The sequence below is a fragment of the Pseudomonas sp. LA5 genome, assembly GCF_028640825.1.
Taxonomy (GTDB): domain Bacteria; phylum Pseudomonadota; class Gammaproteobacteria; order Pseudomonadales; family Pseudomonadaceae; genus Chryseomonas; species Chryseomonas aestiva.
Window position 1 is genome coordinate 1 of record NZ_JAQYZY010000020.1, and the last position, 56,731, is coordinate 56,731.

Genomic DNA, 56,731 nt, shown 5'->3' on the forward strand with positions numbered 1-56,731 from the left:
CGTCCGCAAGAGCCCAAGAGCCACAACAGCCCGGCTGCGCCGGGCTGTTGGGTTTGAAGCGCGGCACAGAATCATCGTAGGTTGGCGCTGAGCGTAGCGAAGCCCAACAATCAGCTCCGCTGCAGGGATCAAGCGAACGGCGGCGGCGCGGTGAGGGGGGCAAGGCTGGAGTATGGATGTTGGGCTTCGCTATGCTCAGCCCAACCTACCGCAGCACCTAAGGCGGCGTTACGTGAGCAAGAAAAAGCCCGGCATTGGCCGGGCTTTTTGCGTTCTGGAAGGTGCCGAAGATTACTCCCGGTCACGTTCCAGCAAGGGCTTGAGGAAGTGGCCGGTATAGGACTTCTTGTTCGCCGCGACCTCCTCGGGTGTACCTGTCGCGATGATCTGACCACCCTTCGAACCGCCTTCCGGGCCCAGGTCCACCAGCCAGTCGGCGGTCTTGATGACATCGAGGTTGTGCTCGATCACCACCACGGTATTGCCGTGATCCCGCAGGCGATGCAGAACGTCCAACAGCTGCTGGATATCGGCGAAGTGCAGACCGGTAGTAGGCTCGTCAAGAATATAGAGTGTCTTGCCGGTATCACGCTTGGACAACTCCCGCGCCAGCTTCACACGCTGGGCCTCGCCGCCTGACAGGGTCGTAGCGCTCTGGCCGAGACGGATATAGGACAGGCCGACATCCATCAGCGTCTGCAGCTTGCGCGCCAGGGCCGGGATGGACTCGAAGAAGGCATGGGCCTCTTCGATAGTCATGTCCAGGACCTCGGTGATGGTCTTGCCCTTGTACTTCACCTCCAAGGTCTCGCGGTTGTATCTCTTGCCCTTGCAGACGTCACAGGCGACATAGACGTCCGGCAGGAAGTGCATCTCCACCTTGATGACGCCGTCGCCCTGGCAGGCCTCGCAGCGGCCGCCCTTGACGTTGAAGGAGAAGCGCCCCGGGGTGTAGCCGCGGGAGCGGGATTCCGGGACGCCGGAGAACAATTCGCGAATCGGGGTGAAAAGACCGGTGTACGTCGCGGGGTTGGAACGTGGCGTCCGGCCGATGGGGCTCTGGTCGATGTCCACCACCTTGTCCAGGTGCTGCATGCCGTCGAAGCTGTCATGGGCGGCGACTTCCAGGGTCGTCGCGCCATTGAGCGCCGTGGCGGTCAGCGGGAAGAGGGTGTTGTTGATCAGAGTCGACTTGCCGGAGCCGGATACCCCGGTCACACAGGTCAGCAGCCCAACGGGAATCTCCAGATTGACGTTCTGCAGGTTGTTGCCGCGGGCACCCTTTAGCTTCAGCAGCTTCTTCTTGTCCCGCGGCGTGCGCTTGGCGGGGACTGCGATCTTCTTGCGACCCGACAGGTACTGCCCGGTCACCGAGTCGGGGTGCTGCATAACCTGGTCGGGCGTACCTTCCGCAATGATCTGGCCGCCGTGCACGCCGGCGCCCGGACCTATGTCGATGACATAGTCCGCCAGGCGGATGGCGTCCTCGTCGTGCTCGACGACGATGACGGTGTTGCCCAGGTCGCGTAGATGGGTCAGGGTACCCAGCAGGCGCTCGTTGTCGCGCTGGTGGAGGCCGATGGAAGGCTCGTCGAGGATGTACATGACGCCCACCAGACCCGCACCGATCTGGCTGGCCAGGCGGATACGCTGCGCCTCGCCGCCGGACAGGGTGTCCGCGCTGCGATCCAGGGTCAGGTAGTCCAGGCCGACGTTGACCAGGAACTGCAGTCGCTCGCGGATCTCCTTGAGGATCTTGTCGGCGATCTGCTGCCGCTGGCCCTTGAGGGTGAGGTCCTGGAAGTACTGGGTGGCATCGCCCACGGGCAGGCGGGTGACCGCCGGCAGGGTCTTGTCGCCGACCCACACATGCCGGGCTTCGCGGCGCAGACGGGTGCCATTGCAGTCCGGGCAATGCTGGGTGCTCAGATACTTCGCCAGCTCTTCGCGTACGCTCTGGGATTCGGTCTCGCGATAACGCCGCTCCAGATTCGGCAGGATGCCTTCGAAGGGGTGGGCACGCTTGACGATGTCGCCGCGGTCATTCAGATAGCGGAAGTTGACGCTCTCGCGTCCGGAGCCGCTGAGGACCGCCTTGCGGTGCTTGTCATCGAGACCCTTGAAGGGCTCGTCCAGGCTGAAGCCATAGTGGCTCGCCAATGAGCCGAGCATCTGGAAGTAGTAGACGTTGCGCCTGTCCCAGCCGCGGATGGCGCCCTCGCTGAGACTGAGCTCCTCGTTGACCACCCGGCGGGCATCGAAGAACTGCTTCACGCCCAGGCCGTCGCAGGTCGGACAGGCACCGGCAGGGTTGTTGAAGGAAAACAGCTTGGGCTCCAGCTCGCCGATGGAAAAGCCGCAGATCGGACAGGCGAAACGCGCGGAGAAGACGATCTCCTCACCCTTCCCGCCTTCCATGGGCGCGATGATGGCGATGTCGTCGGCCAGCTTCAGCGCCGTCTCGAAGGATTCCGCCAGGCGTTGCTGGAGGTCTTCGCGCACCTTGAAGCGATCCACGACCACCTCGATGGTGTGCTTCTTCTGCTTGTCGAGCTTGGGCAGTTCGTCCATCTCGTGCAGACGACCATTGACGCGGACGCGGACGAAGCCCTGGGCGCGCAATTCCTCGAATACCGAGAGGTGTTCACCCTTGCGCTCGCGCACGATGGGGGCGAGCAGCATCAGTCGCTCGCCTTCCGGCATGGCCAGCACCTGATCGACCATCTGGCTGACGGTCTGGGCTTCCAGGGGCACGTCGTGTTCCGGGCAGCGGGGCGTACCGACGCGCGCATAGAGCAGACGAAGGTAGTCGTAGATCTCGGTGATGGTACCCACGGTGGAGCGCGGGTTGTGCGAGGTGGATTTCTGCTCGATGGAGATCGCCGGGGACAGGCCTTCGATGGTGTCCACGTCGGGCTTTTCCATCATCGACAGGAACTGCCGGGCATAGGCCGACAAGGATTCCACGTAGCGGCGCTGGCCTTCGGCATAGAGGGTGTCGAACGCCAGCGAAGACTTGCCGGAACCGGACAGGCCGGTAATGACGATGAGCTTGTCCCGGGGGAGGGTAAGGTCGATGTTCTTCAGATTATGGGTGCGGGCCCCACGGATGAGGATTTTATCCACGTAGACTTCTGCCTCGTTTTGGCGGCGCTTCAATAGGAAAGAGGTCTCGTCCCGGGCTGCGGCTATCTGCCGCGCCTGTGAGAGAGGGGGTAAGGCTGGTAAAATTGGTGGCCCGACAGCGGTGATCGGGCGTTCGTGATCCTGGCGGTCGGGAACGTTCGGACGAGCGCTCGGCTATCTTCACCGCTTCCTCCCTAAATGGTCATTGTCACGACTGTTTTAAAGCTGTGTGGCGACGTAAAAGCCTGTCGCCGACGAGAGGATTATCAATGCTCGACAAGCGCAGTGAAGCCATGAACGGCGTCGAACGCCGTGCCGCCCTAGGGCTGGCTCTGGTCTTCGCCTTTCGTATGCTCGGTATGTTCATGGTGCTCCCGGTCCTGGCGACCTATGGTCAGGAGTTGGCTGATGCCACCCCGGCGCTGATTGGCCTGGCCATAGGTGCCTATGGTTTGACCCAAGCGGTTCTGCAAATTCCCCTGGGGACGCTGTCCGATCGCATCGGTCGACGCCCCATCATCATTGGTGGACTGCTGGTGTTCGCCCTTGGTGCCGCCATTGCCGCCAATGCCCACTCGATCTGGGGCGTCATCGCCGGTCGTATCGTGCAGGGCGGTGGTGCCATTTCGGCCGCCATCATGGCACTGCTGTCGGATCAGACCCGCGAGCAGCATCGCACCAAGGCCATGGCTACCATCGGCATGAGCATCGGCGTGTCCTTTGCCGTGGCGATGGTGGCCGGACCGCTGCTGACCCGTGCCTATGGTCTGGCCGGTCTGTTCTGGGCGACCTGCGGACTGGCACTGATCGGCTTGCTGATCGTGCTGTTCCTGGTTCCTCACCAGGCTTCGCCCTTTGCCCATCGGGAGTCGAATCTGGCGCGCCAGGCGCTGGGCGCCACCCTGCGCAATCGCGATCTGCTGCGGCTGGACTTCGGTATCCTGGCGCTGCACGCTGTGCTGATGGCCAGTTTCGTCGTCCTGCCGCTGGCCCTCGCCGAACACGCCGGCCTGCCCAAGGAAGAGCACTGGTGGGTTTACCTGACCGCACTGGTGGTCGGCTTCTTCGCCATGGTTCCCTTCATCATCTATGGTGAAAAGAAGCGACGGATGAAGCGCGTGCTGGTGGGTGCCATCAGTGTGCTGGTGCTCTGCGAGCTGTACTTCTTCTTTTTCAGCGACAGCCTGGTGGCCCTGGTCATTGGCATCGTGGTGTTCTTTACCGCCTTCAACCTGCTGGAGGCCTCGCTGCCGTCACTGGTGAGCAAGGTGGCACCTGCAGGCGGCAAGGGCACCGCCATGGGGATCTATTCCACCAGTCAGTTCCTTGGTTCCGCATTGGGCGGTATCCTCGGTGGCTGGCTGTTCCAGCATGGTGGCCTGTCCACCGTCTTCCTGGGTTGTGCGGCGCTTTGCCTGGGATGGGCGGTGGTAGCTGGCACGATGCGAGAACCGCCCTATGTCACCAGTCTGCGTTTGCCGGTTACGCCCGCGCTAGTCAACGACCAGGGATTGGTCGGACGCCTGTTGGCCCTGGCCGGAGTGACCGACGCGGTAATGGTGGCGGAAGAACAAGCCGTCTACATCAAGATCGATACTAAAATCGTCGATCGGGCGCAATTGGAGCGACTGGTAAGCCAAACGCCAGTCGCCGCTTGATCGACAGCCCTATCAGGAGATTCATATGGCCCGTGGCGTCAACAAAGTCATCCTCGTCGGCAATGCCGGCGCCGATCCCGAAACCCGCTACATGCCCAATGGCAATGCGGTGACCAATGTCACCCTGGCCACCAGCGAAAGCTGGAAGGACAAGCAGACCGGCCAGCAGCAGGATCGCACCGAATGGCACCGTGTGGTGTTCTTCGGTCGTCTGGCAGAGATCGCCGGCGAGTACATCCGCAAGGGCTCCCAGGTCTATGTCGAAGGCAGCCTGCGTACCCGCAAGTGGCAGGGTCAGGACGGTCAGGATCGCTACACCACCGAAATCGTGGTCGATATCAACGGCAACATGCAGTTGCTGGGTGGCCGCGGTGGCAATGCCGGTGGCAACGATGAATACAACCAGAGCGCCCCTGCGCCCCAGCAGCAGCGTGCCCCTCGTCCGCAGCAGTCGGCTCCGCAGTACGACAACGGTGGCAATGCCGGCTCTGGCAACAGTCGTCCTCAGCAGCAGCCCAAGCCCCAGCAGCAGCCGGCTCAGCAGGACTACGACAGCTTCGACGACGACATTCCCTTCTAGGGCCTCGTTGATCAGGCAAAGAAAAAGGGCAGCCAGTGGCTGCCCTTTCTTTTTGGTGGAGGCGGGGGGATTTGAACCCCCGTCCGCCAGCTCTCCGCTATCGGTTCTACATGCTTAGCCCTGTCTACTGAGTTAACCCATTGCGGCCCGACGGGCAGGGTGCTTTGGGCGAGCTGTATAAGTTTTAGCCGTTACGTCTACAGCGAACTTGGCGGCGATCCTGTTCTATCTGACAGTCGTTTCGGGTTTACAGGCATCCCCTAGCGACTGCTAGCCGCGTTAAGCAGCTAGAGCGTAGTTGTCGTCGTTGGCAACTATAAGTTTGCAGCAGCGAATTTACGAGTTCTGCTACCAGCTCGGCATGCCCCTCAAGTTTCGTTACCGGCGTCGAATCCTAATCGCCCCCAAAACTTGCTGGTCGTTCACTATAGGAATTCCAGCCGTCCTGCGCAAGTCATTGCTGACGAAACGTTTTTTTAGCCGCTTGGCTACTTGGCGTCCTTGCGGATGGCGCGCTGGATCTCACGGTCGGAATCGCGCTCGCGTTCAGTGGCACGCTTGTCGAATTCCTTCTTGCCCTTGGCCAGGGCGATCTCGCACTTGACCAGGTGTTTTTTCCAGTAGAGCGACAGCGCTACGCAGGCGTAGCCCTTCTGCTGCACCGCGCCGAACAGCTTGCCCAGCTCGCGCTTGTTCAGCAGTAGCTTGCGGGTGCGGGTGGGGTCGGCGATGACGTGGGTACTGGCAGTCTGTAGCGGGGTGATGTGGCTACCGAGCAGCCAGGCTTCGCCGTCCTTGAGCAGCACATAGCTGTCGGTCAGCTGCGCCTTGCCGGCTCTTAGGCTCTTGACCTCCCAGCCTGCCAGGGAAACACCTGCCTCGAAGCGGGTGTCGACGAAGTATTCGTGTAGCGCTTTCTTGTTCTGCGCGATGCTACCGGGGGAGACTTTCTTTTGCTTGGCCATGATTCCAGGGTACAGCGAGTCGGGGGAAATGTCGCCACGCGCTTGAGCGGGTATGAGCAAACACGGACAATACCGCGGTTCTGGACCGTGGCAGGCTGGTGCGGGAGTAAAATGCGAGCGCCGCCCTCAAATTCAAGGTCCGACACCGATATCGCTATTCTACGAGGTTCCGATGAGCTCGCACATCCAACGTTCGGCGTTGCTTCCCTATCCTGCTTCAGCGCTCTATGCGCTGGTTAATGACGTGGACCGTTATCCGGAGTTCCTGCCGTGGTGCTCGTCCGCCCAGATTCTGGAGCAGAACGAAGGGCTGATGCGCGCCGGTCTCACCGTGGCCAAGGGCGGCCTCAGTCAGCAGTTCACGACCCGCAATACCCTGGTGCCGGACGAGTCCATCACCATGGATCTGGAGAAGGGGCCCTTCAAGCAGCTGCATGGCGTCTGGACATTCAAGGCACTGGGCGACAAGGCCTGCAAGATCTCGCTGGATCTGTCCTTCGAATACGACAGCGCCATCGTGCGCGCGACCCTGGGCCCGCTGTTCAATCAGGCGGCCAATACCATGGTGGATGCCTTCTGCCAGCGTGCCCGAGCCCTCTATGGCTGAGCGTCTCGCCATCGAGGTGGCACTGGCGCTGCCGGAGCGGCAATGGCTATTGAGGCTGGAGCTGGAGGAGGGCGCCACGGTCGCGCAGGCCGTGCTGGCTTCGGGTCTGCTCGACCAGCTGACGCCAGAGCAGCGCGAAGGCTATCGGGTCGGCATCTTTGGCAAGCAGGTCGCCAAGCCGGAAGAAAGGAAGCTGCTGGAAGGCGAACGGGTCGAGATCTACCGCCCGCTGCTTGCGGATCCCAAGGAGAGTCGCAAGCGGCGGGCCGAAAAGGCCAGAGCCAAGACTGGCCTCTAGCTGGAGATCACTGACCGTCGGTACGGATGCGGTCGGGAGTCGGGATGGCAGCCGGCCGAGCGCTATCGATCTCTTTCTGGATAGTGTCTTCGGTCGAGCCGGGCACGGCGGGCGTTTCCGGTGTCGCAGCAGGCGCAGCAGCGGGTTGCGCCGGCGCGGTGGGATCCATGCTGGTACCACTGTCGGTACCCATGATCTGCTGTTCACGGCTGGTGCCGGGCATGAAATCGCCAGCCAGGCTACTCAACTGGTTGTCACCGTTGAACACCAGGCTGACACGCTCTTGTTTCCGCTGACCACCGGCGGCCTGCAGGCTGTACAGATAGTCCCAGCGATTGGGATGGAAGGTGTCCTGGATCAGCGGCGAGCCCATGATAAACCGGACCTGTTGTCGGGTCATTCCGGGGCGCAACTGGTCTATCATGTCCTGGGTGACGACGTTGCCCTGCTGGATGTCGATCTTGTAAACCCCCGGCAGAGAGCAGCCGGCGAGCATGGCTAGGCCCATCAGAGAGAGCCCGGTCAGCGTTTGCTTGAGGTTTTGCATCGGTGGGAGACTTCCACTATCTTGCTGGGCAACGAAGCACCGATCATACCCGTATTCCCGAGGGCTGCGAAAGCACTCGGCACCGAGAAAGAGCATGGTAGAGAACAACGAACTCCGCAAAGCGGGTCTGAAAGTGACCCTGCCGCGCGTCAAGATATTGCAGATGCTGGACACCACCGAGCAGCGCCACATGAGCGCTGAAGACGTTTACAAGGCGCTGATGGAAGCAGGCGAGGACGTGGGGCTGGCAACGGTCTATCGGGTCCTTACCCAGTTCGAAGCGGCCGGCCTGGTGGTGCGCCACAATTTCGATGGCGGTCACGCCGTGTTCGAGTTGGCCGACACCGGACATCACGATCACATGGTGGATGTGGATACCGGCGAAGTCATCGAGTTCACCGATGCCTCGATCGAAAAGCGTCAGCGCGAGATCGTCGAAGAGCATGGTTTCGAGCTGGTCGATCACAACCTCGTGCTGTACATCCGTCAGCGCAAGTGAAGATCCAGACATGAAAAAGGCGACTCCGAGTCGCCTTTTTCATGTCTGTTGCCAGCCCGCATCTAGCGGCTGACCACCAGCTTGCGGGCATGGGCGAGGGATTCGCGGGTAAGGTCGACGCCGCCGAGCATGCGCGCCACTTCCTCCACACGGCGCGCCCGGTCCAGTTTTGCAACCGCCGTACGGGTCTCGTCGGTGCCGCGTTCCTTGTGCACGAAAAGATGCTGATGCCCCTGGGCCGCTACCTGGGGCAGGTGGGTGACCGTCAGTACCTGGCCGCGCTCGCCCAGCTGCCGTAGCAGCTGGCCGACCACCTCGGCAGTCGGGCCGCCGATGCCGACGTCTACTTCGTCGAACACCAGCGTGGGCGTGCGCGAGGTCTGGGCGGTGATGACCTGGATGGCCAGGCTGATCCGTGACAGTTCGCCACCGGAAGCGACCTTGGCCAGTGGGCGCAGGGGCTGGCCCGGGTTGGCGCTGACGCGGAATTCGACCCCCTCGTTGCCCACCGGCTGGGGTTCGCCGGTGCTGCCCGGCGTGAGAGTGATGCTGAAGCGGCCACCTGGCATGCCCAGGCGCTGCATCTCGGTTTCGACCGCTGCGGCCAGCTCCGGCGCCCGTTGCTCGCGCAGACGGCTCAATTCGCCGGCCTTTTCCTGGTAGTGGCGCTCGAAGGCGGCCAGCTCTTCCTGCAGGCGCTCCAGAGCGACGTCGTCGGCATCCAGCGATTGCAGTTCGTTGCGCAGCTGTTCGTGCAGCTCCAGCAGGGCTTCGGGTTGCACGCGATGCTTGCGGGCGAGGCTGTAGACGCTGTCGAGACGCTCCTGTACCGCCTGCTGGCGCTCCGGGTCGGCTTCGAAATGATCGACGAAGCGATTGAGTTCGTTCATCGCCTCCTCGATCTGGATCTGCGCGGAGGCGAGCAGGTTGCTGGCTTCCTGGATCTGCGCAGGCGGGCGGTCGAAGGCAGTCAGGCGTGCCACGCTGGCATTGAGCGCTGACTGGGCATTGCCCTGCTCGTTCTCGGTACAGAGGTCCATGGCCTGGCGGCAGGCCAGCAGGATGTGCTCGGCACTCGCCAGATCGCTCTGCTCCTGCTCCAGGGCCTGCAGCTCGCCCTCGACCAGGGCGAGGTTGTCGAGTTCTTCCAGCTGATAGCTGAGCAGCTGATGGCGGGCGCGTTGCTCGTCACCGTTGCGGGTCAGGCGCTCCAGGGTCTGGCGCACCTGGCGCCAGCGCTGGGCGGCGAGTTGCACCTGGCGCACCAGCTCGCCCGCGCCGGCGTATTCGTCCAGCAGGCGGCGATGGGTATCGAGACCGAGCAGCGATTGGTGTTCGTGCTGGTTGTGGATGTCGATCAGCAGACCGCCGAGGGTCTTGAGGTCGGCCAGCGGGCAGGGCGAGCCATTGATATAGCCGCGCGAGCGTCCTTCGCGGGTGATGACGCGGCGCAGCAGGCAGGGCCCGTCCTGCTCCAGGTCTCGCTCGGCGAGCCATTGGCGCGCCTCGGGTATGTCGGTGGTATCGAAGCTGGCCAGGACATCGGCCTTGTCGGCGCCAGGCCTTACCGCATCGCTGTCGGCGCGGTCGCCCAGGGTGAGGCCGAGGGCATCGAGCATGATGGACTTGCCGGCGCCGGTTTCGCCGGTGATCACGGTCATGCCGCGCTCGAGGTCGAGGTCGAGGTGTTCGACGATGGCGTAGTTGCGGACGGACAGATGCACCAGCATGCGACGATCTCCGAAAGCGGTTTTCTGGTTGTTTATACAGTGCCTCTCGGGCACTGGCAATCCATACAGCTCTTGAAGCGCCGGCCGGCGGCCCCATATAGGCGCCATCGATCAAGGCATCGTCCATTAGCGGGCGCGCCCACCGGCATTATCACAGGAGGACTCCATGGCCGACGAACAGAACTCCCAGACCCCCGAGCACGAAGCAGCCGTTAAGGGCGACGTCCAGCACGAGGATCTCGCCACCCGCGTCGCCACGCTCGAAGAGCAGCTCGCTGCTGCCCAGGATCAGTCGCTGCGCAGCGTCGCCGAACTGCAGAACGTGCGTCGTCGCGCCGAGCAGGATGTGGAGAAGGCGCACAAGTTCGCGCTGGAAAAATTCGCCGGCGATCTCCTGCCGGTGCTCGACAGCCTGGAGCGTGGCCTGGAGTTGTCCAACGCCAGCGACGAGGTCCTCAAGCCCATGCGTGAAGGCATGGAGCTGACCTTGAAGATGCTGCAGGACACCCTCAAGCGCTATCAGGTCGAGGCCGTCGATCCCCACGGCGCGCCCTTCAACCCGGAGCACCACCAGGCCATGGCCATGGAGGAGAGCGCTACCGCCGAGCCGGGCAGCGTGCTCAAGGTGTTTCAAAAGGGCTATCTGCTCAATGGTCGCCTGCTGCGGCCGGCGATGGTGGTAGTCAGCAAGGCACCTGCGGCGCAGCAGCCGAGCATCGACGAAAAGGCTTGAAATTCTTTCGCTCGGCCCCATCTGGTAGGCAAGCGAACATCAAAGGCCCCCTGAGCGGGCCGCGCGGAATCTGAGATTTCTGGAGAAGACTACATGGGCAAGATCATCGGTATCGACCTGGGGACGACCAACTCCTGCGTCGCGATCCTCGAAAACGGTAACGTCAAGGTACTGGAAAACGCCGAAGGCACCCGTACCACGCCGTCCATCATCGCCTACACCAACGATGGCGAGACCCTGGTCGGCCAGCCGGCCAAGCGCCAGGCGGTGACCAATCCGCAGAACACCCTGTACGCGGTCAAGCGTCTGATCGGTCGGCGTTATGAAGAAAACGTCGTGCAGAAAGACATCGAGATGGTCCCCTACAAGATCGTCAAGGCCGACAACGGTGACGCCTGGGTCGAGGCCAAGGGCCAGAAGATGGCGCCGCCCCAGGTGTCTGCCGAAGTCCTGAAAAAGATGAAGAAGACCGCCGAGGACTACCTGGGCGAAGCCGTGACCGAGGCGGTCATCACCGTACCGGCCTACTTCAACGACAGCCAGCGCCAGGCCACCAAGGATGCCGGTCGCATCGCCGGTCTGGACGTCAAGCGCATCATCAACGAGCCCACCGCGGCTGCCCTGGCCTATGGCCTGGACAAGGCCAAGGGCGACCACACCGTGATCGTCTATGACCTGGGCGGCGGCACCTTCGACGTCTCGGTCATCGAGATCGCCGAGGTAGATGGTGAGCATCAGTTCGAGGTGCTGGCCACCAATGGCGACACCTTCCTGGGTGGCGAAGACTTCGACATCCGCCTCATCGACTATCTCGTCGAAGAATTCAAGAAAGAAAGCGGCATGAACCTCAAGGGTGACCCGCTGGCCATGCAGCGCCTGAAGGAAGCTGCCGAGAAGGCCAAGATCGAGTTGTCCTCGGCTACCCAGACCGACGTCAACCTGCCGTACATCACCGCCGATGCCAGCGGTCCCAAGCACCTGAACGTCAAGGTCTCCCGCGCCAAGCTGGAGTCCCTGGTGGAAGAGCTGGTCGAGCGCACCATCGAGCCGTGCCGCACTGCGCTGAAGGACTCCGGCCTGGACGTCTCCGACATCCACGAGGTCATCCTGGTGGGCGGTCAGACCCGCATGCCGCTGGTGCAGAAGCGCGTAGCCGACTTCTTCGGCAAGGAAGCGCGCAAGGACGTCAACCCGGATGAAGCCGTCGCCATCGGTGCCGCCATCCAGGGCGCCGTGCTGGCCGGCGACGTCAAGGACGTGCTGCTGCTGGACGTCACTCCGCTGACCCTGGGCATCGAGACCATGGGTGGTGTGATGACCGCGCTGATCGAGAAGAACACCACCATCCCGACCAAGAAGTCGCAGGTGTTCTCCACCGCCGACGACAACCAGGGCGCCGTGACCATCCACGTGCTGCAGGGCGAGCGCAAGCAGGCCGCGCAGAACAAGTCGCTGGGCAAGTTCGACCTGGCCGAGATCCCGCCGGCGCCGCGTGGCGTGCCGCAGATCGAGGTGACCTTCGACATCGACGCCAACGGCATCCTCAACGTGTCCGCCAAGGACAAGGCCACCGGCAAGCAGCAGTCCATCGTCATCAAGGCGTCCTCCGGTCTGTCCGAGGACGAGATTCAGCAGATGGTGCGTGACGCCGAGGCCAATGCCGACGAGGATCGCAAGTTCGAAGAGCTGGCTGCCGCCCGCAACCAGGGTGATGCTCTGGTGCACGGCACCCGCAAGATGCTGACCGAGGCCGGCGACAAGGCCACCGCGGAAGAGAAGAGCACCATCGAGAAGGCCATCGGCGAACTGGAAACCGCGGTACGCGGCGACGACAAGGATGCCATCGAAGCCAAGATGAATGCCCTGTCCCAGGCCTCCGCGCCGCTGGCCCAGAAGCTCTATTCCGAGCAGGGTGCTGCCGCGGGTGCCGAAGGCGCCTCGGCCAAGGCGGACGGTGATGCCAAGAAGCCCGGCGACGACGTGGTCGATGCCGAGTTCGAGGAAGTGAAGGACAACAAGTAAGCCGCGTGCTTACCGCACCTGACGGGCTTCGGCCCGTCGGATCCGCCACGCGGGAGCCTGCTCCCGCGTTGGCGTGTCTGGAGGGTGAGAAAATTTAAGGTGCAGAAAGTCTATGGCCAAACGTGATTACTATGAGGTGCTCGGGGTCGAGCGCGGCGCCAGCGAAGCCGAGCTCAAGAAGGCCTACCGACGCCTGGCGATGAAATACCACCCGGATCGCAATCCGGGTGACGCGGCTGCCGAGGAGCAGTTCAAGGAGGCCGCCGAGGCCTACGAAGTGCTGTCCGATGCGGGCAAGCGCTCGGCCTACGACCAGTACGGCCATGCTGGCGTCGATCCGAGCATGGGTGGCGGCGGTTTCGGTGGTGCGGCGGGTGGCGCGAGCTTCTCCGACATCTTCGGCGACGTCTTCAGCGACTTCTTCGGTGGGCGCGGTGGTGCCGGTGGGCGTGGCGGTCCGCAGCGCGGCGCCGATCTGCGCTACACCCTGGACTTGGATCTGGAAGAGGCGGTGCGCGGGACCACGGTCACCATTCGCGTGCCCACCCTGGTCGAGTGCAAGGTCTGCGACGGCAACGGCGCCAAGCCGGGTACCTCGGCGTCCACCTGCCCTACCTGCGGCGGCATCGGTCAGGTGCGCATGCAGCAGGGCTTCTTCTCGGTGCAGCAGACCTGCCCACGCTGCCACGGCAGCGGCAAGATCATTCCCGAGCCTTGCAACGCCTGCCATGGTCAGGGACGTGTGGAAGAGCAGAAGACCCTGTCGGTCAAGGTGCCGGCGGGCGTCGACACTGGCGACCGCATCCGCCTGACCGGCGAGGGCGAGGCCGGGACCCTGGGTGGTCCGAGCGGCGATCTCTACGTGGTGGTCAATGTGCGCGAGCACTCGATCTTCCAGCGCGACGGCAAGCATCTCTATTGCGAGGTGCCGATCAACTTCACCGATGCCGCCCTGGGTGGCGAGCTGGAAGTGCCGACCCTGGATGGCCGCGTCAAGCTGAAGATCCCCGAGGGTACCCAGACCGGCAAAATGTTCCGCCTGCGTGGCAAGGGCGTGACGCCCGTGCGTGGCGGTGGCGCCGGCGACCTGATGTGCAAGGTGGTGGTGGAGACTCCGGTCAACCTGAGCCGGCGGCAGCGCGAGCTGCTCGAGGAATTCCGCAACACCCTGCAGAGCGACAGTTCCCATTCGCCCCGGGCCAGTGGCTGGTTCGACGGCATGAAGCGCTTCTTCGACGACCTCTAAACCGGCAGGGGCGTCGTCGCGAGGCGGCGCCCGGCCAGCAGCCTGGAGCTGATGATGCGACGTATAGCTGTAATGGGCGCCGCGGGGCGCATGGGCAAGACCCTGATCGAAGCGGTCCAGCAGACCCAGGGCGCTGCCGGCCTTACCGCCGCGGTGGATCGTCCCGAGAGCAGCCTAGTGGGTGCCGACGCGGGCGAGCTCGCCGGCATCGGCCGTAACGGGGTGATGCTGTCGGGTGACCTGGCGCGGGTGCTGGATGATTTCGATGTCGTCATCGACTTCACCCACCCCAATGTGACTCTGCAGAATCTGGCGCTCTGCCGCAAGGCGAAGAAGGCCATGGTGATCGGCACCACCGGCTTCACCGCCGAGCAGAAGCTGACCCTGCTGGAGGCCAGCAAGGAAATCCCCATCGTCTTCGCGGCCAACTTCAGCGTCGGCGTCAATCTCTGTCTCAAGTTGCTGGATACCGCTGCCCGGGTGCTGGGTGACGAGGTCGATATCGAGATCATCGAGGCGCACCACAGGCACAAGGTCGATGCGCCCTCGGGTACTGCCCTGCGCATGGGCGAGGTCGTTGCCCAGGCGCTGGGTCGTGATCTGGAAGAAGTGGCCGTCTATGGCCGGGAAGGCCAGACCGGTGCCCGCGATCGCCAGACCATCGGCTTCGCCACCGTACGTGCCGGCGACGTGGTGGGCGATCACACGGTGCTGTTCGCCAGTGAAGGCGAGCGGGTCGAGATCACCCACAAGGCGTCCAGTCGCATGACCTTCGCCAAGGGCGCCGTACGCGCAGCCCTCTGGCTCAAGGACAAACAACCGGCGCTATATGACATGCAGGACGTGCTGGAGTTGCGCTGAACCGCTCGCGGGGGTGCCAGCCGTGATCAATTCCTGTACAATGCAGCTTTAGTGTATCCACTAAAAGCTAGCGCAGAATGAAATAACAACATTAAAACGGGATGACTCTTCGAGATGTCATCCCGTTTTTTTGCACCCTGCGTTTGCCCGCCAAGGCTTGATTTTCGGAGGTCTTCTTGACTAAGCCAGCCATACTCGCACTTGCCGATGGCAGCATCTTTCGCGGTGAATCCATCGGTGCCGACGGCCACACGGTCGGCGAAGTGGTGTTCAACACCGCCATGACCGGCTACCAGGAAATCCTGACCGATCCTTCCTATGCGAAGCAGATCGTCACCCTGACCTATCCGCACATCGGCAACACCGGCACCACGCCGCAGGATGGCGAGGCCGCCCAGGTCTGGTCCGCCGGACTGATCATCCGTGACCTGCCGCTGCTGGCCAGCAACTGGCGCAACAAGCAGTTGCTGCCGGACTATCTCAGGGAAAACGGCACCATCGCCATCGCCGGCATCGACACCCGTCGACTGACCCGCATCCTCCGCGAGAAGGGCGCCCAGGATGGCTGCATCCTCACCGGCGAAGACGCCACCGAAGAGCGCGCCCTGGAACTGGCCCGCGCCTTCCCCGGCCTCAAGGGCATGGACCTGGCCAAGGAAGTCAGCGTCAAGGAACGCTACGAATGGCGTTCCAGCGTCTGGTCGCTGGAGACCGACAGCCACGCCGAGATCCCGGCCGAACAGCTGCCCTATCACGTGGTGGCCTTCGACTACGGCGTCAAGCTGAACATCCTGCGCATGCTGGTGGCCCGCGGCTGTCGCATCACCGTGCTGCCGGCCCAGACCCCGGCCAGCGAAGCCCTGGCGCTGCAGCCCGACGGTGTCTTCCTGGCCAATGGCCCGGGCGATCCCGAGCCCTGCGACTACGCCATCAAGGCGATCCAGGACGTCCTGGAAACCGAGATTCCGGTGTTCGGCATCTGCCTGGGCCACCAGTTGCTGGCCCTGGCTTCCGGCGCCAAGACGGTGAAGATGCCCAATGGTCACCACGGCGCCAACCATCCGGTGCAGGATCTCGACAGCGGCGTGGTGATGATCACCAGCCAGAACCACGGTTTCGCCGTGGACGAGGCCAGTCTGCCGGCCAATGTGCGGGCCACCCACAAGTCGCTGTTCGACGGCACCCTGCAGGGCATCGAGCGTACCGACAAGGTCGCCTTCAGCTTCCAGGGTCACCCCGAGGCGAGCCCTGGTCCGCACGACGTGGCACCGCTGTTCGACAAGTTCATCCAGGCCATGGCGGCACGCCGCTAAGACGGAAGGAGGGTAAGGCTCATGCTGGCGAATCTGGGTGTCATCGACTTCTGGACCTACGTGGTCGGGACCCTGTTCGTCATCCTGCTGCCCGGCCCCAACTCCTTCTTCGTGCTTGCCACCAGCGCCCAGCGCGGTATCCGCAGCGGTTACCAGGCGGCTTCCGCGGTGTTCCTCGGTGACGCCGTGCTGATGCTGCTCTCCGCCCTGGGCGTCGCCTCGCTGCTCAAGGCCGAGCCACTGTTCTTCCAGATCCTCAAGTATCTGGGCGCGGCCTATCTGTTCTACCTCGGCTGGGGCATGTTGCGCGGCGGACTCAAGTCCTGGCGCAGCCCGGCCCAGGGCCAGGCCGAGGCGACCCTGCGCGAAGACGTCCACCAGCCGTTCCGCAAGGCCCTGCTGCTGAGTCTGTCGAACCCGAAGGCGATCCTGTTCTTCGTCTCCTTCTTCATCCAGTTCGTGGACCCCGGTTACGCCCATCCGGCGCTGTCCTTTCTGGTGCTGGGCGCGGTCCTGGAAGCCATCAGCTTCTGCTACCTGTCGTTCCTGATTTTCTGCGGCGTTCGCCTGGCGGCCTGGTTCCGTCAGCGGCGTCGCCTCAGCGCGGGCGCCACCGGTGGCGTCGGCGCCCTGTTCGTGGGGTTCGGTGTGAAGTTGGCCACCGCGACCCTGACCTGATTACCTGCATTCGAGAAGCCCATGCCTAAGCGTACAGACATCAAGAGCATCCTGATCCTCGGGGCCGGCCCCATCGTCATCGGCCAGGCCTGCGAATTCGACTATTCCGGCGCCCAGGCCTGCAAGGCCCTGCGCGAGGAAGGCTTCCGCGTCATCCTGGTGAACTCCAATCCGGCCACCATCATGACCGACCCGTCGATGGCCGACGCCACCTACATCGAGCCGATCAAGTGGGCCACCGTGGCCAAGATCATCGAGAAGGAGCGCCCCGACGCCCTGCTGCCGACCATGGGTGGCCAGACCGCACTGAACTGCGCCCTGGATCTGGAGCGCCATGGCGTGCTGGCGAAGTTCGGCGTCGAGATGATCGGCGCCAACGCCGATACCATCGACAAGGCCGAGGATCGCTCGCGCTTCGACAAGGCCATGAAGGACATCGGTCTGGCCTGTCCGGTCTCGGGCATCGCCCACAGCATGGAAGAAGCCTACGGCGTGCTGGAGAAGGTCGGCTTCCCCTGCATCATTCGGCCGTCCTTCACCATGGGCGGCACCGGTGGCGGCATTGCCTACAACCGGGAGGAATTCGAAGAGATCTGCAATCGCGGTCTGGACCTGTCGCCGACCAACGAGCTGCTGATCGACGAATCCCTGATCGGCTGGAAGGAATACGAGATGGAGGTTGTCCGTGACAAGAAGGACAACTGCATCATCGTCTGCTCCATCGAGAACTTCGATCCCATGGGCGTGCACACCGGTGACTCCATCACCGTGGCGCCGGCGCAGACGCTGACCGACAAGGAATACCAGATCCTGCGCAACGCCTCCCTGGCGGTGCTGCGCGAGATCGGCGTCGAGACCGGCGGCTCCAACGTCCAGTTCGGCATCTGCCCGGACACCGGGCGCATGGTGGTGATCGAGATGAATCCGCGGGTGTCGCGTTCCTCGGCGCTGGCCTCCAAGGCCACCGGCTTCCCCATCGCCAAGATCGCCGCCAAGCTGGCGGTCGGCTACACCCTGGACGAGCTGCAGAACGACATCACCGGCGGTCGTACCCCGGCGTCCTTCGAGCCGGCCATCGACTACGTGGTCACCAAGATCCCGCGCTTCGCCTTCGAGAAATTCCCCAAGGCCGACGCCCGTCTGACCACCCAGATGAAATCCGTGGGCGAGGTCATGTCCATCGGCCGTACCTTCCAGGAATCCCTGCAGAAAGCCCTGCGCGGTCTGGAAGTGGGCGTGGTCGGCTTCGATCCCAAGCTGGACCCGACCGATCCCGAGGCCGACAGCACCCTCAAGCGCGAGCTGACCGTGCCCGGTGCCGATCGCATCTGGTACATCGGCGACGCCTTCCGTCAGGGCTACAGCCTGGACAAGGTCTTCGAACTGACGCGTATCGATCCCTGGTTCCTGGTGCAGATCGAAGACCTGATCAAGGACGAGGAGCGCATCAAGACCCTGGGCCTGGCCGACCTCGACTACGACCTGATGCGCAAGCTCAAGCGCAAGGGCTTCTCCGATGCGCGGCTGGCCAAGCTGCTCGGCGTCACCGAGAAGAACCTGCGGGCCCATCGCCACAAGCTCAAGGTGCTGCCGGTATACAAGCGGGTGGACACCTGCGCCGCCGAATTCGCCACCGACACCGCCTACCTCTACTCCACCTACGAGGAAGAGTGCGAGGCCAAGCCCAGCGGTCGCGACAAGATCATGATCCTCGGCGGCGGTCCCAACCGCATCGGCCAGGGCATCGAGTTCGACTACTGCTGCGTGCACGCGGCCCTGGCCATGCGTGAAGACGGCTACGAGACCATCATGGTCAACTGCAACCCGGAAACCGTCTCCACCGACTACGACACCTCCGACCGCCTGTTCTTCGAGCCGGTGACCCTGGAGGACGTGCTGGAGATCGTTCGCGTCGAGCAGCCCAAGGGCGTCATCGTCCAGTACGGCGGCCAGACCCCGCTCAAGCTCTGCCGCGCCCTGGAAGAAGCCGGCGTGCCCATCATCGGCACCAGCCCCGACGCCATCGACCGCGCCGAAGACCGCGAGCGCTTCCAGCAGATGGTGCAGCGTCTGAATCTGCGTCAGCCGGCCAACGCCACCGCGCGCAGTGAAGACGAGGCCCTGGCCCTGTCCAAGAACATCGGCTATCCGATGGTGGTCCGTCCCTCCTACGTGCTGGGCGGCCGGGCGATGGAAATCGTCTACCAGGAAGAAGAGCTCAAGCGCTACATGCGCGAAGCGGTGAAGGTGTCCAACGACAGTCCCGTGCTGCTCGACCACTTCCTCAACTGCGCCATCGAGGTGGACGTGGATGCGGTGTGCGACGGCAAGACCGTGGTGATCGGCGCCATCATGCAGCACATCGAACAGGCCGGCGTGCACTCCGGTGACTCCGCCTGTTCGCTGCCGCCCTATTCGCTGCCCAAGCACATCCAGGACGAGATCCGCGAGCAGGTCAAAAAGATGGCCCTGGAACTTGGCGTAATCGGTCTGATGAACGTGCAGATGGCCGTGCAGGGTGAAGACATCTACGTCATCGAGGTCAACCCGCGCGCTTCCCGTACCGTGCCCTTCGTCTCCAAGTGCATCGGCGAGTCCCTGGCCAAGGTGGCCGCCCGGGTCATGGCTGGCAAGACCCTGGCCGAGGTGGGCTTCACCCAGGAGATCATCCCGCCGTTCTTCAGCGTCAAGGAAGCGGTGTTCCCCTTCAACAAGTTCCCCGGCGTCGACCCCATCCTCGGCCCGGAAATGAAGTCCACCGGCGAGGTGATGGGGGTCGGCGACAGCTTCGGCGAAGCCTTCGCCAAGGCCCAGCTGGGCGCCAACGAGATCCTGCCGAATTCCGGTTGCGCCTTCATCAGTGTGCGGGACGATGACAAGCCCGAAGCCGTGCAGGTCGCCCGCGATCTGGTCGGCCTCGGCTTCGAGGTCGTGGCCACCGCCGGTACCGCGCGGGTGATCGAGGCAGCCGGCCTGCCGGTGCGCCGCGTGAACAAGGTGACCGAAGGCCGTCCCCACGTGGTCGACATGATCAAGAATGACGAGGTCACCCTGATCATCAACACCACCGAAGGCCGGCAGTCCATCGCCGATTCCTATTCGATCCGCCGCAACGCGCTGCAGCACAAGCTCTGCTGCACCACCACCATTGCCGGCGGCCAGGCCATTTGCGAAGCTTTGAAATTCGGCGCCGAGAAGACCGTGCGCCGTCTGCAAGATCTGCATGCAGGAGTGAAGGCATGACCAAGTACCCGATGACCGTCCAGGGCGCTCGCGCCCTGGAAGACGAACTCAAGCATCTCAAGACCGAGCTACGCCCGCAGATCACCCAGGCCATCGCCGAGGCGCGCGAGCTGGGTGACCTCAAGGAGAACGCCGAATACCATGCCGCCCGTGAGCAGCAGGGTATGGTCGAGGCGCGTATCCGCGATATCGAAGGTCGCCTGCAGAACGCTCAGGTGATCGACGTGGCCGCCTTGCCGCACACCGGCAAGGTGATCTTCGGCACCACCGTGGAAATCGCTAACACCGAGACTGACGAGACGGTGACCTACCAGATCGTTGGTGACGACGAGGCGGATATCAAGCAGAGCAAGCTGTCGGTGGGTTCGCCCATCGCGCGCGCGCTGATCGGCAAGGAAGAAGGGGATGTGGTGGTGGTGAAGACCCCGGGTGGCAATGTCGAATACGAAATTGTCGCCGTCCGTCACGTCTGATCACCGCGCCGGCGGCTGGCTCGCCAGGCTGCTCGCCGCCGCCTGGCAGCTGGCCCAGGTGTTCTGGGTCGGCCCGCTGGTCGCCCTGCACCTGTGCATCCCCGTGGCGCTGGCCCAGGCGGGCTGGGCGCCGCTGCTGATCCAGTCCGGACGCGAAGAATTGCTACGCATGATGCTCAGCGCCGCAGGCGGTGGGGTCTTTACCCAGATCGTGGTGCTGGTGTGGTGGGCAGGTGTGGGCGCCTTGTGGCGTGACCTGCGCGGCCAGCTGCTGCTGGCCAGTGCACTGGCGGTGCTGCTGCAGAACGAACTGGCACGCTTCTGGACCGGGCCGACCGCCTTGGCCGGCTACCTGGTTCTGCTGCTCTGCGGACTGATCCTGGTGCTGCAGCCCGTTCCCGGGCGCGCGCCGGGCAATCAGGCGGTGTAGCGCACCACGTTGGACAGATTGCGATTCTGCTCGCGGGCCTTGCGATAGATCAGCGCCATCTTGCCGATCACCTGCACCAGCTCCGCCTTGCTCGACGCGCACAGCTCGTCGATCAGGGCCCGGCGGTCATCACGCTCGGTGACGGCCAGCTTGATCTTGATCAGTTCGTGATCGTTCAGCGCGCGGTCGAGTTCACCCAGTACGCCTTCGCTCAGGCCGTTCTCGCTGATGGTGACCACCGGCTTGAGTTGATGACCGATCGCCTTGAACCGCTTTTTGAGCTCGTTGTTGAGCGCCATAATTCACCCCGGATAAAAGCCGAACAGTTTATCCCAGCTGCCCGGTGCCGCCCAGCGATACGCGACAACGTGACGGTGGCCCCCGACAGAACCGGTCTCGCCGGCTCAAGGGATACCGCCAAGAGCGCAGGCGTCAGGTCACTGTGAGGCATGACCGTAGTGGATGGACTCGCGGCTGGAAGCAAGCCACCCGGGGGACCTGCCTGGGCAGTTCGCAGGGCCAGATACCAGGTGTCCGGCGGGAGGCCTTGTTATTTCCGTCCTGGCCCCCATATGAGCGAGCGGAGTACGGCGGGCTGATCCAAGGCTCTCCGTGTCGCGGGACCAGATCGCGCCAGCAATAGCTATTGGGTCGCGGTTTTAGGGGCAATTGAGAGAATTGATGGCCGCAACGTCTGCCTTGCCCTAGAGTCAAAGGCAGAAGACTCATATAGCGTTACAGACGATGTCTGCCGTGGGCCAGGCTTTGTGTAGTAACTTACCGGTCACTGCCGGTTTCGCTTCGAACGGTTTACCCACGAAACCGGCGCAGAGGGTAGTCAATTGAACGACATGGCAAAGAATCTGATCCTGTGGCTGATCATCGCCGCGGTGCTCGTCACCGTGATGAACAACTTCTCCAGCCCCAACGAACCCCAGACGCTCAACTATTCCGACTTCATCCAGCAGGTGAAGGACGGGCAGATCGAGAGCGTGACCGTGGATGGCTATGTCATCACCGGCAAGCATCGTGACGGCGATCCCTTCAAGACCATCCGTCCGGCGATCCAGGACAATGGCCTGATCGGCGATCTGGTGAACAACAGCGTCACCATCACCGGCAAGCAGCCCGAGCAGCAGAGCATCTGGACTCAGCTGCTGGTGGCCAGCTTCCCGATCCTGGTGATCATCGCGGTCTTCATGTTCTTCATGCGCCAGATGCAGGGGGGCGCTGGTGGTCGCGGCGGCCCCATGAGCTTTGGCAAGAGCAAGGCGCGGCTGTTGTCGGAAGACCAGGTCAAGACCACCTTCGCCGACGTCGCCGGGTGCGACGAAGCCAAGGAAGAAGTCACCGAGCTGGTCGAATTCCTGCGTGATCCGGGCAAGTTCCAGCGCCTCGGCGGGCGTATTCCCCGCGGTGTGCTGATGGTCGGTTCGCCGGGTACCGGCAAGACGCTGCTGGCCAAGGCCGTGGCAGGCGAGGCCAAGGTGCCGTTCTTCACCATTTCCGGCTCGGACTTCGTCGAGATGTTCGTCGGTGTCGGCGCCAGCCGTGTCCGCGACATGTTCGACCAGGCCAAGAAGCATGCCCCCTGCATCATCTTCATCGACGAGATCGATGCGGTCGGTCGCCATCGTGGCAATGGCATGGGCGGTGGTCACGACGAGCGCGAGCAGACCCTGAACCAGCTGCTGGTCGAGATGGACGGCTTCGAAATGAACGATGGCATCATCGTCATCGCAGCCACCAACCGGCCTGACGTACTGGACCCGGCACTGCTGCGTCCCGGTCGTTTCGACCGCCAGGTCGTGGTCGGTCTGCCGGACATCCGCGGCCGCGAGCAGATCCTCAAGGTGCACATGCGCAAGGTGCCGATTGGCGAGCGCGTCGACGCGGGCGTCATCGCGCGGGGTACCCCGGGTTTCTCCGGTGCCGACCTTGCCAACCTGGTCAATGAGGCCTCCCTGTTCGCCGCTCGTTCCAACAAGCGCACCGTTGATATGCGCGAGTTCGAGCTGGCCAAGGACAAGATCATGATGGGCGCCGAGCGCAAGACCATGGTCATGTCCGAGAAGGAGAAGCGCAACACTGCCTATCACGAAGCGGGCCATGCCATCGTGGGTCGCCTGGTGCCCGAGCACGATCCGGTCTACAAGGTCTCCATCATTCCCCGTGGCCGGGCCCTGGGCGTGACCATGTTCCTGCCCGAGGAAGATCGCTACAGCCTGTCCAAGCGGGCGCTGGAAAGCCAGATCTGTTCGCTGTTCGGTGGCCGTATCGCCGAAGAGATGACCCTGGGCTTCGAAGGCGTCACCACGGGCGCTTCCAACGACATCATGCGGGCGACCTCCCTGGCGCGAAACATGGTGACCAAGTGGGGCCTGTCCGAGAAGCTCGGTCCGCTGCTGTATGGTGAGGAAGAGAACGAAGGCTACCTGGGTCGTTCGGGGGGTAGTGGCGCCGGCAACATGTCGGGAGAGACCGCCAAGCTGATCGATCTGGAGATTCGTCGCATCATCGACGACTGCTATAACACTGCCAAGCGCCTGCTGGACGAGAATCGCGACAAGCTCGAACTCATGTCCGATGCCCTGATGAAGTACGAGACCATCGATTCGGACCAGATCGACGACATCATGGCGGGCAAGGTGCCGCGTGAGCCGCGCGACTGGCATGACCGGGGTGGTCCTACCGGTGATTCGCCGGCACCGCAAAGCGGTAGCGATCGTCCTGAAACACCCATCGGTGGTCCGGCCGGAGAACACTGAAACACCCATGTTCAATCCGTTCCCTTCGACCCGATTGCCTTGCGGCAATCGGGTTCTTGTTTTTGACGCGCCCAAAGTCATGGGCATCCTCAACGTGACGCCAGATTCCTTCTCCGACGGCGGTCGCTATACGGCTGTCGACAGCGCGTTGCGCCATGCCGAGGCGATGATGACGGCCGGTGCTGCCATCATCGATGTGGGTGGAGAGTCCACGCGACCAGGGGCGCCCCCAGTGTCCGAGGTCGAGGAGCTCGAGCGTGTCGTGCCGGTGGTCGAGGCGATCGCCCGAGAGCTGGATGTCGTCATCTCCATGGACACCTCCTCGCCGGTAGTCATGCGGGAAGGTGCTCAGGCAGGGGCCGGTCTGATCAATGATGTCCGCTCGCTGCGCCGGCCCGGCGCCCTGGAAGCTGCCGCCGCGACCGATCTGGCGGTCTGCCTGATGCACATGCGGGGCGAGCCCGGCACCATGCAGCAGGCGCCCGTCTATGCTGACGTCGCCGGCGAAGTCGGCGCCTTTCTCGCCGAGCAGATTGCCCGTTGCGAAGCGGCCGGGATCTGCCGCGGGCGGCTGGTGCTGGATCCGGGCTATGGCTTTGCCAAGACCCTGGAGCACAACCTCGAGCTGTTCAGACGACAAACCGAGTTGCTCGCCTTTGGGCTACCCTTGCTGGTGGGCGTTTCTCGCAAGAGCATGATCGGCGCGGTTACCGGGCGACCCGTAGAGGGACGCCTGGCAGGCGGTCTGGCTCTGGCGGCGCTGGCGCTGGCCAAGGGTGCGCAGATCCTCAGGGTCCATGATGTGGCGGAAACGGTGGACGCGGTGAAGATGATCACCGCGGTCGAAGGCTTCAGGCAGGAACAGAACTGATGGCAAGAAAGTATTTTGGAACCGATGGTATTCGCGGCAAGGTCGGAACGTATCCCATCACCCCCGAGTTCATGCTCAAGCTGGGCTGGGCGGCGGGTATCGCCTTTCGCAGTCGCGGCGGTTGTCGAGTGCTGGTGGGCAAGGACACCCGCAACTCCGGCTACATGTTCGAATCGGCACTGGAAGCCGGTCTTTCCGCTGCCGGTGCCGACGTTATGCTGCTGGGTCCCATGCCGACGCCGGGTATCGCCTATCTGACGCGGACCTTCCAGGCCAGCGCCGGCATCGTTATCAGTGCTTCGCACAATCCCTACTACGACAATGGCATCAAGTTCTTTTCCGGCGCCGGCACCAAGCTGCCCGATGAACTGGAAACCATGATCGAGGAGCTGCTCGACACGCCCATGACCGTGGTCGACTCGGCGCGTATCGGCAAGGTCTCGCGCATCAACGATGCCGCGGGTCGTTACATCGAATTCTGCAAGAGCAGCGTGCCGACCGGGACCAGTTTCGCCGGTATGAAGATCGTGCTGGACTGCGCCAATGGCGCTACCTACAAGATCGCACCCAGCGTCTTCCGTGAGCTCGGAGCTGATGTCAGCGTGCTCGGGGTGCAGCCGGACGGTCTCAATATCAACAAGGATTGCGGTTCCACCCATCTGGAGGGGCTGCAACAGGCGGTGCTCGACCAGCACGCCGACATCGGCATCGCCTTCGACGGCGACGGTGATCGAGTGCTGATGGTGGATCACACCGGAGCGGCAGTGGATGGCGATGAGCTGCTCTATCTGATCGCCCGCGATCTCAAGCGTCGTGGTCGCCTCGAGGGTGGGGTGGTCGGTACCCTGATGAGCAATCTCGGTCTCGAGCTGGGGCTGGCCGAACTGGATATTCCCTTCGTGCGCGCCAAGGTAGGCGATCGCTATGTGATGGCCGAGCTGCTGGAGCGCAACTGGGTGCTGGGCGGCGAGAATTCCGGGCATGTGGTCTGTTGCCAGTACACCACCACCGGCGACGCCACCATCGCCGCGCTGCAGGTGCTCATCGCCCTGCGCAATGCCGGCCAGACCCTGGCCCAGGCGCGCATGGCGCTGCGCAAGTGCCCACAGGTGCTGATAAACGTGAGGTTCGGTGGCGGCCAGGATCCCTTGGAGAACCCGCGGGTCAAGCAGGCCAGTGCCGAGGTCACCGAGAAGATGGCCGGCAAGGGACGGGTACTGCTGCGCAAATCCGGTACCGAGCCGCTGCTGCGCGTCATGGTCGAAGGCGAGAACGAGCGCGAGGTGCGCGCCCATGCCGAGGCCCTCGCCGAGCTGATAAGCGAGGTATGTGCTTGATTTGCTTGCATGCCTGTTTTCGATTGAGTAACATCTGCGCCCACTTCGCTCCCTGAGGTAAAACGCATGCGTCGTTCCCTGGTTGCCGGTAACTGGAAAATGCATGGCTCGCTGCAAGGCGTGTCGGCGCTGGTCGCAGGCTTGAAAGGGTTGGATGGCGCAGCGGGTGTTGATGTCGTGGTGATTCCGACATTGGTGCATCTGCCGGGGGTGGCTGAAGCGCTGGCGGCAACGTCGCTGATGGTGGGGGCTCAGACTTGTGCCTCCGTCGCGGGTGAGAGGGCTCTGACTGGCGAGGTGTCCTCGACCCAGTTGGCAGAATTCGGTTGCCGTTACGTACTGGTGGGGCACTCCGAGCGGCGTGCACTGCTGGGCGAGGATGATGCGGTGGTGGCGAAGAAATTCGCGGCCATTCAGGAGGGCGGGATGATTCCCGTGCTCTGCGTCGGCGAAACCCGTGAAGAGCGGGAGGCTGAGCGCACTTTGGACGTGGTAGGTGGCCAGCTGAAGGCGGTCATCGAGGTGGTTGGAGTGGCAGCTTTTGCCAATGCCGTCGTGGCCTACGAGCCGGTCTGGGCGATAGGTACGGGGCTCACGGCAACGCCGGAGCAGGCGCAAGAGGTTCATGCGGCGATTCGTGCCTTGGTGCGCGAAGCCGATGCTGAGGTCGCTGATGGCCTTCAGCTGCTGTATGGCGGCAGTGTCAAGGCTGCCAGTGCTGCCGAGTTGTTCGGCATGCCGGATATTGATGGGGGGTTGGTGGGTGGAGCCTCCCTGAATGCTGAAGAGTTCAGTGCGATTTGCCGCGCTGCAGGACGTGGATAATGTTGGAAACTGCAGTAGTTGTGATCCACTTGCTGATGGCGCTTGGCCTGATCGTGCTGGTATTGATGCAGCAGGGCAAGGGTGCCGAAGCCGGTGCATCCTTTGGTGCGGGCGCCTCGGGTACCGTGTTTGGTAGTCAAGGTTCTGCTACCTTTCTGAGTCGTTTTACTGCTATACTAGCCGCGGTTTTTTTCGCGACTAGCCTGGGTCTGGGGTATTACGCCAAAGACCGTGCGCTGGGTCTGCGTGAGGTGGGTCTGCCCACTCAGCCAGTCCAGCAGGCTCCTCAGCCGAAGCAGGATGGTAACGATGTTCCTCTGAGCCAGCCACGTGCTGCCCAGGGTGGTACTTCCGGGGACGTGCCCCAGGAGTCCAAGTAGGTTTAAACGGTTTCATGCCGAAGTGGTGGAATTGGTAGACACGCTATCTTGAGGGGGTAGTGGCCATAGGCTGTATGGGTTCGAGTCCCATCTTCGGCACCAAATAGCAAAGACGTCCTGCAGGACGCGGCGAGAATAGAGTAGGTTGACTCCTAGAGTTCAGTTGAATATAATCTCGCTCCAGCTTTGACGCGGGGTGGAGCAGTCTGGTAGCTCGTCGGGCTCATAACCCGAAGGTCGTTGGTTCAAATCCAGCCCCCGCAACCAGTTATTTAAAGCCCCTTTTTAGGGGCTTTTTGTTGGCTGGACAGTTCGGGTCGCGCTTTCTTGCGCAGACCTCTTAGGGATGGGCGTAATGCCCATTTTTTATTCTCAAAAAACGCGAGGCAACCAGGTGTCGAGCAAGCTAGAACAGTTGCAGGCCTTGCTGGCCCCCGTCGTCGAGGCGCTTGGCTATGTCTGCTGGGGTGTCGAGTACATCTCCCAAGGGCGGCATTCGCTACTGCGTGTCTACATCGATCATCCCAACGGCATTCTCGTCGAAGATTGCGAGGCTGTCAGTCGCCAGGTAAGTGGCGTACTCGATGTGGAAGATCCGATCACCAATGAATACACCCTTGAGGTGTCTTCCCCCGGTATGGATAGACCGCTGTTTACCCTGGAGCAATTCGCTGCCCACCTCGGTGAACAGGTCAAGGTCAAACTTCGGTCGCCCTTCGAAGGGCGACGTAATTTCCAGGGTTTGCTGCGCGGTGTGGAAGACCAGGACGTCGTGGTGCAGGTGGACGAGCATGAGTATCTGCTGCCCATCGAGATGATCGACAAGGCCAACGTCGTTCCCCGTTTCGAGTGATTTGAGCGCGAGACCGCGGATCCCAAGGATTGCGAATACGAGGCGTAAGATGAGCAAAGAAGTTCTGCTGGTAGTGGAATCTGTTTCGAACGAGAAGGGTGTTCCACCCGGCGTCATCTTCGAGGCACTGGAGTTGGCTCTCGCCACGGCTACCAAGAAGCGCTACGAAGAAGATGTGGATCTGCGGGTGTCGATCAACAGACACAACGGCAGCTACGAAACCTTCCGCCGCTGGACCGTGGTGGAAGACCAAGACTATCAGTTGCCCGATTCGCATCTGACGGTGGAAGACGCCCAGGAAGAGCATCCCGGCGTCAAGGCCGGTGAAGTGATCGAAGAGAAGATCGAGTCCATCGAGTTCGGTCGGATTGCCGCCCAGACCGCCAAGCAGGTGATCGTGCAGAAGGTGCGCGAGGCCGAGCGGGCTCAGGTGGTGGACGCCTATCGCGAGAAGGTCGGCGAGATCATCTCGGGTACCGTCAAGAAGGTCACCCGTGACAGCGTGATCGTCGACCTGGGCAACAATGCCGAGGCGCTGCTGCCGCGCGAGCACATCATTCCCCGCGAGACCTTCCGCATGGGCGTGCGTCTGCGTGCCCTGCTCAAGGAAATCCGTACGGAAAACCGCGGTCCGCAGCTGATGCTGTCGCGTACCGATCCGCAGATGCTGATCGAGCTGTTCCGCATCGAAGTACCGGAAATTTCCGAACAGCTGATCGATGTCATGGCGGCTGCCCGGGATCCGGGTTCGCGGGCCAAGATCGCCGTCCGTTCCAAGGACAAGCGCATCGATCCCCAGGGTGCCTGCATCGGCATGCGCGGTTCGCGTGTCCAGGCGGTATCCGGTGAACTGGGTGGCGAGCGGGTCGACATCGTCCTCTGGGACGACAACCCTGCGCAGTTCGTCATCAATGCCATGGCCCCGGCCGAAGTCGCTTCGATCATCGTCGACGAAGACAGCCGTACCATGGATATCGCCGTCGCCGAGGACAACCTGGCCCAGGCCATCGGTCGTGGCGGTCAGAACGTGCGCCTGGCCAGTCAACTGACCGGCTGGACGCTCAACGTGATGACCGAGGCGGATATCAACGCCAAGCAGCAGGCGGAGACCGGCGACATCATCCAGCGCTTCATCGACGAGCTGGATGTCGACGAGGAGCTGGCTCAGGTACTGGTGGAAGAAGGCTTCACCTCCCTCGAGGAAGTGGCCTACGTGCCCATGGAAGAGATGCTCAACATCGATGGCTTCGACGAAGACATCGTCAACGAGCTGCGTACCCGGGCCAAGGATCGCCTGCTTACCCGGGCCATCGCGACCGAAGAACAGAAGAGCCCCAGCGAAGATCTGCTGACCCTCGACGGCATGGATCCCCAGCTCGCCAGCGCGCTGGCCCAGCGTGGCGTGGTCAATCGCGAAGAGCTCGCCGAGCAGTCGATCGACGACCTGCTCGAAATCAACGGCATGACCGAAGAGCGTGCCGGCAAGCTGATCATGGCTGCCCGTGCCCATTGGTTCGAGTAAGCGGCGCAGTCTGAGGAGAGAAGTGCATGACGCAAGTCACGGTGAAAGAACTGGCCCAAACGGTCAATACGCCGGTGGAACGTCTGCTACAGCAGATGCGCGAGGCAGGTCTGACGCACAGCAGTGCTGAGCAGTTGGTGAGCGATGCGGAAAAGCAGGCCCTGCTGACGCACCTGAAGGGGACCGCGCAGCTCGACGAGCCAAGCAAGATCACCCTGCAGCGCAAGACCCAGACCACGCTGAAAGTGGCCGGCAGCAAGACAGTCAGCGTCGAAGTGCGCAAGAAGAAGACCTTCGTCAAGCGCAGCACCGCTGAACTCGAGGCCGAACAGCGCCGCGAGCAGGAAGCCCAGCGCGCCGCCGAAGAGGCCGCTGTCCAGGCACGTGCCGAGGAAGAAGCCCAGCGCGCTGCCGAGGCCGCTGCCCAGCAGCAGGCCGAAGCCGCGGCTCAGGCCACGCAGCAGGCGGTCCCCGCCGAGGCTGCAGCCCCTGCCGCGCCGGAAGCCCCGGCCGTGGTGGCCGAGCAGCAACCCGCTGCCGCGCCTGCCGCCGAGGTCAAGAAAGCCGACCCGGCTGGTGAGCGCAAGCGCGAAGAACCGCGTCGTCCCGTGCATCCTGCCCCGAGCAGCAAGCGCGAAGAAGACGAGCGCCGTGAGCGCAAGAATGCCCAGCATCGCCCGTCGATCAAGGACAAGGTCGCAGCTCCCCGTACCGTGCGCAGTGGCGACGACGAGGAAGAGGGCTTTGGCCGGCGTGGCGGTCGCGGTGGCAAATCGCGACTCAAGAAGCGAAACCAACACGGGTTCCAGAGCCCGACAGGACCTGTAGTGCGCGAAGTCAATCTAGGTGAGACCATCACCGTCTCTGAGCTAGCTCAGCAGATGTCGGTGAAGGCCGCCGAAGTCATCAAGTTCATGTTCAAGATGGGGTCTCCCGCCACCATCAACCAGGTGCTCGACCGCGAGACGGCGCAGCTGGTGGCCGAAGAGCTGGGCCACAAGGTCAAGCTGGTCAACGAGAACGCCCTGGAAGACCAGCTGGCCGAGTCCCTCAAGTTCGAGGGTGGCAAGGCCCTGCACCGTGCGCCGGTGGTGACCGTCATGGGTCACGTCGACCACGGCAAGACCTCGCTGCTGGACTACATCCGTCGCGCCAAGGTCGCGTCGGGCGAAGCCGGTGGCATCACCCAGCACATCGGTGCCTACCACGTCGAAACCGAGCGTGGCATGGTGACCTTCCTGGATACCCCTGGCCACGCCGCGTTCACCGCGATGCGTGCCCGTGGTGCCAAGGCCACCGACATCGTCATCCTGGTCGTCGCGGCCGATGACGGCGTCATGCCGCAGACCGAGGAAGCCATCCAGCACGCCAAGGCGGCGGGTGTCCCCATCGTCGTGGCGGTCAACAAGATCGACAAGCCCGATGCCGATCCGGATCGCGTCAAGCACGATCTGGCCGGTCGTCAGGTCATCCCGGAAGAGTGGGGCGGCGATACCCAGTTCGTGCACGTCTCGGCCAAGGCCGGTACCGGTGTGGACGAGCTGCTCGAAGCCATCCTGCTGCAGGCCGAAGTCCTGGAGCTGACCGCTACGCCGGAAGCACCCGGTCGCGGTGTGGTCATCGAATCGCGCCTGGACAAGGGTCGTGGTCCGGTCGCTACCGTGCTGGTCCAGAACGGTACCCTGCGGCAGGGCGACATGGCGCTGGTCGGCGTCAACTTCGGCCGCATCCGTGCCATGCTCGACGAGAACGGCAAGCCGATCAAGGAAGCCGGCCCGTCCATCCCGGTCGAGATTCTCGGCCTGGACGGCACCCCGGATGCCGGTGACGAACTCACCGTGCTGACCGACGAGAAGAAGGCCCGCGAAGTGGCGCTGTTCCGTCAGGGCAAGTTCCGCGAGATCAAGCTGGCCCGCGCTCACGCCGGCAAGCTCGAGAACATCTTCGAGAACATGGGCCAGGACGAGAAAAAGACCCTCAACATCGTGCTCAAGTCCGATGTGCGCGGCTCCCTCGAGGCGCTGCAGGGTTCGCTGTCCGGTCTGGGCAACGACGAAGTCCAGGTACGGGTAGTCGGCGGTGGCGTCGGTGGTATTACCGAGAGCGATGCCAACCTGGCGCTGGCGTCCAATGCCGTGCTGTTCGGCTTCAACGTCCGGGCCGATGCCGGGGCGCGGAAGATCGTCGAGCAGGAAGGCCTCGACATGCGCTACTACAACGTCATCTACGACATCATCGAAGATGTGAAGAAGGCGCTGACCGGCATGCTGGGCAGTGACGTCCGGGAGAACATCCTGGGTATCGCTGAAGTACGTGACGTCTTCCGTTCGCCCAAGTTCGGCGCCGTCGCCGGCTGCATGGTCACCGAGGGCATGGTGCACCGCAACCGTCCGATCCGCGTCCTGCGCGAAGACGTGGTCATCTTCGAAGGCGAGCTGGAATCCCTGCGTCGCTTCAAGGATGACGTGGCCGAAGTGCGTGCCGGCATGGAATGCGGTATCGGCGTGAAGAGCTACAACGACGTCCGCGTCGGCGACAAGATCGAAGTGTTCGAGAAGGTTCAGGTCGCCCGTTCGCTGTAACGACGACTCTGCACCAGGACGGCAGGTCGCGGACCTGGCAGAACCCTGCCAGGTCCGGACTTGCCGTTCGCGTTTCCAAGGTTCATGGCTGGCAGGCCTGACGTCTGCGGCCTTTTGTACGAGAGTTTCGACATGGCCAAAGAATTCAGCCGTACCCAGCGTATCGGTGATCAGATACAGCGCGAACTGGCGCTGTTGATCCATCGCGAAATCAAAGATCCACGGCTGGGCATGGTGACCATCACCGGCGTGGACGTGGCCCGTGATCTGTCCCATGCCAAGGTGCACATCACCGTGCTGGGCAAGGACGATGACCCCGAGGCGATCAAGCAGAATATCGCCATCCTCAAGGATGCCTCCGGCTTCCTGCGGCAGCAGTTGGGTCGGGCGATGAAACTGCGGACCGTTCCGCAACTGGGTTTCCAGTATGACGAGAGCATCCGTCGCGGCGCCCAGCTGTCGGCGCTGATCGAGCGGGCGGTCGCCGAAGACCGTCGGCAGGACGGGGAGGAGTAGGGTGGCCCAGGTCAAGCGAATTCGCCGGCAGGTGCATGGCGTGCTGGTGCTGGACAAGCCGCGCGGCTTTTCCTCCAATGCCGCCCTGCAAAAGGTCCGCTGGCTGCTCAATGCCGAAAAGGCCGGGCACACCGGTAGCCTGGATCCCCTGGCCACCGGCGTACTGCCGCTGTGCTTTGGCGAGGCGACCAAGTTTTCCCAGTACCTGCTGGATGCCGACAAGGGCTACAGCACCGTGGCGCAACTCGGCGTCACCACCACCACCGGCGATGCCGAAGGTGAGGTGCTGGAGCGACGAGCGGTCGCGGTCGACGAAGCGGCCATCCAGGCGGCGCTACCGGCCTTCCGGGGCCAGATAGAGCAGATTCCGCCGATGTATTCGGCGCTGAAGCGCGACGGTCAGCCGCTCTACAAGCTGGCGCGTGCGGGCGAAGTAGTGGAGCGCGAGCCGCGTTCTGTTACTATTGCCCGGCTGGAACTGCTGGCGTTGCAGGAAGATCGCGCGACGCTGGAAGTGGCCTGCAGCAAGGGCACCTATGTGCGCACCCTGGTCGAAGACCTCGGCGCCCTGCTCGGCTGCGGTGCCCATGTGGCCGAGTTGCGCCGTACCCAGGCCGGCCCCTTCGGTCTGGCGCAGGCCATCAGCCTGGAAGAGCTGGAGGCGGTGCACGCCGAAGGCGGTTCCGCAGCGCTGGATCGCTTCCTGCTGCCGGTCGACAGTGGCCTGGAGCACTGGCCGCTGGTGCAGTTGACTCAGCACAGCGCCTACTACTGGTTGCACGGTCAGCCCGTCCGGGCGGCCAATGCACCGAAATTCGGCTTGATGCGGGTGCAGGACGACCAGGGTCGTTTCATCGGCATCGGCGAGATTGATGACGAGGGGCAGGTTGCCCCCCGTAGACTGATTCGGTCCTAGACCGATACCGAGGGTGGCTGTCAGCAGGCACGGTCACACCTCTTTCCTAAGCACGGGACCTATCCCGGCCTGTTCCTCAGAGGAGCCCTATCATGGCACTGAGCGTTGAAGACAAAGCCCAGATCGTAAACGAGTTCAAGCGCGCCGAAGGCGACACCGGTTCGCCGGAAGTGCAGGTTGCCCTGCTGTCCGCCAACATCGACAAGCTGCAAGGTCACTTCAAGATCAACGGCAAGGATCACCACAGCCGTCGTGGTCTGATCCGCATGGTCAACCAGCGTCGTAAGCTGCTGGACTACCTGAAGTCCAAGGACACCTCTCGTTACAGCGCACTGATCGCTCGCCTGGGCCTGCGTCGTTAATACGATGCAGACCTGCTGCAAGCAGTCTGAAGCTGGAGGTCGGCTCGCGCCGGCCTCCGGCTTTTTTGCTTGAAAGGCCGGCAGAATCGGCCTGCGTCACCCCGGAGATCAGCGAGGGTCCGAATCCCTCTGGTCGCCCCTGTTTCCCCCAAGGCAATAAAGAGAAGGAAAGACTGTGAATCCAGTAATCAAGCAATTCAAGTTCGGTGAGCAGAACTTCACCCTGGAAACCGGCCGCATCGCGCGCCAGGCGACCGGTGCCGTGCTGGTCTCCACCGATGACGTCAGCGTGCTGGTCACCGTGGTCGGTGCCAAGCAGCCCGCCGTCGGCAAGGACTTCTTCCCGCTGTCCGTGCACTACCAGGAGAAGACCTACGCCGCTGGCCGTATCCCCGGTGGTTACTTCAAGCGTGAAGGCCGTCCTTCCGAGAAGGAAACCCTGACCTCGCGCCTGATCGATCGTCCGATCCGTCCGCTGTTCCCCGAAGGCTTCCTCAACGAAGTCCAGGTGGTCTGCACCGTGGTCAGCACCAACAAGAAGTCCGATCCGGACATCGCCGCCATGATCGGCACCTCCGCCGCCCTGGCCATTTCCGGTATCCCCTTCGCCGGTCCGATCGCCGCCGCCCGCGTGGGCTACCACAGCGAACTGGGCTACCTGCTGAACCCCAGCTACGAGCAGCTGCAGAGCTCCAGCCTGGACATGGTCGTGGCCGGCACCCGTGACGCCGTGCTGATGGTGGAATCCGAAGCCGACGAGCTGACCGAAGACCAGATGCTGGGCGGCGTGCTGTTCGCCCACGAAGAATTCCAGGTGGCCATCGAGGCCATCAGCCAGTTCGCTGCCGAAGCCGGCAAGCCGACCTGGAACTGGCAGGCGCCTGCCGAGAACACCGCCCTGATCGAAGCCGTCAAGGCCGAAGTCGGCGACGCCGTGTCCCGTGCCTACACCATCACCATCAAGCAGGATCGCTATGCGGCCCTGGGTGCCCTGCGTGACCAGGCCATCGCCAAGCTGGCCGGTGAGAACGGTCAGTACAGCGAAGCCGAGGTCAAGGAGACCTTCGGTCTGCTGGAATACCGCACCGTGCGCCAGAACATCGTCGACGGCAAGCCGCGTATCGATGGTCGCGACACCCGCACCGTTCGCCCGCTGCAGATCGAAGTCGGTCCGCTGAAGAAGACCCACGGTTCGGCACTGTTCACCCGTGGCGAAACCCAGGCCCTGGTCACCGCGACCCTGGGTACCGCCCGTGACTCGCAGCTGCTGGACACCCTGGAAGGCGAGCGCCGTGACAGCTTCATGCTGCACTACAACTTCCCGCCCTTCTCGGTCGGCGAGTGCGGCCGCATGGGCAGCCCGGGCCGTCGCGAGATCGGTCACGGCCGTCTGGCCCGTCGTGGCATCCAGGCCATGCTGCCGACCCAGGACGCCTTCCCCTACAGCATCCGCGTGGTCTCCGAGATCACCGAATCCAACGGCTCCAGCTCCATGGCCTCGGTCTGCGGTGCCTCTCTGGCGCTGATGGATGCCGGTGTGCCGGTCAAGGCCCCGGTTGCCGGTATCGCCATGGGTCTGGTCAAGGAAGGCGAGAAGTTCGCCGTCCTGACCGACATCCTGGGTGACGAAGATCACCTCGGCGACATGGACTTCAAGGTGGCCGGTACTGCCAAGGGCGTCACCGCCCTGCAGATGGACATCAAGATCAACGGCATCACCGAAGAGATCATGGAGATCGCTCTGGAGCAGGCGCTGGAAGCGCGTCTGAACATCCTGGGTCAGATGAACCAGGTGATCTCCGAGTCGCGTGCCGAGCTGTCCGAAAATGCCCCGACCATGCTGGCGATGAAGATCGACCAGGACAAGATCCGCGACGTGATCGGCAAGGGTGGCGCCACCATCCGTGGTATCTGCGAAGAGACCAAGGCGTCGATCGACATCGAAGACGACGGCACCATCAAGATCTACGGCGAGACTCGCGAAGCCGCTGAAGCGGCCAAGCAGCGCGTCCTGGGCATCACTGCCGAGGCCGAGATCGGCAAGATCTATGTCGGCAAGGTGGAGCGCATCGTCGACTTCGGCGCCTTCGTCAGCATCCTGCCTGGCAAGGATGGCCTGGTGCACATCTCGCAGCTGAGCGATCAGCGCATCGAGAAGGTCACCGACGTGCTGAAAGAAGGTCAGGAAGTGAAGGTGCTGGTGCTGGACGTGGACAACCGCGGTCGCATCAAGCTGTCGATCAAGGATGTGGCGGCGGCGGAAGCCTCCGGCGTCTAAGACGACCCTGAATAAAAAACCCGGCCTCGGCCGGGTTTTTCGTTTCTGGTGCGGGATGAAGTTCGCGGTGGACATCCTCATCGCGGCCGTGGCGGTCCGCCGATGCGGCCGCTCCTACAGAGAGTGATGTTTTGTAGGAGCGGCCCATGGCCGCGATCAGCAAACGGCAAGCGGTCGCACCTGCGAACCGCCATGGTCACGATTGGCCAGTGCATCAAGCCTTCTCGCGGATCCACTCGATAAAGCTGCGCACCTTGGGCACCTCGGCCATCTGTTCCGGATAGGCCAGCCAGTAGGCATGTGGGCTGGCCAGGCGATGGGGCCAGGCGAGCACCAGGCGACCGGAAGCCAGTTCTTCGGCGACCAGGAATTCCGGGAGCAGGGCTACCCCGCAGCCTTCCTGGGCGGCGCGGGCGCAGAGGGTGAAGGTGTCGAAGCGCGGGCCGTGGTGGCTGTGCACCTCGTCGCGCCCGAGGCTGGCGTACCAGTCGTGCCAGGATTCCGGGCGGGTGGTGTTCTGCAGCAGGACGAAGTCCACCAGTTGCTCGGGTCCGGCGATGCCCTCGGCGGGTAGCAGGTCCGGCGCGCAGACCGCGACCATGTGCTCGTGCAGCAGCAGTTCGCACTCGGCGCCCGGCCAGCTGCCGTGGCCGTAGAACAGCGCCACGTCATGCCGGGGGTCGCGGAAGTCCACCGGTTCCAGCGCACTGGAGACATCCAGGTGGATGTTGGGAAAGCGCAGGCGCCAGCCCTTGAGCCGCGGCACCAGCCAGCGCTCGCCAAAGGTCGGCGGGGTGGCCACGCGCAGCACCTCGGTCTCGCCGCCATAGGACCTCAGATAGCGCGCCGACATCTCCAGCTGATTGAGGATCTTGTCCACCTCGGCGAGGTAGAGGGCGCCCGCCGGGGTAAGCTGCAGGCGGCGACGGACCCGGCGAAACAAACTGTGCTGCAGCAGGTCCTCGAGCTGGGCGACCTGTTTGCTGACGGCGCTCTGGGTCAGCGCCAGTTCGTCGGCCGCGCGGGTGAAGCTCAGATGACGCGCGACCGCCTCGAAGCACTGCATGGCGGTGATGGACGGCAGGTGGCGGCGTTGCATGAGCGGACTCGCGGCATGAAAAAAGGGAATGATATGCCGAGCAAAGGTCGGTTGTCCGGCGCCGCTGGGCTGACCATACTCAGGGACGATTCCCTTTCCGCGGAGACCTCAGCATGAGCAAGGCCCTGTTGGAACGCCTCGGCGTTTCTGCCCAGCACTACACCCAAGGCGAGCACCGGGTGCATTCCCCCATCGATGGCAGCCAACTGGGCAGCGTCGCCCTGGAAAGCGCCGCCGAAGTGGAGCAGAAGATCTCCCGTGCCGAGCGCGCCTTCCAGGCCTGGCGCGCGGTGCCGGCGCCGCGCCGGGGCGAACTGGTGCGGCTGCTGGGTGAAGAACTGCGCGCGCACAAGACCGATCTCGGCGAGCTGGTGTCCTGGGAAGCCGGCAAGATCACCCAGGAGGGCCTGGGTGAAGTCCAGGAGATGATCGACATCTGCGACTTCGCCGTTGGCCTGTCGCGCCAGCTCTATGGTCTGACCATCGCCTCCGAGCGGCCCGGTCACCACATGCGCGAATCCTGGCAGCCGCTGGGCGTGGTGGGCATCATCAGTGCCTTCAACTTCCCGGTGGCGGTCTGGTCGTGGAACGCCGCCCTGGCCCTGGTCTGCGGCAATCCGGTGATCTGGAAGCCTTCGGAAAAGACCCCGCTGACCGCCCTGGCCTGCCAGGCGCTGTTCGAGAAGGCCCTGGCGCGCTTTGGCGATGCCCCGGCCGATCTGAGTCAGGTCATCGTCGGTGATCGCGCCGCCGGTGAGGCTCTGGTGGACGATCCGCGGGTGGCGCTGGTGAGCGCCACGGGTAGCACCCGCATGGGTCGCGAGGTAGGACCGCGGGTTGCAGCGCGCTTCGGCCGCAGCATCCTCGAGCTGGGTGGCAACAATGCCATGATCCTCGCGCCGAGCGCCGATCTGGACATGGCGGTACGCGCCATCCTGTTCAGCGCCGTCGGTACCGCCGGCCAGCGCTGCACCACCCTGCGCCGGCTGATCGCCCACCGTTCGGTGAAGGACGAGATCGTCGCCCGGCTGAAGACCGCCTATGCCAAAGTCCGCATCGGCCATCCGCTGGAAGGCAACCTGATCGGTCCGCTGATCGATGCGGCCAGTTTCCAGGCCATGCAGGGTGCACTGGAACAGGCGCGTGGCGAGGGCGGCGTGGTCTACGGCGGCGAGCGTCAGCTGGCTGAGCAGTATCCCGAGGCCTACTACGTGGCGCCGGCCATCGTCGAGATGCCCGAGCAGAGCGAGGCGGTGCGCCATGAGACCTTCGCCCCCATCCTCTATGTGCTGACCTATGACGATTTCGACGAGGCGGTGGCGCTGAACAACGCCGTACCCCAGGGCCTGTCGTCCTGCATCTTCACCACCGACGTGCGCGAGGCCGAGGCCTTCATGTCGGCGACCGGCAGCGACTGCGGCATCGCCAACGTCAACATCGGACCGAGCGGTGCCGAGATCGGTGGCGCCTTCGGTGGCGAGAAGGAAACCGGTGGCGGTCGCGAATCCGGCTCCGACGCCTGGAAGGCCTACATGCGCCGCCAGACCAACACCGTCAACTATTCCCGCGAACTGCCGCTGGCCCAGGGCATCGTCTTCGACTGAGTGGGTCCGCCAGGAGCGCAGAGAATGCAGTTGCGTGAAGAGTGCCTGTGGGAGCGGTTGTATCCGGCGGTGCCGGGGGCGTCGTTGCAGGGCGAGCGTGACACCGAGGTCTGCGTTATCGGCGGTGGCTATACCGGCCTGTCCACCGGCCTGCACCTGGCGCAGGCCGGGCGGCGGGTGGTGCTGCTGGAAGCCCATGGCGTCGGCCATGGCGGCTCCGGACGCAATGTCGGACTGGTCAATGCCGGCATGTGGATCCCGCCGGACGAAGCCGTGGCGACCCTGGGGCCGGAGGTCGGAGAGCGCCTGCTGGGCGTGATGGGCGATGCGCCGAGTCAGGTATTCGGTCTCATCGAGCGCTATGGCATCGATTGCCAGCCGCGCCGCGCCGGCACTCTGCACATGGCGCACAGCGCCAAGGGCCTGGCCGATCTGGGGCAGCGTGCCGAGCAATGGCAGCGGCGCGGTGCCCGGGTCGAGCTGCTGGAGGGGGAAGCCTGTTACAGCGCCTGCGGCACGCGCGACATCAGTGGCGCACTGCTCGATCATCGCGCCGGCACCCTGGTGCCCATGGGTTATGCCCTGGGCCTGGCCAGGGCGCTGCGTCAGGAAGGCGGCGAGCTGTTCGAGCGGAGCGCGGTACAGCGCCTGCAGCGGGTCGGCGAACGCTGGCAGGTGGAAACCCCACAGGGACGAGTCACCGCCGACCAGGTGGTGATCGCTTCCAATGCCTACACCGAAGGCGAGTGGACCACTCTGCGGACGCAATTCTTCCCGGGCTACTACTACCAGGTGGCCTCGCGGCCGCTCGGTCCGGAAGCGGATTTCATCCTGCCCCAGGGCCGTGGTTCCTGGGATACCCGCACGGTGCTCAGCAGCATCCGCCGCGATGCCGATGGCCGTCTGCTGCTGGGCAGTCTCGGCAACATGGCGGGGCGGCCGGCCGGCTTCATCCGCGCCTGGGCCGATCGTATCCAGCGGCACTATTTCCCGGCGCTCGGAAAGGTCGAGTGGGAGTGCAGCTGGACGGGCCGTATCGGCTTCACGCCCGATCATCTGATGCGACTGTTCGAGCCGGCGCCGGGGTTGCTGGCGGTGTCCGGCTACAACGGTCGCGGGGTGACCACGGGCACGGTGGTGGGGCAGGCCTTTGCCCGCTATCTGTGCAGCGGCGATCGCCACGACCTGCCGCTGCCCCTGGCGTCGCTGGATGCCAATCCGGTCGGCCAGTGGCGCAGTCTGATGTACGAAGCCGGCTTCACCCTCTATCACGCGGGGCAGTGCCTGCGCGTGGTGCTCTAGCGACCCCGCCATACCCGCTGTCACCGGCCCTCGGGCCGGGCGATAACGCCCCGAAGCGGCCGATTTGCGCATCTAGACCTGTGCAAGTCGGCCGCTTTTTCATGGCTGTTCATAACCGCCAGCAGGCTGAGAGAACGGCGGATTTCCCAGGGGCCTGAGGCCGCAGGATCATGGTTACTTTGGTGGCACAGTGTGGGGACGGTGTTACGTTTTGGTGCGAAACAGGTGCAACCGGGTTGCTATCTGGTAACAAACCGCTGCCTTTTGCCTGTTCCGCTGCTACCGCTTTGCAGAATTATCCAGACTAATGAGCCAGTTAAGACAAAAGTCTAAGGCGTAGTCGAGTCCACTGGCAGCAGCCCTCGCCGCCCGCAAACGAAGGTTTTGGCTCATCGCGGTGGCGGCAAATGGCCTTTGCGCCCGATACACAGCTGGGTGATGGCACAGGCTTTGCTCCGGCGAACAGGCCAACCACCCTCTGGAGCACACCTCCCATGTCGAAGATTTACAGAAAAGGCATTCTGGCTCTCGCTATCGGTTCTGCGTTCACTCTCTCCTCCCTGGCGCATGCCGACATCGTGATCGGTGTCGCCGGTCCCTACACCGGGGCCAGTGCCGCCTATGGCGAGCAGTTCTGGAAGGGGGCTACCCAGGCCGCGGCGGACATCAACGCCGCCGGTGGCATCAATGGCGAGAAGATCAAGCTGGTGCAGGGTGATGACGCCTGCGAGCCCAAGCAGGCCGTGGCCGTGGCCAACCGCCTGGTGGACTCGGAGAAGGTCAAGGCCGTGATCGGCCACTTCTGCTCCTCCAACACCATGCCCGCCTCGGAGATCTACGACGAAGCCGGCATCATCTCCATCACCCCGGCGTCCACCAACCCCAAGATCACCGAGCGTGGCCTGACCGGCGTGTTCCGCATGTGCGGACGTGACGACCAGCAGGGCATCGTGGCCGGCGACTACATCGTCGATACCCTCAAGGCCAAGAAGGTCGCCATCATCCACGACAAGGACACCTACGGTCAGGGCCTGGCCGACGCCACCAAGGCGCAGCTCAACAAGCGCGGCGTGAAAGAGGTGCTCTACGAGGGTCTGACCCGCGGCGAGAAGGACTTCAACTCCCTGGTCACCAAGATCCGTGCCTCCGGCGCCGACGTGGTCTACTTCGGCGGCCTGCACCCCGAAGCCGGTCCGCTGGTACGCCAGATGCGCGAGCAGGGCGTGACCGCCAAGTTCGTCTCCGGCGACGGCATCGTCTCCGCCGACCTGGTCACCACCGCCGGTGGCGCCCAGTACACCAAGGGCGTGCTGATGACCTTCGGCGCCGACCCGCTGCAGAACCCCGCCGGCAAGACCGTGGTGGAAACCCTGCGCAAGTCCGGCTACGAGCCCGAGGGCTATACCCTCTACTCCTACGCCTCGCTGCAGGCCGTGGCCGCCGCCTTCAACGGCATCAAGGGCACCGACGGCGCCAAGGCCGCCGAGTGGCTGAAGTCCCACAGCGTCAACACCGTACTGGGTGAGAAGAGCTGGGACAGCAAGGGCGACCTCAAGGTCTCCGACTACGTGATGTACGAATGGGACGACAAGGGCAAGTACCACCAGCTGCCCTGATCCTCGCGTGAATCCGCCAGCCGCCACCTCGTCTCCGCCCCAGGACGAGGCGGTGGCTGGCGGCCCTCGTCATCCATCCAGCGCGAGACTGCAAACGTGGACGGTATCTTCCTGCAACAACTGGTCAACGGCCTGACCCTGGGCTCGGTCTACGGACTTATCGCCATCGGCTACACCATGGTCTATGGCATCATCGGCATGATCAACTTCGCCCACGGCGACGTGTACATGGTGTCGGCCTATCTCGCCGCCATCGGCATCGCCCTGCTGAGCGTGTTCGGCCTGCATTCCTTCCCGGTGCTGATCCTCGGCACCCTGATCTTCACCGTGGTGGTCACCTCCGTGTACGGCTGGGCCATCGAGCGCATCGCCTACAAGCCGTTGCGCAACTCCACGCGCCTGGCCCCGCTGATCTCGGCCATCGGCATGTCGCTGATCCTGCAGAACTACGTGCAGCTCGCCCAGGGCGCGCGCCAGCAGGGCGTACCGACGCTGCTCGACGGCGCCCTGCGCCTGCACATCGGCGAAGGCTTCGTGATCATCACCTACACCAAGATCTTCATCATCCTGGCCTCCATCATCGGCATGGGGCTGCTCACCTACGTGATCCAGAAGACCACCCTCGGTCGCATGTGCCGGGCCACCCAGCAGGATCGCAAGATGGCGCAGATCCTCGGCATCAACACCGACCGGGTGATCTCCTACGTCTTCATCATCGGCGCGGCCATGGCGGCGCTGGCCGGGGTGCTGATCACTCTCAACTACGGCACCTTCGACTTCTATGCCGGCTTCATCATCGGCATCAAGGCCTTTACCGCGGCGGTGCTCGGCGGCATCGGTTCGCTGCCCGGCGCCATGCTCGGCGGGATCATCCTCGGCATCTCCGAAGCCCAGTTCGCCAGCCTGGTGAACTCGGACTACAAGGACGTCTTCAGCTTTTCGCTGCTGGTGGCGATCCTGATCTTTAGGCCCCAGGGGCTGCTCGGCAAACCCCAGGTCACGAAGGTGTGAATCCATGAGTCAGACGTCTTCCTCCTTCGATCTCAAGGTCGTGCTGCGCGACACCTTCATGGTCGGCCTGGTCTCGCTGATCCTGTTCGGCCCCATCGTCGGCATCGTGCTCGACGGCTATGGCTACAACGTCCAGCCCGGCCGCGTCGGCATCATGGTCGCGGTAGTCATGGCCGGTCGTTTCCTGCTCAGCCTGTTTGGCCAGACCGCCAAGGGCCGCGACTGGATCGAGTCCTTCAAGCGCAACGACGGTGGCGTCCACGTGCTGCCGCCGGGACACAAGTCCAACCTCAGATTCATCCTGCCCATCATCATCCTGGTGGCCATCGCCTTTCCCTTCCTGGCCACCAAGTACTGGCTGACGGTGATCATCCTCTGCCTGATCTATGTGCTGCTGGGCCTTGGCCTGAACATCGTGGTGGGCCTGGCCGGTCTGCTCGACCTCGGCTACGTCGGCTTCTATGCCATCGGCGCCTACGGCCTGGCGCTGGGTTACCAGTACCTCGGCCTGGGCTTCTGGACCATGCTGCCGCTCGCTGCGGTGCTGGCCGCGGTAGCGGGGGCGATACTGGGGTTCCCGGTGTTGCGCATGCACGGGGACTACCTGGCCATCGTTACCCTCGGCTTCGGCGAGATCATCCGCCTGGTGCTCAACAACTGGCTGGAAGTGACCAAGGGCCCCAACGGCATCGCCGCGCCTTCGCCGACCTTCTTCGGCATCGAATTTGGGCGTCGGGCGAAGGAGGGCGGGGTACCCATCCATGAGCTGCTGGGCATCAGCTACAACCCCAACGCGACGATGATCTTCATCTACACCGTGCTGTTCCTGGTGGTGCTGCTGGTGCTCTACATCAAGCACCGCCTGACCCGCATGCCGGTCGGTCGCGCCTGGGAAGCCCTGCGCGAAGACGAGATCGCCTGCCGCGCCATGGGCCTGAACCATGTGCTGGTCAAGCTCTCGGCCTTCATGATCGGTGCCTCCACCGCCGGCCTGGCCGGGGTGTTCTTCGCCACCTACCAGGGCTTCATCAACCCGGCCTCGTTCAACTTCTTCGAGTCGGTGCTGGTGCTGGCCATCGTGGTGCTGGGCGGCTTGGGTTCCACCGTCGGGGTGGTGGTCTCAGCCTTCGTCATGACCCTGCTGTTCGAACTGCTGCGTGAATTCGGCGACATCCGCATGCTGGTGTTCGGTGTGCTCATGGTGGTGATGATGATGTGGCGGCCGCGTGGCCTGATCCGTATCGCCCGCAGTGGCTTCGCGATTCGCAAGGGAGTGGCGCCGTGAGCGACAGCATTCTGACCGTAAAGGGTCTGGGCATGAGATTCGGCGGCATCAAGGCCCTCTCGGACGTGAGCTTCGAGATCCAGCGCCAGTCCATCACCGCGCTGATCGGCCCCAACGGCGCCGGCAAGACCACGGTGTTCAACTGCCTGACCGGCTTCTACAAGGCCACCGATGGCGAGATCCGCCTGGACACCGCCAACGGTCGCTCGACCCGCGTCGGCAAAATCATGGGCGAGCGCTTCCAGGCGGCCGACTTCGTCAATCCGGTGCAGTTCGGCAGCCGGCTCTGGTACAAGATGTTCGGCGGCACTCACCTGGTGAACCGCGCCGGTCTCGCCCGCACCTTCCAGAACATCCGCCTGTTTAAGGAGATGTCGGTGGTGGAGAACCTGCTGGTGGCGCAGCACATGCAGTGCAACCGCAACCTCATCACCGGCATCCTCAACACCCCTGGCTATCGCCGCGCCGAGGAAAAGGCGCTGGACACGGCCTTCTACTGGCTGGAGGTAGTGGACCTGGTGGATCACGCCAACCGCCTGGCCGGCGAACTCTCCTACGGTCAGCAGCGCCGTCTGGAAATCGCCCGCGCCATGTGTACCCGTCCGGAGATCGTCTGCCTGGACGAACCCGCCGCCGGCCTCAACCCGGCCGAGACCGAAGCCCTGGCCGGGATGATCCGCCTGTTGCGCGACCAGCACCGCATCACCGTGGTGCTGATCGAGCACGACATGGGCATGGTGATGAACATCTCCGACCACATCGTGGTGCTGGATCATGGCCAGGTCATCGCCCGTGGCCTGCCAGCCGACATCCGCAACGATCCCAAGGTCATCGCCGCCTACCTCGGCGCCGAAGAAGAGGAGGTGGCATGACCACGCCGATCCTGGAATTTCGCAACGTCGACGTCTTCTACGGGCCGATCCAGGCCCTGAAGAGCGTCTCCCTGTCCATCAACGAAGGCGAGACGGTGAGCCTGATCGGCTCCAATGGCGCCGGCAAGTCCACCCTGCTGATGTCCATCTTCAGCCAGCCCCAGGCGCGCAATGGGCAGATCCTCTACCGGGGCGAGGACATCACCCGCAAGAACGCCCACTACGTGGCCTCCAACGGCATCGCCCAGTCGCCGGAGGGGCGCCATGTGTTCCCCGACATGACGGTCGAGGAGAATCTGCTGATGGGCACCATCCCCATCGGCACCCGCTGGGTGGACGAGGACATGCAGCGCATGTTCGAGCTCTTCCCGCGCCTCAAGGAGCGCCGCAACCAGCGCGCCATGACCATGTCCGGCGGCGAGCAGCAGATGCTGGCCATCGCCCGGGCGCTGATGGCGCGACCCAAGCTGCTGCTGCTCGACGAGCCCAGCCTGGGCCTGGCGCCCATCGTGGTGAAGCAGATCTTCCAGATCCTGCGCGAGCTGGCGCAGAGCGGCATGACCATCTTCCTGGTAGAGCAGAACGCCAACCATGCCCTGCGCCTGTCCGACCGTGCCTATGTGATGGTCACCGGCGAGATCCGCATGAGCGGCAGTGGCCAGGAATTGCTGGCCAATCCCCAGGTGCGCGAAGCCTACCTGGGCGGCCACTAGCGGTGGCGGCGGTCCGCGGTCGCTGTCTGGTCGCGGGCCAGGCCCGGGGACGCCTGGCCTGGGCGCCCCTGGGGCTGAGTTTCTGGGGTGGCGTCGATCCGGCCAGCGGCCGGGTGATCGATCGCCACCATCCCCTGCACGGCCTGGAACTGGCCGGACGCATCCTGGCCATTCCCAGCGGTCGTGGTTCCTGCACCGGCAGCGCCGTGCTGCTGGAGCTGTTGCTGGCGGGCCGCGGGCCGGCAGCCTTGCTGCTGGCCGAGCCGGACGAGATCCTCAGCCTGGGTGCCATCGTCGCGGAAGAACTCTTCGGTCGCTCCCTGCCGGTCGTCAGCCTGGGCGCCGAGGCCTTCGCGGCCCTCGCCGGGCAGGACGAGATCGCGGTAAACGATGGCTGGGTCGGCGCGCCCGGAGAGCGCTTTCCCGGCACCGCTACCGAAGCCCCTGCCGCTTTGCAGCTCAGCGCGACCGACCGGGCCAAGCTGGCGGGCGCCGAGGGCCAGGCCGTGCAGGCGGCGATGAAGATCCTGGTGCGCATGGCGCACCTGCAGGGCGCTCGCGAATTGCTCGACATCACCCAGGCCCATATCGACGGCTGCATCTACACCGGCCCGGCCAGCCTGGCCTTCGCCCAGCGCCTGGTGGAGTGGGGCGGTCGGGTACGGGTGCCCACCAGCCTCAATGCGGTATCGGTGGATCAGCGTCGCTGGCGTGCGCAGGGCGTGGCGCCAGCGTTGGGCGAACCGGCCAGCGCCCTGGCCGAGGCCTATGTGGCCCTGGGCTGCCGTCCCACCTTCACCTGTGCGCCCTATCTGCTGGACAGCGCTCCGACCCTGGGCGAGCAGGTGGTCTGGGCCGAATCCAATGCCGTGGTCTTCGCCAACAGCGTGCTGGGGGCGCGCACCCAGAAGTACGCCGACTTCCTCGATATCTGCACCGCCCTGACCGGTCGAGCACCCCTGGCCGGCTGCCATCTGGACAGCGGCCGCCGCGCGGGCAAGGTCTTCCGGATCAGCGTACCCGAGGGCCATGACGACGCCTTCTATCCGCTGCTCGGCTACTGCATCGGCCTGCGTTCGCCCACCCGGATCCCCGCGGTGCTCGGGCTGGAACAGGCCCAGCCCAGCCGCGACGATCTCAAGGCCTTTGGCGCCGCCTTCGCCACCACCTCGGCGGCGCCGCTGTTCCATCTGGTCGGGGTGACGCCCGAGGCGCCGATCCTGGCCGCGGTCGCGGCGCCCGAGCTGGAGGTCGAGGACATAGATCTGGCGGACCTGCGCCAGGCCTGGGCCGAACTGGACAGCGCCGCTGCGCGCGAGGTGCAGCTGGTGGCCCTGGGCAATCCACATTTTACCGCCGAGGAATGCCAGCGCCTGGCCGAGCTCTGCCGCGGCCGGCAGCGGCATCCCGCGGTGGCCCTGGTGATCACCCTGGGGCGAGACGTGCGCGCCGCGGCCGAACGGGCCGGTAGCCTGGCCGAGCTGGAAGCCTTCGGCGCCCAGCTGGTAGGGGACACCTGCTGGTGCATGCTCGGCGAGCCCCTGGTGCCGCCCGCGGCCCGTACCCTGCTGACCAATTCCGGCAAGTTCGCCCACTACGGCCCGGGCCTTACCGGTCGCGAGCTGCGCTTCGCCGGCCTCGCCGCCTGTGTCGAGGCGGCCTGCACCGGACTGGCGCCGGCCGAGCCGCCCGCCTGGCTGGTACGCGCGGACTTATCCACCTGAAGCCCGGTCCGGGTTCTGTACAGGAATTCCGTGGATCGTCCTGTGGATAAGCTTGGCATAGCCGGGCGTGAGGCCCGGCGCACCTGGCCTGGCGGAAACTGTTCAAAAATTCGCCAATGCGCGGAAAACCGTGCAATTCCAAGGCGTTATAACTGATCTGCTGGATTCCCGGTGATCTGAGTATTCGCCTGACCAATGACCCTGAGCTATCGTGGGCCTCGGCCAAACTCCCTCGCAGAAGGAATCTTTCATGTCTTCGATCTTCATCACCGGCGCCACCTCCGGCTTCGGCGCCGCCACCGCTCGCCGCTTCGCCAAGGACGGCTGGTCGATCGTCATCACCGGCCGCCGCGAGGATCGCCTGCACGCCCTGGCCGAGGAACTGTCCGGCCAGGCCAAGGTGCTGCCGCTGGTGCTGGACGTCCAGGATCGCGCGGCCGTGGAAGCGGCGGTCGCCGGCCTGCCGGAGGAATTCAACCAGTTGCGCGCCCTGGTCAACAATGCCGGTCTGGCGCTGGGCAACACGCCGGCGCAGAGCTGCGACCTGGACGACTGGGACACCATGGTCGATACCAACATCAAGGGCATGCTCTATTGCACCCGTCTGCTGTTGCCGCGACTGATCGCCCATGGCGCCGGCGCCGGCATCGTCAACCTGGGCTCGGTCGCGGGTGACTATCCCTATCCGGGCAGCCACGTCTATGGCGCCACCAAGGCCTTCCTCAAGCAGTTCAGCCTGAGCCTGAGATCCGACCTGCTCGGTACCGGGGTGCGGGTGACCAACATCGAGCCCGGGCTGTCGGAAAGCGAGTTCTCGGTGGTGCGCTTCGGTGGCGACAAGGCCAAGGCCGATGCCGTCTATGCCGGCACCGAGCCCCTGACGCCGGACGACATCGCCGAATCCATCCACTGGACGCTGAACCAGCCCAGACACGTCAACATCAACCGCATCCAGTTGATGGCGACCTGCCAGGCGTTCAACAACTTCAACATCCACCGCCAGAGTTAAGGGCGCTCGCTAGAGCACCTTCACTGCCCGGCCGATGAACTGGATCGGCCCGGTGGGTCGGCCGGTGGGCGAGCCGCCCTGGTCTTCCAGGGTGAGTTCGAACAACTGGTTGGCTTCCAGCGGCGGCAGCCGGTCCAGCGGTACCTGCAGAGTACGCCCAGGCTGGACCAGACCCAGAGATACCGGGCCCTGCCAGGCATCGGCCTTGGTCCAGAATTGCAGGGTCTTGCCGCTCGGCACGGCATCGCGCCCCAGCGGAATCAACTGCAGGTCATGGGCGCTGGCAGTCTGGATCACCCAGCCGGGCGTGCGATCGCTGGGCGCCGCCAGCACCACCAGGTAGCTTGGCGTGGGTACCGGGCGCAGCAGTAGCAGCACCGCGAGCACCAGACTGGCGGCCAGCCCTGCCGCACTCAGACCCTGCCAGAGCGCCAGCCGTTGCCACAGCGACTCGCGCCGGATGACGACCCGGGTGTCGGCCTCACCCAGACTGCGCTCGATGCGCGGCCAGAGATTCGCGCCGGGCTCGACGGGTGGCACCCGCTCGGCCAGCGGCTGCAGGCGCGCCTCCCAGCGCGCCACGGCGGCGGCCAGCAGGGCGTCCGTCGCCAGCGCAGACTCCACGCGACGACGCTCTTCGGCGTCCAGGGTACCGAGCACGTATTCGCCGGCCAGGCGTTCGCGTTTTTCGTCCGGGGGCAGGGTGGCGTCGCTGTTCATGTCATGCACTCCCTGAGCGCCTTGAGACCACGCGTGATCCAGCTCTTCACCGTACCCAGGGGTGCCTGCAGGCGCTGGGCGATCTCGCCATGGGAGCAGCCGTCCAGGTAGGCGGCCAGGATGGCCTCCCGCCGCGGTGCTTCCAGGTTCTGCAGGCAGCCCTCCAGGCGGCGGCCGTCGGCCTCTCGCGCCGGATCGGCAGACTCGGCCAGGGGTTCCCAGCTGTCCGCCAGGGGCACGAGGCGCTGCCGATCGCGCAAGGCGTTGAGCGCCAGGTTGCGGGCCACGCTGCACATCCAGCCACGCGCCGAACCGCGCTCCGGGGCGAACCCGGCGGCGCCGCGCCAGATGCGCAGAAAGGCATCGTGGAGGATGTCCTCGGCCAGCCCGCGATCGCGCACCAGGCGCAGGACGATACCCAGCAACAGCGGCGCCTCGTTCTGATAGAGGCGCTGCAGGGCGGCGCGCTCGCCCCGGGCACAGGCGGCGAGCAGGGTGGCTGGATCGGGGGAACGTTCGGTCACGAGGGCGCGCGCCAGGCTGGGGACGCCAGGGTGGCGACCGGATCAGCCGAGCCTAGCCGATCCGCTCCTGGCTGTCCCCCGGACCTCAGCCCTTCTTCCAGAACAGATAGTCGGCCTGGTAGTTCACGGTCTGCTGTTCGCCCTTGTTGGCCGAGGTGCAGGCCTTCGCCGGCGCGACGCCACCCTTGAGCGCGGTGCGCTGGATGTAGGTGGTGCCCTGGAAGGCGCCCTTGCCTTCGGCGGGCGCGGCCTCCACCAGCTGATAGGGCAGGTTGCCGGCGCCGGCGGGAGCGACGGCCAGTTGCTTGCCGACCACCTTGGAGCCATCGCTTGCTTCCCAGGTCGCGGGCGGACCGTAGTAGCGCCCCACCTGCTTGCCCTGGCGATCATGCAGGTCGGCCTTGGGGCCGACAAAGAACCACTCGGTCTGGCCGGGCATGTCCTTCTTGTCGCGGCATTCGTAGACGATGGTGCCCTTGCCCACGGTTTCCAGCATCAGGCTGTTGCCGGCGGGCACGCGGACGGCCTCGGGCAACTCGCCCTGGGCCAGCAGCGGGGTGCTCAGCAGGGCGGTCAGGACCAGGATGCTGCAACGGCTGGAGGTGTTGTTCATGCGCTTGCTCCGGATTGAGAGGGGGCACAGTCGGTTGGACTGTAGGGGCTATACCCGGCAGCCGGCGCTTTGGATGCAGCTGTCATGAAAAATCTTCAATTCATCGGCATAGTCGCGACCGCCTCATCGCCGAACCGCTCTGTCCTGGGGTTCCTGTCAGCCTGCCGTCAGCCTGGTTTCAGCGATCCCTAAGGTTGTTCGGCGATAGTGGCGCCGAGGCGCGAGCCCGTCCTTCCCAGCCTGCCGGAGTCCTGCCGCGTGTCGTCCATCCCGAGTCTGGCGCGCCTGCGCCTGGAAAGTCTGGCGCTGTGTCTGCTGGCGGTGCCCCTGTTCACCCTGGGGCTGTGGGAGCAGCCCTTCATTGGCTTCGACGGCCGCTTCGCACTCTTCGCCCAGGAGATGTTTCGCCACGGGGCCAGTGCCTTCCCGACCAGCTACGGACAGCCCTATCCGGACTATCCCGCCACTTCGACGCTGCTGATAGACGTCTTCGCCCAGCTGTTCGGCGAGGTCAATCGCCTGGCCACAGTGATTCCCACCGCGCTGGCCTCGGCGGCCATCGTCGGGCTGCTCTATCGCCTGCTGGCCGAGCGGTCCCGCGCCTGGGGCCTGCTGGCGGTGCTGGTGCTGCTGCTCACCAACGGTTTCCTGGCCAAGGCCCGTTCGATCTGCCTCGATCAGTTCGTCACCCTGGCGGCGCTGGGCTGCTTCTATCTGCTGTGGAGCGCCGACCAGCGCGGCCTGTCCCGGCGGCGCGCCCTGGTGTTCCTGTGCATGGCCGCCGGCTTCGCCGTGCGCGGACCGCTGGGGTTGATCGAGCCCTGTGGCGTGGTCTGCGTCTACTGGCTGGTGCAAGGTGACTGGCGGCGCAGCTTTGGCTACGGGCTGGTGGGCGCCGTGGTGCTGGCGCTGTGCTGCGCCCTGCTGTTCGGCCTGGCCTGGCGTACCGGCGGCCCGGCCTTCGTCGAAGACGTGCTGCGCATGCAGGTTTCCGGGCGGCTGGACGACACCGACGGTGCCGGCTATCCCTGGTGGTACTTCCTGCAACTGGGGCTCTATCGCTATGCGCCGGCCTTTCCCCTGGCACTGCTGGCCTTGCCGACGCTGAGGCACCACTGGCGGCTGCGCCAGACCCAGGCGGACAGCCGCCTGCTGCTCCAGCTGGCCGGCTTCGCCACGCTGATCCTGGTGGCCCTGTCGATACCCACCTTCAAGAAGCCCTATTACATCCTGCCGGCCATCCCGGCCTGCGCCGCCCTCGGCGCCTGGGTGCTGCTGCAGGGGCAGGGTGCCCTGGCCTGGGTACGGCGGCTGTTCCTGCCGCTGCTGGTGATCTTTCCGCTGGTGCTCGGGGTGCTGGTCAAGCTGCAGCAGCCCAAGCTGCAGGCCGCGGGCTGGTGGCCTGAACTGGATTTGCGCTTCCTGCTGGGCGCCTTCGCCATCCTGACGCTGTTCGCCCTGGTGGCCGCCTGGCGCGAGCGCGGCGCCTTCCGCCTGGGCATGCCCCTGGCCGCGGCAGCCCTGGCGCAATGGCTGCTGGTGGTGCTGGCACTGGATCCGATGCAGGCGCTGCGCTACGACACCCGCGCCTTCGTCACCCGTTTGGAAAGCCTGCGCCAGGGGGAGCCCGGGCAACTGGTGTTCCTTGGCCTGGGCCAGGACACCAAGGCCTTTCGCTACCTGATGAATCTGGATTACGACGTGCCCTTGCCGACCTTCCTCGATATCGGCCAGGCGGCGCAGCTCGCCCAGGTCGCCCGACCCGCCTATGTGCTGCTCGACGCCGACAGCCAGGCGGCCCTGGCCGGCACTCCGCTGGCCAACCGCCGACCGGTATTGGAAGGCCGCTTCAACGACAACCGCTGGCAGGCCTACTACCTGCCCTGAGGCCGCTGTGATGACCGATTCACCCGATTTCAAACGTCGCCGGCTGTGCCTGGCGCTGGCCGGTCTGCCGCTGCTGGCCGCCTGCAAGCCCACCCAGCGCTACCGCCTGCCGGAACACCGCGCACTCTGGTTCGAACGGCATACCTTCGCGCCGCTGGCGCCGCTGCCGTCGCGCAGCAGCTTCCTGCTCGGTGTCCTGCCGGATACCCAGTACTACAGCGAGAACAACCACGAGATGCTGCCCAATGGCCGGCGGGTGGAGCGCTATGGGCACCTGGGCTATCCGCCGGCACTGGCCTTTCATGCCCAGACCCATTGGCTGGCGCACAACGCTGCGGCGCTGAACCTGCCGTTCGTGGTGCACCTGGGCGATCTGGTGGAAAACGCCGAGCAGCGTGGCGAATGGGCCCTGGCCAGTCACGCCATGGCACGGCTGGAGCAGGCCGGGGTGCCCTACAGCGTCATGACCGGCGACCATGATGTCGTCGAGCTCTACACCGAGGATCGCCTGCGTGACGGTCGCGAACTCTTCACCCAGTACTTCGGCCGCGAGCGGGCGGCGCGCCAGTCCACCTTCATCGAACGCGATGTCACCGGCCTCAACGAGGCCCATCGTTTCTCGGCACTGGGGCAGGGCTTCCTGCTGCTGACCCTGGACTGGTGTCCCTCGGACCAGAGTCTGGACTGGGCTCAGGGCATGCTGAATCGCTATCCGCACCTGCCGACCATCCTGGCCTCGCACAACATCGTCGATCTGGTGAACGGCCAGGCCGTGCTCTCCACCCGGCGCAACGACACCGGGGTGCGGCTATGGAATCGGCTGATCCGCCGCAACGACCAGATCTTCCTGACCCTCAACGGCCACAACCACGGCAGCGGTCATCTGCGGCTGACCAATGACCTGGGCCATCCGGTGGATCTGCTGCTGATCAACTACCAGACCGAATACGCCGGCGGCAACGGCCTGCTGCGCCTGCTGGAACTGGACCTGGCGCGGGGCCGGCTGGAGGCCTTCACCTATTCGCCCTGGGTCGCCTATCGGCAGCAGAGCGGCGACCTGCCGGTGCGGCTGGGCAGCGATCCGCGCGACACCTATTCAGCCGAGGTGCTGGCACCCCTGGCCTCGCCGCAGTTCGACAACAGATTCGTGCTCGAGGTGGATTTCGCCACACGCTTCGCCGGCTTTGGCGGCTATACCGCGCAGTTGCCGGCGGTGGCGGAAGAGGGTGTGCTGGCGCGACTGCGCCAGCAACTGGGGATCGCCTGACGGATCAGGCGGCGAGCAGCCAGCCCCCGGCCACAGCGGTGGCGACGCCGGCTAGTCGCACCAGCGGCGTGGCCGCCTGGGGCAGGTAGCGCACCACGGCATAGCCCAGGCCATGCAGGGTGGCGGTGGCGGCGACGAAGCCCAGGGCATAGGCCCAGGGATTGCCCATCTCCGGCAGCTCCAGACCATGGGCCACGCCATGGAACAGCGCGAAGGCGGCGGTCAGGCCGACGGCGGCGGCCACCGGCGGACGGGCGGCCAGGGCCACCAGCAGGCCCAGCGCCAGCACCGAGGCGGCGATGCCGGTCTCGAGCAAGGGCAGCTCCAGCCCGGTGAAGCCCAGCAGGCCGCCGATCAGCATGGTGCCGACAAAGGTGCAGGGCAGCGCCAGGCGCGCCTTGCCCTGCTGCTGGGCGGCCCAGAGACCCACGGCGAGCATGGCCAGCAGGTGGTCGAGACCGGTCAGGGGGTGCAGCACCCCGGCGGCCAGGCCATTCTCGGCATGACCCGGATGGGCAAAGGCCAGGGCCGGGGCGAGCAGCAGGGCGGCGGTGGCGAGGATCTTGGCGTGTTTCATGGGGGCTCCTTGAGTGATGAAATCCTGGACTCATAACCTGCTCACGACCTGCTGCGCGTCGGCCAAACGGCGTTGAAAAGTCCTTCGGAATGCTCATTTACCATTTGTAAACTCCGCTTCCTCAGGCCTTTTCGCCTTGTTTGTCTCTAGCTCGCGAGGTCGTGAGCAGGTTCCTAGGCGGCGGTCAGCAGACCCAGCTTCTCGATGAAGGCGATGATCTCTTCCAGGCCCACACCGGTCTTCTGATTGCTGAAGACGAAGGGCTTGTCGCCGCGCATCTTGCGGGTGTCGCGATCCATCACCTCCAGGGAGGCGCCGACCTGCTCCGCCAGGTCGATCTTGTTGATCACCAGCAGATCCGACTTGCAGATGCCGGGGCCACCCTTGCGCGGCAGCTTGTCGCCGGCCGAGACGTCGATGACGTAGAGGGTCAGGTCGGACAGCTCCGGGCTGAAGGTGGCGGACAGGTTGTCGCCGCCGGACTCCACTAGGATCAGGTCCAGGCCGGGAAAGCGGCGGTTGAGCTGATCCACCGCTTCCAGGTTGATGGAGGCGTCTTCGCGGATGGCGGTGTGCGGACAGCCGCCGGTCTCCACGCCCAGGATACGCTCGGGCGCCAGGGCTTCGTTGCGCACCAGGAAATCGGCGTCCTCGCGGGTGTAGATGTCGTTGGTCACCACCGCCAGGTTGTAGCGCTCGCGCAGGGCGCGGCAGAGGGCCAGGGTGAGGGCGGTCTTGCCGGAGCCGACCGGTCCGCCGATACCGACGCGCAGGGGTTGGGTAGTCATCAGGAGATCTCCTAGGAACGGAACAGGCGGCTGTACTGCCGCTCGTGGGCCATGCTGCTGAGGGCCAGGCCGAAGGGGGCGCCGCCCCAGGTCGCTTCGGGCAGGGCCGCGGCGTGCTCGGCCACGGCGGTCAGGGTCGGCAGCAGAAGGGAGGTGAGGCGCTGGGCGGCTTGCTGGCCCAGCGGCAGGGTTTTCATCAGTACCGCCAGCTGATTTTCCAGCCAGGTCCACAGCCAGGCGTCCAGGGCGGCCCGGGGGGCGATGGCCCAGGCCCGGGCGGCCAGCGCCCAACCCAGGGCGAAGGTCGGGGCCAGCTCGCCGAGCAGACGGCGGCTGGCGTCATCCAGCTCCGGCAGTCCGAGCAGCAGCTGCGCCAGGGAATAGCCGGTCTGGCGACTTTCCAGCTGGAATTCCGCGGTCTCGCGACTGGCACGGTGACGCTCGGCCAGCGCGCCCAGGCGAGTCCAGTCGCCCTCCGCGGCGGCTTGGCAATGGGCCAGCAGCAGCGGCGCCTCGAAGCGGGCGAGATTGAGTTCGAGGCTGTCACGCAGCCAAGTCTCGGCCTCCACCGCGCTGCGGATCAGGCCGCTGTCGATGGCCAGTTCCAGTCCCTGGGAATAGCTGTAGCCGCCAATCGGCAGCTGGGGACTGGCCAGGCGCAGCAGGGCGAAGGGCGAATTCACGTGCGCACGCCGAAGTGGTGCAGCTTGGGTGCGTAGTTGAAACCTTCCTCGCCATGGCGCGAGTGATGGTGACCGCCGCCGTAGGCGCCGTGCTCGGGCTGGAAGCCGGCCTCGATCTCGCTGACCCGGGCGCCGAGCTGCTCCAGCATGGCCTTGAGCACATAGTCGTCCAGCAGCCGCAGCCAGCCGTCACCGATCTGCAGGGCGACGTGGCGATTGCCCAGGTGGTAGGCGGCGCGGGTCAGTTCGAAGGCGCTGGCGCAGGTCACATGCAGCAGTTTTTCCGGCCGGGCGACGATGCGCACGATGCGGCCATCGCGGGCTTCCAGACAGTCGCCATCGGCCAGCGGCGGTTGTCCGCGTTCGAGGAACAGGCCGACGTCTTCGCCAGCGCTGGTGGTGGCTCTCAGGCGACTCTTGCTGCGGGCGTCGTAGGTGAGGTGGAGTTCGGCGTCCCAGGTATCCCGGGGTGCGCAGCGGCTTTGGACGACCAGCATGGCAGGACTCTTGGCAGTTTTGCCCAGCTCTACAGCAAGGGGCCTGCCAAGGCGCGCAAGTCGCCTGGTTCTGGGGCGCTGAAAGTTGACCTGGCGATCAGTTTGCTCTTATTTGGTGCGCCATTGCATCGGCTAGCAGGGCGACGCCCTCCTTTGGGGCATTGGTGCGCTCGCCGCGCCGCCAGTGCTTACTACCGATCAGGATCAGCTTGAGTTGCTGCACCATCTTCGCCGCCGGCCACAGCGGTGGCGGTGTGGTCAGCGGCGGCGGATCGATCAGCTCCGGCAGGGTGGCGAATACCGTCTTCACCACCAGGTCGGCCAGGACATCGATCTGCGACGGACTCAGATGGGGCAGCCGACCCAGGGCGAGCAGGTCGCGGGCCAGGTCCTGGGTGATGCGCTGGCGCAACTCGGCAATGGCCTGGCGCACGGCCTGGGAGCCGCCGTATTGCTCACGGGCGAGAAAGAGGAACTGATCGCGGTTGTCGCTCACGGCGCCGAGAAAGATCTCCACCGAGGCCTCGATCATGCCGCGCTGCTGCAATTCGTGATGACGCACCTGGCGCAGGGCGTCGCGGAAGGTGTCGCCCACCTCGGCCACCAGGGCCAGGCCGAAGGTTTCCATGTCGCTGAAGTGGCGATAGAAGCCCGCCGGGACGATGCCGGCCTGGCGACTCACCTCGCGCAGGCTGAGACTGCCGAAGCCGCGGCCGCTGTT

At 64.5% G+C, this 56,731-nt stretch carries 51 protein-coding genes, 2 tRNA genes and 1 other RNA gene (1 of these 54 cut by a window edge); 39 read left to right on the forward strand and 15 right to left on the reverse strand.

Annotated features, from left to right (window positions below; all coding sequences use genetic code 11):
• Positions 1 to 291 precede the first annotated feature (291 nt).
• Complete coding sequence (gene uvrA / locus PVZ72_RS03855; protein ID WP_187980474.1) at positions 292 to 3,126, reverse strand: excinuclease ABC subunit UvrA; 2,835 nt, start codon at positions 3,124 to 3,126, stop codon at positions 292 to 294.
• A 269-nt stretch (positions 3,127 to 3,395) separates the two neighbouring features.
• Between uvrA and PVZ72_RS03860 the strand changes: the two genes are divergently transcribed.
• Entirely contained in the window at positions 3,396 to 4,784 is a 1,389-nt protein-coding gene (locus PVZ72_RS03860; protein ID WP_273861261.1) for an MFS transporter, read from the forward strand.
• 25 nt (positions 4,785 to 4,809) lie between these two features.
• Positions 4,810 to 5,364: a single-stranded DNA-binding protein gene (gene ssb / locus PVZ72_RS03865; RefSeq protein ID WP_158893811.1), complete on the forward strand. Its 555-nt coding sequence runs from the start codon at positions 4,810 to 4,812 to the stop codon at positions 5,362 to 5,364.
• 53 nt (positions 5,365 to 5,417) lie between these two features.
• On the opposite strand, the gene ssrA is transcribed toward ssb, so the two are convergent.
• Positions 5,418 to 5,770, reverse strand: a transfer-messenger RNA (tmRNA) gene (gene ssrA, locus PVZ72_RS03870).
• Positions 5,771 to 5,852: 82 nt separating this feature from the next.
• Positions 5,853 to 6,329: an SsrA-binding protein SmpB gene (gene smpB / locus PVZ72_RS03875; RefSeq protein ID WP_007162671.1), complete on the reverse strand. Its 477-nt coding sequence runs from the start codon at positions 6,327 to 6,329 to the stop codon at positions 5,853 to 5,855.
• Positions 6,330 to 6,501: 172 nt separating this feature from the next.
• On the opposite strand from smpB, the gene PVZ72_RS03880 reads away from it, so the two are divergent.
• Entirely contained in the window at positions 6,502 to 6,936 is a 435-nt protein-coding gene (locus PVZ72_RS03880; RefSeq protein ID WP_133863028.1) for a type II toxin-antitoxin system RatA family toxin, read from the forward strand.
• Positions 6,929 to 7,234: an RnfH family protein gene (locus PVZ72_RS03885; protein WP_187980472.1), complete on the forward strand. Its 306-nt coding sequence runs from the start codon at positions 6,929 to 6,931 to the stop codon at positions 7,232 to 7,234. Before PVZ72_RS03880 ends, PVZ72_RS03885 begins: the two co-directional genes overlap by 8 nt.
• A gap of 7 nt (positions 7,235 to 7,241) precedes the next feature.
• On the opposite strand, the gene PVZ72_RS03890 is transcribed toward PVZ72_RS03885, so the two are convergent.
• Positions 7,242 to 7,781, reverse strand: coding sequence for an outer membrane protein assembly factor BamE (locus PVZ72_RS03890; protein WP_187980471.1), 540 nt, complete (start codon positions 7,779 to 7,781; stop codon positions 7,242 to 7,244).
• 94 nt (positions 7,782 to 7,875) lie between these two features.
• Between PVZ72_RS03890 and fur the strand changes: the two genes are divergently transcribed.
• The gene (gene fur / locus PVZ72_RS03895) at positions 7,876 to 8,280 is read left to right on the forward strand and encodes a ferric iron uptake transcriptional regulator (protein ID WP_007162667.1); all 405 of its coding nucleotides are present in this window, start codon (positions 7,876 to 7,878) and stop codon (positions 8,278 to 8,280) included.
• Positions 8,281 to 8,342: 62 nt separating this feature from the next.
• Here the strand turns inward: fur and recN are convergent, their stop codons facing one another.
• Positions 8,343 to 10,010 (reverse strand): DNA repair protein RecN, encoded by a 1,668-nt coding sequence (recN, locus tag PVZ72_RS03900; protein WP_273861262.1) that lies wholly within the window; start codon positions 10,008 to 10,010, stop codon positions 8,343 to 8,345.
• A gap of 166 nt (positions 10,011 to 10,176) precedes the next feature.
• Between recN and grpE the strand changes: the two genes are divergently transcribed.
• The 9 genes from grpE (at position 10,177) to PVZ72_RS03945 (ending at position 21,009) form a co-directional block, all read left to right on the forward strand.
• Complete coding sequence (gene grpE, locus PVZ72_RS03905) at positions 10,177 to 10,743, forward strand: nucleotide exchange factor GrpE (RefSeq protein WP_273861263.1); 567 nt, start codon at positions 10,177 to 10,179, stop codon at positions 10,741 to 10,743.
• Between the two features lie 93 nt (positions 10,744 to 10,836).
• Complete coding sequence (gene dnaK / locus PVZ72_RS03910) at positions 10,837 to 12,765, forward strand: molecular chaperone DnaK (protein ID WP_133863033.1); 1,929 nt, start codon at positions 10,837 to 10,839, stop codon at positions 12,763 to 12,765.
• Between the two features lie 112 nt (positions 12,766 to 12,877).
• Positions 12,878 to 14,011 (forward strand): molecular chaperone DnaJ, encoded by a 1,134-nt coding sequence (gene dnaJ / locus PVZ72_RS03915; RefSeq protein WP_007162663.1) that lies wholly within the window; start codon positions 12,878 to 12,880, stop codon positions 14,009 to 14,011.
• Between the two features lie 54 nt (positions 14,012 to 14,065).
• Positions 14,066 to 14,872, forward strand: a complete 807-nt coding sequence (gene dapB, locus PVZ72_RS03920; protein ID WP_133863034.1) for a 4-hydroxy-tetrahydrodipicolinate reductase — start codon at positions 14,066 to 14,068, stop codon at positions 14,870 to 14,872.
• Between the two features lie 176 nt (positions 14,873 to 15,048).
• Positions 15,049 to 16,185 carry a glutamine-hydrolyzing carbamoyl-phosphate synthase small subunit gene (gene carA, locus PVZ72_RS03925; protein WP_273861264.1) on the forward strand — a complete coding sequence of 379 codons (1,137 nt, stop codon included), beginning with the start codon at positions 15,049 to 15,051 and terminating at the stop codon, positions 16,183 to 16,185.
• Positions 16,186 to 16,206: 21 nt separating this feature from the next.
• Positions 16,207 to 16,863 carry a leucine efflux protein LeuE gene (gene leuE / locus PVZ72_RS03930; protein ID WP_007162660.1) on the forward strand — a complete coding sequence of 219 codons (657 nt, stop codon included), beginning with the start codon at positions 16,207 to 16,209 and terminating at the stop codon, positions 16,861 to 16,863.
• 21 nt (positions 16,864 to 16,884) lie between these two features.
• Positions 16,885 to 20,106 (forward strand): carbamoyl-phosphate synthase large subunit, encoded by a 3,222-nt coding sequence (carB, locus tag PVZ72_RS03935; protein WP_133863036.1) that lies wholly within the window; start codon positions 16,885 to 16,887, stop codon positions 20,104 to 20,106.
• Entirely contained in the window at positions 20,103 to 20,579 is a 477-nt protein-coding gene (gene greA / locus PVZ72_RS03940; RefSeq protein ID WP_133863037.1) for a transcription elongation factor GreA, read from the forward strand. The genes carB and greA overlap by 4 nt, the downstream gene beginning before the upstream one ends.
• A complete protein-coding gene (locus tag PVZ72_RS03945; RefSeq protein ID WP_133863038.1) occupies positions 20,557 to 21,009 on the forward strand; it encodes a hypothetical protein in 453 nt (150 codons plus the stop codon). Before greA ends, PVZ72_RS03945 begins: the two co-directional genes overlap by 23 nt.
• On the opposite strand, the gene PVZ72_RS03950 is transcribed toward PVZ72_RS03945, so the two are convergent.
• Positions 20,997 to 21,308: a YhbY family RNA-binding protein gene (locus PVZ72_RS03950; RefSeq protein ID WP_133863039.1), complete on the reverse strand. Its 312-nt coding sequence runs from the start codon at positions 21,306 to 21,308 to the stop codon at positions 20,997 to 20,999. The two genes, PVZ72_RS03945 and PVZ72_RS03950, sit on opposite strands and share 13 nt — an antisense overlap.
• A gap of 552 nt (positions 21,309 to 21,860) precedes the next feature.
• Between PVZ72_RS03950 and ftsH the strand changes: the two genes are divergently transcribed.
• The 14 genes from ftsH (at position 21,861) to pnp (ending at position 36,219) form a co-directional block, all read left to right on the forward strand.
• Entirely contained in the window at positions 21,861 to 23,777 is a 1,917-nt protein-coding gene (ftsH, locus tag PVZ72_RS03955) for an ATP-dependent zinc metalloprotease FtsH (RefSeq protein WP_273861265.1), read from the forward strand.
• Positions 23,778 to 23,784: 7 nt separating this feature from the next.
• Entirely contained in the window at positions 23,785 to 24,648 is an 864-nt protein-coding gene (folP, locus tag PVZ72_RS03960; RefSeq protein WP_187980468.1) for a dihydropteroate synthase, read from the forward strand.
• Positions 24,648 to 25,985 carry a phosphoglucosamine mutase gene (gene glmM / locus PVZ72_RS03965; protein WP_158893783.1) on the forward strand — a complete coding sequence of 446 codons (1,338 nt, stop codon included), beginning with the start codon at positions 24,648 to 24,650 and terminating at the stop codon, positions 25,983 to 25,985. The genes folP and glmM overlap by 1 nt, the downstream gene beginning before the upstream one ends.
• A 66-nt stretch (positions 25,986 to 26,051) precedes the next feature.
• Positions 26,052 to 26,810: a triose-phosphate isomerase gene (gene tpiA / locus PVZ72_RS03970; protein WP_273861266.1), complete on the forward strand. Its 759-nt coding sequence runs from the start codon at positions 26,052 to 26,054 to the stop codon at positions 26,808 to 26,810.
• Complete coding sequence (gene secG, locus PVZ72_RS03975) at positions 26,810 to 27,190, forward strand: preprotein translocase subunit SecG (RefSeq protein ID WP_133863044.1); 381 nt, start codon at positions 26,810 to 26,812, stop codon at positions 27,188 to 27,190. The genes tpiA and secG overlap by 1 nt, the downstream gene beginning before the upstream one ends.
• A gap of 16 nt (positions 27,191 to 27,206) precedes the next feature.
• Positions 27,207 to 27,292, forward strand: a tRNA-Leu gene (locus tag PVZ72_RS03980).
• Positions 27,293 to 27,380: 88 nt separating this feature from the next.
• Positions 27,381 to 27,457 (forward strand) — tRNA-Met (locus PVZ72_RS03985).
• A gap of 127 nt (positions 27,458 to 27,584) precedes the next feature.
• A complete protein-coding gene (gene rimP, locus PVZ72_RS03990) occupies positions 27,585 to 28,043 on the forward strand; it encodes a ribosome maturation factor RimP (RefSeq protein ID WP_273861267.1) in 459 nt (152 codons plus the stop codon).
• A 49-nt stretch (positions 28,044 to 28,092) separates the two neighbouring features.
• A complete protein-coding gene (gene nusA / locus PVZ72_RS03995) occupies positions 28,093 to 29,565 on the forward strand; it encodes a transcription termination factor NusA (RefSeq protein WP_273861268.1) in 1,473 nt (490 codons plus the stop codon).
• A 26-nt stretch (positions 29,566 to 29,591) separates the two neighbouring features.
• Positions 29,592 to 32,147: a translation initiation factor IF-2 gene (infB, locus tag PVZ72_RS04000; protein ID WP_133863046.1), complete on the forward strand. Its 2,556-nt coding sequence runs from the start codon at positions 29,592 to 29,594 to the stop codon at positions 32,145 to 32,147.
• Positions 32,148 to 32,279: 132 nt separating this feature from the next.
• On the forward strand, positions 32,280 to 32,663 hold the full coding sequence (rbfA, locus tag PVZ72_RS04005) for a 30S ribosome-binding factor RbfA (protein WP_133863047.1): 384 nt from the start codon (positions 32,280 to 32,282) through the stop codon (positions 32,661 to 32,663).
• Between the two features lies 1 nt (position 32,664).
• Complete coding sequence (gene truB, locus PVZ72_RS04010; protein WP_158893775.1) at positions 32,665 to 33,579, forward strand: tRNA pseudouridine(55) synthase TruB; 915 nt, start codon at positions 32,665 to 32,667, stop codon at positions 33,577 to 33,579.
• Positions 33,580 to 33,671: 92 nt separating this feature from the next.
• On the forward strand, positions 33,672 to 33,941 hold the full coding sequence (gene rpsO / locus PVZ72_RS04015) for a 30S ribosomal protein S15 (protein ID WP_133863049.1): 270 nt from the start codon (positions 33,672 to 33,674) through the stop codon (positions 33,939 to 33,941).
• 175 nt (positions 33,942 to 34,116) lie between these two features.
• The gene (pnp, locus tag PVZ72_RS04020; protein ID WP_133863050.1) at positions 34,117 to 36,219 is read left to right on the forward strand and encodes a polyribonucleotide nucleotidyltransferase; all 2,103 of its coding nucleotides are present in this window, start codon (positions 34,117 to 34,119) and stop codon (positions 36,217 to 36,219) included.
• A 214-nt stretch (positions 36,220 to 36,433) separates the two neighbouring features.
• On the opposite strand, the gene PVZ72_RS04025 is transcribed toward pnp, so the two are convergent.
• Positions 36,434 to 37,318, reverse strand: a complete 885-nt coding sequence (locus tag PVZ72_RS04025) for a LysR substrate-binding domain-containing protein (RefSeq protein WP_133863051.1) — start codon at positions 37,316 to 37,318, stop codon at positions 36,434 to 36,436.
• Between the two features lie 113 nt (positions 37,319 to 37,431).
• Here PVZ72_RS04025 and amaB point away from each other — a divergent pair, with 113 nt between their 5' ends.
• The 9 genes from amaB (at position 37,432) to PVZ72_RS04070 (ending at position 48,454) form a co-directional block, all read left to right on the forward strand.
• Positions 37,432 to 38,922 carry an L-piperidine-6-carboxylate dehydrogenase gene (amaB, locus tag PVZ72_RS04030; protein WP_273861269.1) on the forward strand — a complete coding sequence of 497 codons (1,491 nt, stop codon included), beginning with the start codon at positions 37,432 to 37,434 and terminating at the stop codon, positions 38,920 to 38,922.
• 24 nt (positions 38,923 to 38,946) lie between these two features.
• Entirely contained in the window at positions 38,947 to 40,224 is a 1,278-nt protein-coding gene (gene amaA / locus PVZ72_RS04035) for an L-pipecolate oxidase (RefSeq protein WP_273861270.1), read from the forward strand.
• Positions 40,225 to 40,718: 494 nt separating this feature from the next.
• On the forward strand, positions 40,719 to 41,840 hold the full coding sequence (locus PVZ72_RS04040) for a branched-chain amino acid ABC transporter substrate-binding protein (protein WP_058792644.1): 1,122 nt from the start codon (positions 40,719 to 40,721) through the stop codon (positions 41,838 to 41,840).
• A gap of 96 nt (positions 41,841 to 41,936) precedes the next feature.
• The gene (locus tag PVZ72_RS04045) at positions 41,937 to 42,851 is read left to right on the forward strand and encodes an ABC transporter permease subunit (RefSeq protein ID WP_007162639.1); all 915 of its coding nucleotides are present in this window, start codon (positions 41,937 to 41,939) and stop codon (positions 42,849 to 42,851) included.
• Positions 42,852 to 42,855: 4 nt separating this feature from the next.
• Positions 42,856 to 44,136, forward strand: coding sequence for a high-affinity branched-chain amino acid ABC transporter permease LivM (gene livM, locus PVZ72_RS04050; RefSeq protein WP_133863054.1), 1,281 nt, complete (start codon positions 42,856 to 42,858; stop codon positions 44,134 to 44,136).
• The gene (locus tag PVZ72_RS04055) at positions 44,133 to 45,008 is read left to right on the forward strand and encodes an ABC transporter ATP-binding protein (RefSeq protein WP_273861271.1); all 876 of its coding nucleotides are present in this window, start codon (positions 44,133 to 44,135) and stop codon (positions 45,006 to 45,008) included. The genes livM and PVZ72_RS04055 overlap by 4 nt, the downstream gene beginning before the upstream one ends.
• A complete protein-coding gene (locus PVZ72_RS04060; RefSeq protein WP_007162636.1) occupies positions 45,005 to 45,721 on the forward strand; it encodes an ABC transporter ATP-binding protein in 717 nt (238 codons plus the stop codon). Before PVZ72_RS04055 ends, PVZ72_RS04060 begins: the two co-directional genes overlap by 4 nt.
• A gap of 2 nt (positions 45,722 to 45,723) precedes the next feature.
• Complete coding sequence (gene lhpI / locus PVZ72_RS04065; RefSeq protein WP_273861272.1) at positions 45,724 to 47,445, forward strand: cis-3-hydroxy-L-proline dehydratase; 1,722 nt, start codon at positions 45,724 to 45,726, stop codon at positions 47,443 to 47,445.
• A gap of 250 nt (positions 47,446 to 47,695) precedes the next feature.
• A complete protein-coding gene (locus PVZ72_RS04070; protein ID WP_158893757.1) occupies positions 47,696 to 48,454 on the forward strand; it encodes an SDR family oxidoreductase in 759 nt (252 codons plus the stop codon).
• 9 nt (positions 48,455 to 48,463) lie between these two features.
• On the opposite strand, the gene PVZ72_RS04075 is transcribed toward PVZ72_RS04070, so the two are convergent.
• The 3 genes from PVZ72_RS04075 to PVZ72_RS04085 all read right to left on the reverse strand — a co-directional run bounded on the left by PVZ72_RS04075 (position 48,464) and on the right by PVZ72_RS04085 (position 50,311).
• Positions 48,464 to 49,174: an anti-sigma factor gene (locus PVZ72_RS04075; protein WP_187980459.1), complete on the reverse strand. Its 711-nt coding sequence runs from the start codon at positions 49,172 to 49,174 to the stop codon at positions 48,464 to 48,466.
• The gene (locus tag PVZ72_RS04080; RefSeq protein ID WP_187980458.1) at positions 49,171 to 49,698 is read right to left on the reverse strand and encodes a sigma-70 family RNA polymerase sigma factor; all 528 of its coding nucleotides are present in this window, start codon (positions 49,696 to 49,698) and stop codon (positions 49,171 to 49,173) included. The genes PVZ72_RS04075 and PVZ72_RS04080 overlap by 4 nt, the downstream gene beginning before the upstream one ends.
• An 85-nt stretch (positions 49,699 to 49,783) precedes the next feature.
• Positions 49,784 to 50,311, reverse strand: coding sequence for a DUF3455 domain-containing protein (locus PVZ72_RS04085; protein ID WP_187980457.1), 528 nt, complete (start codon positions 50,309 to 50,311; stop codon positions 49,784 to 49,786).
• Positions 50,312 to 50,569: 258 nt separating this feature from the next.
• Between PVZ72_RS04085 and PVZ72_RS04090 the strand changes: the two genes are divergently transcribed.
• Positions 50,570 to 52,198, forward strand: coding sequence for an ArnT family glycosyltransferase (locus PVZ72_RS04090; protein ID WP_273861273.1), 1,629 nt, complete (start codon positions 50,570 to 50,572; stop codon positions 52,196 to 52,198).
• Between the two features lie 10 nt (positions 52,199 to 52,208).
• On the forward strand, positions 52,209 to 53,465 hold the full coding sequence (locus tag PVZ72_RS04095; protein ID WP_273861274.1) for a metallophosphoesterase: 1,257 nt from the start codon (positions 52,209 to 52,211) through the stop codon (positions 53,463 to 53,465).
• 4 nt (positions 53,466 to 53,469) lie between these two features.
• Here the strand turns inward: PVZ72_RS04095 and PVZ72_RS04100 are convergent, their stop codons facing one another.
• The 5 genes from PVZ72_RS04100 to PVZ72_RS04120 form a co-directional block, all read right to left on the reverse strand.
• Entirely contained in the window at positions 53,470 to 54,042 is a 573-nt protein-coding gene (locus PVZ72_RS04100; RefSeq protein ID WP_187980454.1) for a HupE/UreJ family protein, read from the reverse strand.
• Between the two features lie 173 nt (positions 54,043 to 54,215).
• Positions 54,216 to 54,830: an urease accessory protein UreG gene (ureG, locus tag PVZ72_RS04105; protein ID WP_273861275.1), complete on the reverse strand. Its 615-nt coding sequence runs from the start codon at positions 54,828 to 54,830 to the stop codon at positions 54,216 to 54,218.
• Positions 54,831 to 54,841: 11 nt separating this feature from the next.
• Positions 54,842 to 55,513 carry an urease accessory protein UreF gene (locus tag PVZ72_RS04110; RefSeq protein WP_187980452.1) on the reverse strand — a complete coding sequence of 224 codons (672 nt, stop codon included), beginning with the start codon at positions 55,511 to 55,513 and terminating at the stop codon, positions 54,842 to 54,844.
• Positions 55,510 to 56,010: an urease accessory protein UreE gene (gene ureE, locus PVZ72_RS04115; protein WP_187980451.1), complete on the reverse strand. Its 501-nt coding sequence runs from the start codon at positions 56,008 to 56,010 to the stop codon at positions 55,510 to 55,512. Before ureE ends, PVZ72_RS04110 begins: the two co-directional genes overlap by 4 nt.
• A 97-nt stretch (positions 56,011 to 56,107) precedes the next feature.
• On the reverse strand, positions 56,108 to 56,731 hold the 3' portion of the coding sequence (locus PVZ72_RS04120; RefSeq protein WP_273861276.1) for a TetR family transcriptional regulator. The gene runs 69 nt beyond the window's last position; 624 of the gene's 693 nt are visible here — the last part of the coding sequence; its start codon lies beyond the right edge, outside the window; the stop codon is at positions 56,108 to 56,110.

Coding starts and splice junctions, on each gene's coding strand:
- PVZ72_RS04060 (WP_007162636.1), top strand. CDS start 45,005: ATGACCACGCCGATCCTGGAATTTCGCAACGTCGACGTCTTCTACGGG.
- ssb (WP_158893811.1), top strand. CDS start 4,810: ATGGCCCGTGGCGTCAACAAAGTCATCCTCGTCGGCAATGCCGGCGCC.
- folP (WP_187980468.1), top strand. CDS start 23,785: ATGTTCAATCCGTTCCCTTCGACCCGATTGCCTTGCGGCAATCGGGTT.
- PVZ72_RS03950 (WP_133863039.1), bottom strand. CDS start 21,308: ATGGCGCTCAACAACGAGCTCAAAAAGCGGTTCAAGGCGATCGGTCAT.
- ftsH (WP_273861265.1), top strand. CDS start 21,861: ATGGCAAAGAATCTGATCCTGTGGCTGATCATCGCCGCGGTGCTCGTC.
- grpE (WP_273861263.1), top strand. CDS start 10,177: ATGGCCGACGAACAGAACTCCCAGACCCCCGAGCACGAAGCAGCCGTT.
- dnaJ (WP_007162663.1), top strand. CDS start 12,878: ATGGCCAAACGTGATTACTATGAGGTGCTCGGGGTCGAGCGCGGCGCC.
- greA (WP_133863037.1), top strand. CDS start 20,103: ATGACCAAGTACCCGATGACCGTCCAGGGCGCTCGCGCCCTGGAAGAC.
- leuE (WP_007162660.1), top strand. CDS start 16,207: ATGCTGGCGAATCTGGGTGTCATCGACTTCTGGACCTACGTGGTCGGG.
- recN (WP_273861262.1), bottom strand. CDS start 10,010: ATGCTGGTGCATCTGTCCGTCCGCAACTACGCCATCGTCGAACACCTC.
- rpsO (WP_133863049.1), top strand. CDS start 33,672: ATGGCACTGAGCGTTGAAGACAAAGCCCAGATCGTAAACGAGTTCAAG.
- PVZ72_RS03880 (WP_133863028.1), top strand. CDS start 6,502: ATGAGCTCGCACATCCAACGTTCGGCGTTGCTTCCCTATCCTGCTTCA.
- fur (WP_007162667.1), top strand. CDS start 7,876: ATGGTAGAGAACAACGAACTCCGCAAAGCGGGTCTGAAAGTGACCCTG.
- PVZ72_RS04100 (WP_187980454.1), bottom strand. CDS start 54,042: ATGAAACACGCCAAGATCCTCGCCACCGCCGCCCTGCTGCTCGCCCCG.
- carB (WP_133863036.1), top strand. CDS start 16,885: ATGCCTAAGCGTACAGACATCAAGAGCATCCTGATCCTCGGGGCCGGC.
- PVZ72_RS04025 (WP_133863051.1), bottom strand. CDS start 37,318: ATGCAACGCCGCCACCTGCCGTCCATCACCGCCATGCAGTGCTTCGAG.
- ureG (WP_273861275.1), bottom strand. CDS start 54,830: ATGACTACCCAACCCCTGCGCGTCGGTATCGGCGGACCGGTCGGCTCC.
- amaB (WP_273861269.1), top strand. CDS start 37,432: ATGAGCAAGGCCCTGTTGGAACGCCTCGGCGTTTCTGCCCAGCACTAC.
- PVZ72_RS04095 (WP_273861274.1), top strand. CDS start 52,209: ATGACCGATTCACCCGATTTCAAACGTCGCCGGCTGTGCCTGGCGCTG.
- smpB (WP_007162671.1), bottom strand. CDS start 6,329: ATGGCCAAGCAAAAGAAAGTCTCCCCCGGTAGCATCGCGCAGAACAAG.
- PVZ72_RS04075 (WP_187980459.1), bottom strand. CDS start 49,174: ATGAACAGCGACGCCACCCTGCCCCCGGACGAAAAACGCGAACGCCTG.
- nusA (WP_273861268.1), top strand. CDS start 28,093: ATGAGCAAAGAAGTTCTGCTGGTAGTGGAATCTGTTTCGAACGAGAAG.
- livM (WP_133863054.1), top strand. CDS start 42,856: ATGAGTCAGACGTCTTCCTCCTTCGATCTCAAGGTCGTGCTGCGCGAC.
- amaA (WP_273861270.1), top strand. CDS start 38,947: ATGCAGTTGCGTGAAGAGTGCCTGTGGGAGCGGTTGTATCCGGCGGTG.
- PVZ72_RS03860 (WP_273861261.1), top strand. CDS start 3,396: ATGCTCGACAAGCGCAGTGAAGCCATGAACGGCGTCGAACGCCGTGCC.
- PVZ72_RS03885 (WP_187980472.1), top strand. CDS start 6,929: ATGGCTGAGCGTCTCGCCATCGAGGTGGCACTGGCGCTGCCGGAGCGG.
- infB (WP_133863046.1), top strand. CDS start 29,592: ATGACGCAAGTCACGGTGAAAGAACTGGCCCAAACGGTCAATACGCCG.
- glmM (WP_158893783.1), top strand. CDS start 24,648: ATGGCAAGAAAGTATTTTGGAACCGATGGTATTCGCGGCAAGGTCGGA.
- rbfA (WP_133863047.1), top strand. CDS start 32,280: ATGGCCAAAGAATTCAGCCGTACCCAGCGTATCGGTGATCAGATACAG.
- PVZ72_RS03890 (WP_187980471.1), bottom strand. CDS start 7,781: ATGCAAAACCTCAAGCAAACGCTGACCGGGCTCTCTCTGATGGGCCTA.
- ureE (WP_187980451.1), bottom strand. CDS start 56,010: ATGCTGGTCGTCCAAAGCCGCTGCGCACCCCGGGATACCTGGGACGCC.
- secG (WP_133863044.1), top strand. CDS start 26,810: ATGTTGGAAACTGCAGTAGTTGTGATCCACTTGCTGATGGCGCTTGGC.
- dnaK (WP_133863033.1), top strand. CDS start 10,837: ATGGGCAAGATCATCGGTATCGACCTGGGGACGACCAACTCCTGCGTC.
- PVZ72_RS04070 (WP_158893757.1), top strand. CDS start 47,696: ATGTCTTCGATCTTCATCACCGGCGCCACCTCCGGCTTCGGCGCCGCC.
- PVZ72_RS04085 (WP_187980457.1), bottom strand. CDS start 50,311: ATGAACAACACCTCCAGCCGTTGCAGCATCCTGGTCCTGACCGCCCTG.
- PVZ72_RS04040 (WP_058792644.1), top strand. CDS start 40,719: ATGTCGAAGATTTACAGAAAAGGCATTCTGGCTCTCGCTATCGGTTCT.
- dapB (WP_133863034.1), top strand. CDS start 14,066: ATGCGACGTATAGCTGTAATGGGCGCCGCGGGGCGCATGGGCAAGACC.
- tpiA (WP_273861266.1), top strand. CDS start 26,052: ATGCGTCGTTCCCTGGTTGCCGGTAACTGGAAAATGCATGGCTCGCTG.